This window comes from Streptomyces sp. NPDC050549 (assembly GCF_040655035.1).
Taxonomy (GTDB): domain Bacteria; phylum Actinomycetota; class Actinomycetes; order Streptomycetales; family Streptomycetaceae; genus Streptomyces.
This window is the reverse complement of sequence record NZ_JBFAJD010000035.1, coordinates 1-57,310: the sequence shown is the minus strand read 5'-3', so window position 1 is coordinate 57,310 and position 57,310 is coordinate 1. Positions and strand designations below refer to the sequence as shown.

At 71.7% G+C, this 57,310-nt stretch carries 48 protein-coding genes (1 of these 48 cut by a window edge); 26 read left to right on the top strand and 22 right to left on the bottom strand.

What is annotated here, in order from left to right; genetic code table 11:
- The 4 genes from AB0I51_RS36705 to AB0I51_RS36690 all read left to right on the top strand — a co-directional run.
- A protein-coding gene (locus AB0I51_RS36705) for a TetR/AcrR family transcriptional regulator (protein ID WP_362982724.1) crosses the window boundary here: on the top strand, window positions 1-165 show its 3' end. The gene continues 495 nt to the left of window position 1, outside the view; the window shows 165 of its 660 coding nt (coding positions 496-660); its start codon lies off the left edge, out of view; the stop codon is at window positions 163-165.
- Between the two features lie 229 nt (window positions 166-394).
- Window positions 395-1,576, top strand: coding sequence for an acyl-CoA dehydrogenase family protein (locus tag AB0I51_RS36700; protein WP_362982723.1), 1,182 nt, complete (start codon window positions 395-397; stop codon window positions 1,574-1,576).
- A 343-nt stretch (window positions 1,577-1,919) separates the two neighbouring features.
- A complete protein-coding gene (locus AB0I51_RS36695) occupies window positions 1,920-3,020 on the top strand; it encodes a hypothetical protein (RefSeq protein WP_362982722.1) in 1,101 nt (366 codons plus the stop codon).
- A 12-nt stretch (window positions 3,021-3,032) separates the two neighbouring features.
- Window positions 3,033-4,127, top strand: a complete 1,095-nt coding sequence (locus tag AB0I51_RS36690; protein WP_362982721.1) for a phosphotransferase family protein — start codon at window positions 3,033-3,035, stop codon at window positions 4,125-4,127.
- A gap of 10 nt (window positions 4,128-4,137) precedes the next feature.
- On the opposite strand, the gene AB0I51_RS36685 is transcribed toward AB0I51_RS36690, so the two are convergent.
- Window positions 4,138-4,572 carry a hypothetical protein gene (locus AB0I51_RS36685; RefSeq protein WP_362982720.1) on the bottom strand — a complete coding sequence of 145 codons (435 nt, stop codon included), beginning with the start codon at window positions 4,570-4,572 and terminating at the stop codon, window positions 4,138-4,140.
- 269 nt (window positions 4,573-4,841) lie between these two features.
- On the opposite strand from AB0I51_RS36685, the gene AB0I51_RS36680 reads away from it, so the two are divergent.
- The 4 genes from AB0I51_RS36680 to fxsA all read left to right on the top strand — a co-directional run bounded on the left by AB0I51_RS36680 (window position 4,842) and on the right by fxsA (window position 8,907).
- Complete coding sequence (locus AB0I51_RS36680) at window positions 4,842-5,282, top strand: Lrp/AsnC family transcriptional regulator (protein WP_317881683.1); 441 nt, start codon at window positions 4,842-4,844, stop codon at window positions 5,280-5,282.
- 47 nt (window positions 5,283-5,329) lie between these two features.
- The gene (locus AB0I51_RS36675) at window positions 5,330-6,931 is read left to right on the top strand and encodes an amidohydrolase (protein ID WP_362982719.1); all 1,602 of its coding nucleotides are present in this window, start codon (window positions 5,330-5,332) and stop codon (window positions 6,929-6,931) included.
- Window positions 6,932-7,464: 533 nt separating this feature from the next.
- A complete protein-coding gene (locus AB0I51_RS36670) occupies window positions 7,465-8,277 on the top strand; it encodes a polyprenol monophosphomannose synthase (protein ID WP_362982718.1) in 813 nt (270 codons plus the stop codon).
- 72 nt (window positions 8,278-8,349) lie between these two features.
- A complete protein-coding gene (gene fxsA, locus AB0I51_RS36665; protein ID WP_362982717.1) occupies window positions 8,350-8,907 on the top strand; it encodes an FxsA family membrane protein in 558 nt (185 codons plus the stop codon).
- 106 nt (window positions 8,908-9,013) lie between these two features.
- On the opposite strand, the gene AB0I51_RS36660 is transcribed toward fxsA, so the two are convergent.
- From AB0I51_RS36660 to AB0I51_RS36645, 4 genes are all read right to left on the bottom strand, one after another.
- Window positions 9,014-9,388 (bottom strand): RNA polymerase-binding protein RbpA, encoded by a 375-nt coding sequence (locus AB0I51_RS36660; protein WP_003977404.1) that lies wholly within the window; start codon window positions 9,386-9,388, stop codon window positions 9,014-9,016.
- Between the two features lie 255 nt (window positions 9,389-9,643).
- Entirely contained in the window at window positions 9,644-10,993 is a 1,350-nt protein-coding gene (locus tag AB0I51_RS36655) for an MFS transporter (protein ID WP_362982716.1), read from the bottom strand.
- A gap of 41 nt (window positions 10,994-11,034) precedes the next feature.
- Window positions 11,035-11,802, bottom strand: coding sequence for a glycerophosphodiester phosphodiesterase (locus AB0I51_RS36650; RefSeq protein WP_362982715.1), 768 nt, complete (start codon window positions 11,800-11,802; stop codon window positions 11,035-11,037).
- Window positions 11,799-12,488, bottom strand: a complete 690-nt coding sequence (locus tag AB0I51_RS36645) for a hypothetical protein (RefSeq protein ID WP_362982714.1) — start codon at window positions 12,486-12,488, stop codon at window positions 11,799-11,801. The genes AB0I51_RS36650 and AB0I51_RS36645 overlap by 4 nt, the downstream gene beginning before the upstream one ends.
- Window positions 12,489-12,552: 64 nt before the next feature.
- Here AB0I51_RS36645 and AB0I51_RS36640 point away from each other — a divergent pair, with 64 nt between their 5' ends.
- Window positions 12,553-14,055 (top strand): PLP-dependent aminotransferase family protein, encoded by a 1,503-nt coding sequence (locus AB0I51_RS36640; RefSeq protein WP_362982713.1) that lies wholly within the window; start codon window positions 12,553-12,555, stop codon window positions 14,053-14,055.
- 130 nt (window positions 14,056-14,185) lie between these two features.
- On the opposite strand, the gene AB0I51_RS36635 is transcribed toward AB0I51_RS36640, so the two are convergent.
- Window positions 14,186-15,763 (bottom strand): hypothetical protein, encoded by a 1,578-nt coding sequence (locus AB0I51_RS36635; protein ID WP_362982712.1) that lies wholly within the window; start codon window positions 15,761-15,763, stop codon window positions 14,186-14,188.
- A gap of 34 nt (window positions 15,764-15,797) precedes the next feature.
- Window positions 15,798-15,992: a hypothetical protein gene (locus AB0I51_RS36630; protein WP_019066471.1), complete on the bottom strand. Its 195-nt coding sequence runs from the start codon at window positions 15,990-15,992 to the stop codon at window positions 15,798-15,800.
- 256 nt (window positions 15,993-16,248) lie between these two features.
- On the opposite strand from AB0I51_RS36630, the gene AB0I51_RS36625 reads away from it, so the two are divergent.
- The 5 genes from AB0I51_RS36625 (at window position 16,249) to AB0I51_RS36605 (ending at window position 21,677) form a co-directional block, all read left to right on the top strand.
- A complete protein-coding gene (locus AB0I51_RS36625; RefSeq protein WP_019066472.1) occupies window positions 16,249-16,641 on the top strand; it encodes an ankyrin repeat domain-containing protein in 393 nt (130 codons plus the stop codon).
- A gap of 333 nt (window positions 16,642-16,974) precedes the next feature.
- The gene (locus AB0I51_RS36620; RefSeq protein WP_362982711.1) at window positions 16,975-18,393 is read left to right on the top strand and encodes a HEAT repeat domain-containing protein; all 1,419 of its coding nucleotides are present in this window, start codon (window positions 16,975-16,977) and stop codon (window positions 18,391-18,393) included.
- Window positions 18,394-18,532: 139 nt separating this feature from the next.
- On the top strand, window positions 18,533-19,660 hold the full coding sequence (locus AB0I51_RS36615) for a glycosyltransferase family 1 protein (RefSeq protein WP_362982710.1): 1,128 nt from the start codon (window positions 18,533-18,535) through the stop codon (window positions 19,658-19,660).
- Complete coding sequence (locus tag AB0I51_RS36610) at window positions 19,657-20,820, top strand: glycosyltransferase (RefSeq protein ID WP_362982709.1); 1,164 nt, start codon at window positions 19,657-19,659, stop codon at window positions 20,818-20,820. Before AB0I51_RS36615 ends, AB0I51_RS36610 begins: the two co-directional genes overlap by 4 nt.
- Complete coding sequence (locus tag AB0I51_RS36605; protein ID WP_362982708.1) at window positions 20,817-21,677, top strand: SGNH/GDSL hydrolase family protein; 861 nt, start codon at window positions 20,817-20,819, stop codon at window positions 21,675-21,677. The genes AB0I51_RS36610 and AB0I51_RS36605 overlap by 4 nt, the downstream gene beginning before the upstream one ends.
- Window positions 21,678-21,692: 15 nt before the next feature.
- Here the strand turns inward: AB0I51_RS36605 and AB0I51_RS36600 are convergent, their stop codons facing one another.
- The 5 genes from AB0I51_RS36600 to AB0I51_RS36580 are packed head-to-tail and all read right to left on the bottom strand — an operon-like array spanning window position 21,693 to window position 26,075.
- Window positions 21,693-22,562 carry a biotin-dependent carboxyltransferase family protein gene (locus AB0I51_RS36600; protein WP_362982707.1) on the bottom strand — a complete coding sequence of 290 codons (870 nt, stop codon included), beginning with the start codon at window positions 22,560-22,562 and terminating at the stop codon, window positions 21,693-21,695.
- The gene (locus AB0I51_RS36595) at window positions 22,559-23,176 is read right to left on the bottom strand and encodes an allophanate hydrolase subunit 1 (protein WP_362982706.1); all 618 of its coding nucleotides are present in this window, start codon (window positions 23,174-23,176) and stop codon (window positions 22,559-22,561) included. Before AB0I51_RS36595 ends, AB0I51_RS36600 begins: the two co-directional genes overlap by 4 nt.
- Window positions 23,173-23,925 (bottom strand): 5-oxoprolinase subunit PxpA, encoded by a 753-nt coding sequence (locus AB0I51_RS36590; protein ID WP_362982765.1) that lies wholly within the window; start codon window positions 23,923-23,925, stop codon window positions 23,173-23,175. Before AB0I51_RS36590 ends, AB0I51_RS36595 begins: the two co-directional genes overlap by 4 nt.
- A 12-nt stretch (window positions 23,926-23,937) precedes the next feature.
- Complete coding sequence (locus AB0I51_RS36585) at window positions 23,938-24,759, bottom strand: putative hydro-lyase (protein ID WP_362982705.1); 822 nt, start codon at window positions 24,757-24,759, stop codon at window positions 23,938-23,940.
- A complete protein-coding gene (locus AB0I51_RS36580) occupies window positions 24,756-26,075 on the bottom strand; it encodes an MFS transporter (RefSeq protein WP_362982704.1) in 1,320 nt (439 codons plus the stop codon). The genes AB0I51_RS36585 and AB0I51_RS36580 overlap by 4 nt, the downstream gene beginning before the upstream one ends.
- 170 nt (window positions 26,076-26,245) lie before the next feature.
- On the opposite strand from AB0I51_RS36580, the gene AB0I51_RS36575 reads away from it, so the two are divergent.
- From AB0I51_RS36575 to AB0I51_RS36560, 4 genes are all read left to right on the top strand, one after another.
- The gene (locus AB0I51_RS36575; protein WP_362982703.1) at window positions 26,246-26,953 is read left to right on the top strand and encodes a GntR family transcriptional regulator; all 708 of its coding nucleotides are present in this window, start codon (window positions 26,246-26,248) and stop codon (window positions 26,951-26,953) included.
- A 99-nt stretch (window positions 26,954-27,052) separates the two neighbouring features.
- Entirely contained in the window at window positions 27,053-28,579 is a 1,527-nt protein-coding gene (locus tag AB0I51_RS36570; RefSeq protein ID WP_362982702.1) for a hypothetical protein, read from the top strand.
- Between the two features lie 77 nt (window positions 28,580-28,656).
- Window positions 28,657-29,535, top strand: a complete 879-nt coding sequence (locus AB0I51_RS36565; protein ID WP_362982701.1) for a hypothetical protein — start codon at window positions 28,657-28,659, stop codon at window positions 29,533-29,535.
- Window positions 29,536-29,598: 63 nt separating this feature from the next.
- Window positions 29,599-34,296 carry a hypothetical protein gene (locus AB0I51_RS36560; RefSeq protein WP_362982700.1) on the top strand — a complete coding sequence of 1,566 codons (4,698 nt, stop codon included), beginning with the start codon at window positions 29,599-29,601 and terminating at the stop codon, window positions 34,294-34,296.
- 7 nt (window positions 34,297-34,303) lie between these two features.
- On the opposite strand, the gene AB0I51_RS36555 is transcribed toward AB0I51_RS36560, so the two are convergent.
- A complete protein-coding gene (locus AB0I51_RS36555; RefSeq protein WP_362982699.1) occupies window positions 34,304-34,852 on the bottom strand; it encodes a hypothetical protein in 549 nt (182 codons plus the stop codon).
- Between the two features lie 418 nt (window positions 34,853-35,270).
- Here AB0I51_RS36555 and AB0I51_RS36550 point away from each other — a divergent pair, with 418 nt between their 5' ends.
- The 4 genes from AB0I51_RS36550 (at window position 35,271) to AB0I51_RS36535 (ending at window position 39,631) form a co-directional block, all read left to right on the top strand.
- On the top strand, window positions 35,271-38,117 hold the full coding sequence (locus AB0I51_RS36550) for a nitrate- and nitrite sensing domain-containing protein (RefSeq protein ID WP_362982698.1): 2,847 nt from the start codon (window positions 35,271-35,273) through the stop codon (window positions 38,115-38,117).
- Window positions 38,114-38,548, top strand: coding sequence for a roadblock/LC7 domain-containing protein (locus AB0I51_RS36545; RefSeq protein WP_093624343.1), 435 nt, complete (start codon window positions 38,114-38,116; stop codon window positions 38,546-38,548). Before AB0I51_RS36550 ends, AB0I51_RS36545 begins: the two co-directional genes overlap by 4 nt.
- A 9-nt stretch (window positions 38,549-38,557) precedes the next feature.
- Entirely contained in the window at window positions 38,558-38,953 is a 396-nt protein-coding gene (locus tag AB0I51_RS36540; RefSeq protein WP_362982697.1) for a DUF742 domain-containing protein, read from the top strand.
- Between the two features lie 72 nt (window positions 38,954-39,025).
- Window positions 39,026-39,631 (top strand): ATP/GTP-binding protein, encoded by a 606-nt coding sequence (locus AB0I51_RS36535; protein ID WP_362982696.1) that lies wholly within the window; start codon window positions 39,026-39,028, stop codon window positions 39,629-39,631.
- Between the two features lie 74 nt (window positions 39,632-39,705).
- Here AB0I51_RS36535 and glpK read toward each other — a convergent pair whose 3' ends face one another.
- From glpK to AB0I51_RS36510, 5 genes are all read right to left on the bottom strand, one after another.
- The gene (glpK, locus tag AB0I51_RS36530; RefSeq protein ID WP_362982695.1) at window positions 39,706-41,217 is read right to left on the bottom strand and encodes a glycerol kinase GlpK; all 1,512 of its coding nucleotides are present in this window, start codon (window positions 41,215-41,217) and stop codon (window positions 39,706-39,708) included.
- 70 nt (window positions 41,218-41,287) lie between these two features.
- Window positions 41,288-42,013, bottom strand: coding sequence for an MIP/aquaporin family protein (locus tag AB0I51_RS36525; RefSeq protein ID WP_362982694.1), 726 nt, complete (start codon window positions 42,011-42,013; stop codon window positions 41,288-41,290).
- Window positions 42,014-42,348: 335 nt separating this feature from the next.
- Window positions 42,349-44,001 carry a GGDEF domain-containing protein gene (locus AB0I51_RS36520; protein WP_362982693.1) on the bottom strand — a complete coding sequence of 551 codons (1,653 nt, stop codon included), beginning with the start codon at window positions 43,999-44,001 and terminating at the stop codon, window positions 42,349-42,351.
- Window positions 44,002-44,101: 100 nt separating this feature from the next.
- Entirely contained in the window at window positions 44,102-45,292 is a 1,191-nt protein-coding gene (locus AB0I51_RS36515; RefSeq protein WP_362982692.1) for a lipid-transfer protein, read from the bottom strand.
- Window positions 45,289-45,714, bottom strand: coding sequence for a zinc ribbon domain-containing protein (locus AB0I51_RS36510; RefSeq protein WP_362982691.1), 426 nt, complete (start codon window positions 45,712-45,714; stop codon window positions 45,289-45,291). The genes AB0I51_RS36515 and AB0I51_RS36510 overlap by 4 nt, the downstream gene beginning before the upstream one ends.
- Before the next feature lie 234 nt (window positions 45,715-45,948).
- On the opposite strand from AB0I51_RS36510, the gene AB0I51_RS36505 reads away from it, so the two are divergent.
- The gene (locus AB0I51_RS36505; protein WP_362982690.1) at window positions 45,949-46,485 is read left to right on the top strand and encodes an NUDIX domain-containing protein; all 537 of its coding nucleotides are present in this window, start codon (window positions 45,949-45,951) and stop codon (window positions 46,483-46,485) included.
- Between the two features lie 2 nt (window positions 46,486-46,487).
- Here the strand turns inward: AB0I51_RS36505 and AB0I51_RS36500 are convergent, their stop codons facing one another.
- Window positions 46,488-48,854 carry a TIM-barrel domain-containing protein gene (locus AB0I51_RS36500; protein WP_362982689.1) on the bottom strand — a complete coding sequence of 789 codons (2,367 nt, stop codon included), beginning with the start codon at window positions 48,852-48,854 and terminating at the stop codon, window positions 46,488-46,490.
- Between the two features lie 214 nt (window positions 48,855-49,068).
- On the opposite strand from AB0I51_RS36500, the gene AB0I51_RS36495 reads away from it, so the two are divergent.
- Entirely contained in the window at window positions 49,069-51,036 is a 1,968-nt protein-coding gene (locus tag AB0I51_RS36495) for an acetoacetate--CoA ligase (RefSeq protein ID WP_362982688.1), read from the top strand.
- 21 nt (window positions 51,037-51,057) lie between these two features.
- On the opposite strand, the gene AB0I51_RS36490 is transcribed toward AB0I51_RS36495, so the two are convergent.
- The gene (locus tag AB0I51_RS36490) at window positions 51,058-52,383 is read right to left on the bottom strand and encodes an aminotransferase class I/II-fold pyridoxal phosphate-dependent enzyme (protein WP_362982687.1); all 1,326 of its coding nucleotides are present in this window, start codon (window positions 52,381-52,383) and stop codon (window positions 51,058-51,060) included.
- 111 nt (window positions 52,384-52,494) lie between these two features.
- On the opposite strand from AB0I51_RS36490, the gene AB0I51_RS36485 reads away from it, so the two are divergent.
- Together AB0I51_RS36485 and AB0I51_RS36480 are read left to right on the top strand one after the other, a co-directional pair.
- On the top strand, window positions 52,495-53,703 hold the full coding sequence (locus AB0I51_RS36485; protein ID WP_362982686.1) for an MFS transporter: 1,209 nt from the start codon (window positions 52,495-52,497) through the stop codon (window positions 53,701-53,703).
- Between the two features lie 22 nt (window positions 53,704-53,725).
- Entirely contained in the window at window positions 53,726-54,622 is an 897-nt protein-coding gene (locus AB0I51_RS36480) for a hypothetical protein (protein WP_362982685.1), read from the top strand.
- A gap of 71 nt (window positions 54,623-54,693) precedes the next feature.
- Here AB0I51_RS36480 and ptsP read toward each other — a convergent pair whose 3' ends face one another.
- Together ptsP and AB0I51_RS36470 are read right to left on the bottom strand one after the other, a co-directional pair.
- Window positions 54,694-56,364, bottom strand: a complete 1,671-nt coding sequence (gene ptsP, locus AB0I51_RS36475; protein ID WP_362982684.1) for a phosphoenolpyruvate--protein phosphotransferase — start codon at window positions 56,362-56,364, stop codon at window positions 54,694-54,696.
- A 78-nt stretch (window positions 56,365-56,442) separates the two neighbouring features.
- Entirely contained in the window at window positions 56,443-56,892 is a 450-nt protein-coding gene (locus tag AB0I51_RS36470; RefSeq protein WP_359614162.1) for a PTS glucose transporter subunit IIA, read from the bottom strand.
- Window positions 56,893-57,310 lie beyond the last annotated feature (418 nt).

Here is a 57,310-nt window from a genome sequence, read left to right as displayed (position 1 = left end):
GTGTGCAGCGTCGAGGGCGCGACCCTGGAGTGGATCAGCGGCCCCGACCTGTCCCGCGAGACGATGCGCGAACTCCTCGTGAAGACCCTGGGCGGCACCCTGCGCGCGATCGAGGAACTGGACCCGACATGTCCGGCCCCGGCCCCGGCCCGCCGGGACGGCTGAGCGGGCGCTTCCGACCTGTTCCGGACGACCGGGTTATTCTCGAAGTAAGCGGTCGTTAACTGGTGACGGCAGACCTCCGATCGGGCATACTCACAGCGCAGAGCCGCTGGTCAGCCGCTTCCGAGACCCGGGAGCGGGAGCAGTGGCCGTACCCGTGCGATATCCGGCGCAGGCGCCTCGACCCCAGGCGTACGCCCGCCGATGTCCCGACAGGGAGGAGAGCGTCGCCATGCCCGACCGCGCCCCGCAGCCGGTGGACCGGCAACTGCCCACGGACGAGGCCCGGGATCTGATCTCGCTGGTCCGCGACATCGCGCAGCGTGAGATCGCCCCGAAGGCGGCCGAGGAAGAGGACGCCGGACACTTCCCGCGCGAGGTCTTCGCCCTGCTCTCCGAGTCCGGACTGCTCGGCCTGCCCTACGACTCCGAGTACGGCGGCGGCGACCAGCCCTACGAGGTCTACCTCCAGGTGCTCGAGGAACTCGCGGCGGCCCGCCTCACCGTCGGCCTCGGCGTCAGCGTCCACTCTCTGTCCTGCCATGCGCTGGCCAACTACGGGACCAAGCAGCAGCAGGTCGAGTACCTGCCCACGATGCTCGGCGGCGGACTGCTGGGCGCCTACTGCCTCTCCGAGCCGTCCTCCGGCTCCGACGCGGCCTCCCTGCGCACCAAGGCGGTGCGGGAGGGCGAGGGCTGGGTGATCGACGGCACCAAGGCCTGGATCACGCACGGTGGCATCGCCGACTTCTATACGGTCATGGCCCGCACCGGCGAGGACGGCCCGCGCGGGATCAGCGCCTTCCTGGTGCCCGGTGACGCGCCCGGCCTGAGTGGCGCGGCACCGGAGAAGAAGATGGGCATGAAGGGCTCCCCCACCGCCCAGGTCCACTTCGACGGCGTCCGGGTCCCCGACGAGCGGCGCCTCGGCGAGGAGGGCCAGGGCTTCGCCATCGCCCTGTCCGCGCTGGACTCCGGGCGGCTCGGCATCGCGGCCTGCGCGATCGGCCTGGCACAGGCGGCGCTCGACGAGGCGGTGGCGTACGCGACCGGACGGCAGCAGTTCGGGCGCCCGATCTCCGACTTCCAGGGCCTGCGCTTCATGCTCGCCGACATGGCCACCCAGATCGAGGCGGGCCGTGCCCTCTACCTCGCGGCGGCCCGGCTGCGCGACGCGGGCCGGCCCTTCGCCAAACAGGCCGCCATGGCCAAGCTGCACTGCACCGACACCGCGATGAAGGCCACCATCGACGCCGTCCAGGTGCTCGGCGGGTACGGCTACACCGCGGACTTCCCGGTCGAGCGCTACATGCGCGAGGCCAAGGTCCTGCAGATCGTCGAGGGCACCAACCAGATCCAGCGCATGGTCATCGCCCGCCATCTCGCGGGTCCCGAAGCCCACCGAACTGGCTGAGCCCGGCCGGCGGCGCCGCCAGCCGCACCCACTCCGGGTCGTGCCGCCCCGGCAAGGTGCGGCCCCGGTCGGCCCAAGTCCGCATGAGATCACGGTAGATGGGCGGATCCTGCGGCTGCGGCGGAGCAGGCTGAACCGATTCTGCGGGTGCGGGGACGTAGATTCGGCGCTGACGCCCGGTCGGCGCATATGTGGGGGTCATACCAGGGCAACGTAAGAGCCCGGCGGCAGGTCACCGGCGCGGGAAATCGAGCGTGAGTTCACCGGCGTACGGCTCTCGCCTCTGGCTACCGCACGACACCTGACGTACCGTCACCTCCACTGTCCCCAGGGGAGGTTAGCCGTGGCAGACGACCGTCCCGTGCCCCTCGACGAGTACCCCGTGCACCAGGTCCCCCTGTCGATGAAGCACGTAGCGACCGGCGACCGGAACGCCTACGACCGCTGCATCTTCCACGTCCTCGACCACGAGGGACGCGCCCTGCTCATCCTCGGCCTCGGCGTCTACCCCAACGTCGGCGTGATCGACGCCTACGCGACCCTCCGCACCGGCGACACCCTGCACGCCGTCCGCGCCTCGGACGCCCTCGGTGACGACCGCATGCACCTCGCGGTCGGCCCGCTGCGCATTGAGGTCGAGGAGCCACTCCGACGCCTGCGCCTGCGCTGTGACGACAACTCCCTTTCGTACGACCTCACTTGGACCGCCGAGTTCCCCGCGCTCTGGGAGCCCCACCACGTCCAGTACCGCGGCGACCGGCTCACCCTCGAAGGACGCCGCTTCGTCCAGGCGGGCGGTGTTGAGGGCGTGATCCGCGCCGGTGACGAGGAGTTCCGGGTCACCGCCGACGGGTGGACCGGTACCCGTGACCGCAGTTGGGGCGTGCGGCCCATCCCCGGCGAGGAGGGCGGCCGGCTCGCGGTGGACCACCCGACCGAGGGCTTCCACTGGATCTGGTGCCCGGTACGCTTCGAGGGCCGCTTCCTCATGGTGATCATCCAGGAGGACGCCGACGGCCACCGCACCCTGAACGAGGCGACCGTCGTCCGCCCCGGCCACCGCGACCGCCAACTCGGCTGGCCCCAGGCCGAGATCACCTACCGCTCCGGCACCCGCCGGCCCGAGCGCGCCCTCGTCCACCTCGGGGACACCCGCAAACCGCAGGAACTCGAGGTCGAGATCCTGGCCTCCTCACCCCTGGCCGTCGGCGCCGGCTACCCGCCCGCCGACGACTGGCAGCACGGCACCTGGCGGGGCCGCGAGTGGCTCGACCGCCGCACCTACGACCTCACTCAACCCGCCCCGCTCGCGGCCTACGGAGTCACCGACCACGCGGCCCGCTTCCGCCTCGACGGCCAGGTGGGTCACGGCATCTTCGAGCACGGCTCCTTCGGCCGCCACGACCCGAGCGGCTTCACCGGCTTCGACTCGGTTGCTCCGTAGGGGAGTTGACACATGGCCACGGCACCCCGCCCCCGTACGACCACCCGCGACCCCGAGGAACTCGCCCACCGCCTCACCGCCTGGCTCGACACCCGCCTGCCCGGCGCCAAGGCTGTCGACATCACGGTTCCCGCGTCGAACGGCATGTCCAGCGAGACCCTGCTCTTCGACATCGAACACCCCGAACCCCCCCTGCGGGCCTGCGCGTTGAGGCTCGCGGCCGACCCGGCGGCGTACACCGTCTTCCCGGTCTACGACATGCCGCGCCAGTTCCGCACCATGCGCCTGGTCGCCGACCGCACGGACCTCCCGGTACCGGAGGTCCGCTGGCTGGAGGAGGACCCGGGTCCGCTCGGCGCCCCGTTCTTCGTCATGGAACGCGTAGCGGGACGTGTGCCGCCGGACGTCATGCCCTATACGTACGAGGGCAATTGGCTGCACGCGGCGACCGACGCGGAACGGGAGCGTCTGGAGGCCGCCTCGATCGGACTGATCGCCCGCCTCCACGACCAAGTCCCGCCCACCGAGACCGAGTTCCTCGCGCTCCCCGGTGAGGGCGACGCGCTCGGCCGCCACGTCGCATCCCAACGCGCCTACTACGAATGGGTTGTCGACGGACTCGCCGGCTCACCGCTCATCGAGAGCGCCTTCGACCGGCTGACGGAACTCTGGCCGGCCGACCCCGGCGAGACGGTCCTCAACTGGGGCGACGCGCGCATCGGGAACGTCGTCTACGACGGCTTCGACCCCGTCGCCGTCCTCGACTGGGAGATGGCGGCGTCGGCCCCGCGCGAGGTGGACCTCGGCTGGACCGTCTATCTGCACCGCTTCTTCCAGGACCTCACGGTCGCCTTCGGCGAGGCGGGCCTGCCGGAGTTCTTCCGCCGGGACCGGGTGGAGGCCCGGTACGCCGAACTCACCGGCCACACCCCGCGCGACATGGACTTCTACACCCTGTACGCCGCCCTGCGGCACGCGATCGTGATGCTGCGCGTCGCCTACCGGCAGGTGCACTTCGGGGAGGCGGCCGTCCCGGCGGACCCGGACACACTGATCCTGCACCACGGCAGCCTGCGGGCCATGGTGCAGGGCAGTTACTGGGATTGAGCGAGAGCGCTCAGGCGGCGCGGCGCATGTCGGGCACCCGCATCGGACGCGAGCTGGGGCCACCGACGTGCGAGAAGGGCTGTGTCCGCCAGTCGAGTCCCTGAGGGAGCGTCAACAGCAGTGCGGTGTCCTGCTCCTGGGGTTCCGCGGACTCGTCGGCGGACCGGGCGTCGGCCGCCCGACGGCCCGTACCGGCACAGACCGTCAGCCCGAACGGGTTCCACGGCGAGGCGCACAGCGCGTGCTCCGGCAGGACCTCCTCGTCCGCGAGGAGCGCGATGGGCTGCACGCAGTCCGGGCAGATCACCCGGTACATCTCGAAGGTGTCGTACTCGTCGAGTTCGTCGGCCTCGAAACCGTCGGGTTCGACGCCCTCCGGCTCGGACTCGGCGACGAGCTGCGGCCGCCTGGGCGCGGTGCGTCCAGGGCGCTTAAGACTCTGCATGGGTTTCTCCCCCTACTGGGCTGGGCCGTGAAGGCGCTGCGGCCTCGACCACAGCAAGCACTTCCCGTCCGGTCTCCGCGGTAATCACGAGAACATCACGGAGACCGCTCGGGGCCTGTGGCGTTCGTCACATGCCGCCCGCAGATGCCCGGGGCGGCGGGTTTGTCCCCAGCTGGCTCACAGGCTGCACTCCGCCACATCACGAACCGGGTATGACCTGCGCCGCTGAGGTATCGGAGGAGATCAGCCGCCATGTAAGTTCTTGCGCCATGGAGGAGCTGGACCGACAAATCGTGCAGCTGCTCGTCAAGGACGGGCGGATGAGCTACACAGACCTGGGCAAGGCCACGGGCCTGTCCACGTCGGCCGTGCACCAGCGGGTGCGCCGGCTGGAACAGCGTGGCGTCATCCGCGGGTATGCCGCGGTCGTCGACCCGGAGGCGGTGGGCCTGCCCATGACCGCTTTCATCTCGGTGAAACCGTTCGACCCCAGCGCCCCCGACGACATCGCGGAACGTCTCTCCGGCGTCCCGGAGATCGAGGCCTGCCACAGCGTCGCCGGTGACGAGAACTACATCCTCAAGGTGCGGGTCTCCACCCCGCACGAACTGGAGGAGCTGCTCGCCCGGCTGCGCGGCCTGGCCGGCGTCTCGACCCGCACCACGGTGGTCCTCTCGACGCCGTACGAGGCCCGCCCGCCGCGTATCTGACCGACCTGCGTGCGAGGCCGCGCGGGCGAGGCGCGAGACTGTTCCCCATGAGTGAGCGCACCCCCGAACCGGCCACCGTCCTGCTCCGCCGCGGCGAAGTCCACAGCCCCGCCGACCCCTTCGCGACCGCGATGGTCGTGGAGCGCGGCCAGGTCGCCTGGGTCGGCTCCGAGGGTGCGGCCGACGCGTTCGCGGAGGGGGTCGACGAGGTGGTCGACCTGGACGGCGCGCTGGTCACCCCGGCGTTCACCGACGCACATGTGCACACCACCGCCACCGGCCTCGCGCTCACCGGCCTCGACCTCTCCGACGCGCCCTCCCTGGAGACGGCCCTGTCCCTCGTCCGGGACTTCGCCGCCGCCCGCCCGGCCGACCGCGTCCTGCTCGGCCACGGCTGGGACGCCGCCCGCTGGCCCGGGGGCCGCCCGCCGACCCGCGCCGAACTCGACGCGGCGACCGGCGGACGCCCGCTCTACCTCTCCCGCATCGACGTCCACTCGGCGGTCGTCACCACGGCCCTGCTCGATGTCGTCCCCGGCTTCGAGGCGCCGGACGGCCCCCTCACCGCCGACGCCCACCACACCGTCCGCGCCACCGCGCTCGCCGCCATCACGCTGCAGCAGCGCGTCGAGGCCCAGCGCGCCGCCCTCGCCCACGCGGCCTCCCTGGGCGTCGGCTCGGTCCACGAGTGCGCGGGGCCCGACATCTCCTCCGAGGACGACTTCACGGGCCTGCTGCGGCTCGCCGCGGAGGAGCCCGGGCCGCGGGTCGTCGGCTACTGGGCCGAGCAGGACGTCGCGAAGGCACGGGAGCTGGGCGCCGTAGGGGCTGCCGGGGACCTCTTCGTCGACGGCTCCATCGGCTCGCACACCGCCTGCCTGCATCAGCCGTACAGCGACGCCGGGCACACCGGCATCGCGTACCTCGACGCGGACGCCGTCGCCGCCCATGTCGTCGCCTGCACCGAGGCGGGCCTCCAGGCGGGCTTCCACGCCATCGGGGACGCCGCCGTGACCGCCGTGGTCGAAGGTGTCCGCGCAGCCGCCGAGAAGGTCGGCCTGGCCCGCGTCCGCGCCGCCCGCCATCGCGTCGAACACGCCGAGATGCTCACCCCGGAGACCATCGCGGCCTTCGCCGAGCTGGGCCTGACCGCCTCCGTGCAGCCCGCCTTCGACGCGCTGTGGGGCGGCGAGGAGGGCATGTACGCCCAGCGCCTGGGCGTAGAGCGGGCGCGCGCCCTGAACCCCTTCGCGGCTCTGCTCCGGGCTGGTGTGCCGCTCGCCTTCGGCTCCGACAGCCCGGTCACCCCGGTCGACCCCTGGGGGACGGTCCGGGCCGCCGCGTTCCACCGAACGGCTGAACATCGGGTCTCCGCGCGGGCCGCGTTCACCGCACATACACGGGGCGGCTGGCGGGCCGTAGGACGGGACGACGCGGGTGTTCTGGTCCCGGGCGCGCCCGCCGACTATGCCGTCTGGCGGACCGACGCCCTGGTCGTGCAGGCGCCCGACGACCGGGTCGCGCGCTGGTCGACCGACCCTCGCTCCGGCACCCCCGGACTGCCCGACCTGACGCCGGGCGGCGACCTTCCCGTCTGTCTGCGCACCGTCGTGGGCGGACGGACGGTGTTCGTACGGCCGGGCGAGTGATCTCCCGGGGTGGCGCGCCCCCGATCCGCGCCCGCCGCCCTGTCGCGCGACCTGCGCATCCTCAGCCCTGACCAGCCAGTTGATGGAGAAAGCACAGATCAGACGGCTGTTGACAGGCGGGCGCAGGGGGCCGGTAGGTTCGTCCGAGTCCACCACCGGACGCCCGACCGGGGAACCTCCGAACAATCGCCGAAGCGCCGCTGGGTCAGGGACGGTGTGCCGCACCGGGCACCGCCACTGGGAGCCAGGCTCAGCGCCCGCGCCACGGCGAGGGAACGTTCCGGCCGGTCGGCTGGTGTGACCCGGGTGGGGCCCGGACGTCCAGTAGACAACGGCTTTGGTCGACCCGCAGCCGGCGGGTCCCAGGTCGGCCCGAAGGGCGCCGGGCCCCCATCCGCAGCACGCCGGTGCCCAAAACGCACAGTCTTACCCCGTTCTTGTCGAATCGACACCACCGTACGAACGACGTGGCGCGTCATCCCAGGCGGCGGCCACTATGGTGGACGCCTGCGTACGGACATGAAGGGGCAGCAGTGAACGACGGCGACGGAGCCCTCGCGGCACAGGCCCAGGGGCGGAAGTTCGGCCCGCTCGGCACGGCCTTGGTGATCATCCCGACCTACAACGAGGCGGAGAACATCAAGGCCATCGTCGGGCGGGTACGGCAGTCGGTTCCGGAGGCTCATGTCCTCGTGGCCGACGACAACAGCCCCGACGGCACGGGCAAGCTGGCCGACGAGCTGGCGGCCGAGGACGAACAGGTCCAGGTGCTGCACCGCAAGGGCAAGGAGGGCCTCGGCGCCGCCTATCTCGCGGGCTTCCGCTGGGGCATCGAAAACGGATACGGCGTCCTCGTCGAGATGGACGCCGACGGCTCCCACCAGCCCGAGGAGCTGCCCCGGCTGCTCACCGCCCTCAAGGGTGCGGACCTGGTGCTCGGCTCCCGCTGGGTGCCCGGCGGCCGGGTGGTGAACTGGCCGAAGTCCCGCGAGTTCATCTCCCGGGGCGGCAGCCTGTACTCGCGCGTGGCGCTCGACCTGCCGCTGCGCGACATCACCGGCGGCTACCGCGCCTTCCGCCGCGAGACCCTCGAAGGCCTCGGCCTGGACGACGTCGCCTCCCAGGGCTACTGCTTCCAGGTCGACCTGGCCCGCCGCGCCGTCAAGGCCGGCTACCACGTCGTCGAGGTCCCCATCACCTTCGTGGAGCGCGAACACGGCGACTCCAAGATGAGTCGCGACATCCTCGTGGAGGCCCTGTGGCGGGTCACCACCTGGGGCGTGGGGGAGCGGGTCGGCAAACTCCGCGGCCGGGTCAAGCCCGGAGGGAAGCCCTCACAGCCGTAGCCCCGCAACCCCACAGACCTCGTTGATCGTCCCCTTATCCCGCACTGAGCCGGGCCCAGGCACACTGGATGTATGACGACTGGCGCACCCATCCCTTCCTCCGCCGCCCGGCCCCCGCGTTCCCGGCTGCGTACGTTCCTGCCGCTGGGCATCGCCGCGTGGCTGGTGCTGGAGATCTGGCTGCTGACCGTGGTGGCGGGCGCGTCGAGCGGTCTTGTGATCTTCTTCCTGCTGCTCGCCGGGTTGGTGCTCGGCGCCGTGGTGATCAAGCGGGCGGGCCGGCGGGCCTTCCAGAACCTGAGCCAGGCCGTGCAGCAGGGCACCGCCCCGGCCGGCGGCGGTGGCAGCGGCCTGATGATGCTCGGCGGCCTGCTGCTGATGATCCCGGGGCTGATCTCGGACGCGGTGGGACTGCTCCTGCTGATCCCGCCGGTCCAGCGGGCGCTGGGTCGCTACGCGGAGCGCACGGTCGAGCGGAAGCTGCGCAGGGCCGCCCCCGGCACCCTCGGGGACGCCTTCCAGCAGGCCCGTATGCACCGCCCGGACGGCAAGGTCGTCCAGGGCGAGGTCATCCGGGACGAGCCCGGCGGCGGCGCCCCGCAGGGCCCGCGCCCGCCGCTCACCCACTGACATCCGGGCAGGCAAAAGCGCGGGCGCCGTACATGTTCGTACGGCGCCCGCGCTTACTTGCTTGTGCCACTTGCGTGTGCGGTAGAACCGCTCCGCACCTCCGGGACTAGGCCGACTTGCGGCTGTCCCTCGGGTGAACCGCGATATTCATCGCGCCGGAACGGAGAACGGCAAGACGCTCCTCAAGGACCTCTTCGAGTTCCTCGCGGGTGCGCCGCTCCATCAGCATGTCCCAGTGGGTACGCGCGGGCTTGGCCTTCTTTTCCTCAGGGCCGTCGCCGTCGACCAGGAGTGCCTGGGCCCCGCAGACCTTGCACTCCCACTCCGGCGGAATCTCCGCCTCGACCGAGAAGGGCATCTCAAAGCGATGTCCCTTCTCGCATGCGTACTCCACGGCCTGGCGTGGTGCCAGGTCGATACCGCGGTCCGTCTCGTAGCTGGTCACCACGAGGCGCGTGCCGCGAAGAGCTCGCTCACTCATGAATCGTGCCTCCCGGGCTTGTCGCCCACAGGACAGGTGTCGCTGTCGTCGTCATCCGGTCAACGTCCGGTCGGCGGTAAAGATTCCCGTACGGGGTCATGCGTCGCCGTCGTAGCCGCCCCTTGTTGTACCCACCAGCGCCCGGTTTGTCACATCTACTAGTAGATGTCACCTAGCGATTCGTCATCTTTGACGCGCAGTAACGGTACGCCAGGCAGGCCAAACGCGTACACTACCGCCCTTTCGCCTCCAGTGCTAAATCCTCTCGGGAAGAGGATTGCCCGCGTCGCGGATCGCCCGTGCCACGGGAACCCGTACGAGCAGCACGAATCCCACGATGAAGAAGGCCACCAGGGAGATGATCGCGTCCCGGTAACTTCCGGTCAGCTGGTACGTCACCCCGAACAGAAGTGGGCCCAGCCAGCTCATGCCCCGATCGCTCATCTCGTACGCCGAGAAGTACTCGGCTTCCTTGCCGGGCGGCACCAGATGCGAGAACAGGGACCGGGACAGCGCCTGGCTGCCGCCCAGGACGAGGCCGATCCCGGCGGCCAGCACGAAGAACCAGACGGGCGCGCCGGCGGGCAGGAAGTACCCGGCGGCCAGGGTCACCGTCCACGCCACCAGCGAGCCGAGAATCGTCCGCTTGGCCCCGTAGGTCCGGGCGAGTCGCCCCATCCCGAGCGCGCCCGCCACTGCCAGCACCTGGACCATCAGCACGGCCGTGATGAGCGCCGACTGACTCAGGCCCAGCTCCTCGGAGCCGTACACGGACGCCTGCGAGATCACCGTCTGGATGCCGTCGTTGTAGATCAGGTAGGCCAACAGGAAGGACAGGGTGAGCGGCTTGCCGCGCATGTCCCGGACCGTCGCCGCCAGCTGCCGCCAGCCCTGTGCCGTGGGCGCCTCGGACGTCGTACGGCCGCGGTCGCGCAGTCGCTTCAGCGGTACGAGGGTGAAGGCGCCCCACCAGATGCCGGCCGAGGCGAGACAGATGCGGACGGCCATCGACTCGGACAGGCCGAAGGAGTCGTGGGCGGTGAACAGGATCAGGTTCGCGACGAGGACCAGGGAGCCTGCCGCGTAGCCGAAGGCCCAGCCGCGTGAGGAGACCGCGTCGCGTTCCTCGGGCGGGGCGATCTGCGGGAGGTAGGAGTTGTACAGGACCATCGACACGGCCACGGAGGAGTTGGCGACGATCAGCAGGAAGCCGCCCAGGAGATAGCGGTCGCCGTCCAGGAAGAACAGACCCGTGGTGGCGGTCGCGCCCACATAGGCGGCGAGCGCCAGGAGGGGCTTCTTGCGGCCCGTGCGGTCGGCCGCCGCGCCCGCGAGGGGCATGACCAGGATCGACACGATCACGGACGCGGAGACGGTGTAGGCGAAGAAGGAGCCCGCCCGGACCGGTATCCCCAGGGGATGCACGTACCCGTCCGGGTCGGCCGCCGACTTCGCGACCGAGGTCAGATAGGGGCCCAGGAACACGGTGAGCACGCTCGTCGAGTAGACGGAGCAGGCCCAGTCGTAGAAGTACCAGCCGCGCTGTTCGCGCCGCCGTTCGGCTGCCTCGCCGGTCTCCTGTGACCGCAGGGTGTCGGTACCCACCCGTGCCCTCGCTTCCCCGTGCACGCGCCGGCTACCGGGGTTCAGGCCCAGACGCCCCGCTCCACCATGACCTCGCGCAGTGTGTCGATGTGATCGGTCATGATGCCATCCACTCCCAGGTCAAGGAGCCGGTGCATGCGATCGGCCTCGTTGATGGTCCACACGTGGACCTGCACTCCACGCGCGTGTGCGGCGCGAATGAAGCGCTGGTCGACCACGGGGACGCCCGACTGCTCCTCGGGCACCTGTGCGGCGATCGCCGAACGGCGCACCGGGAGGGGCGCACCCCAGGACCGCAGCCGCAGATTCAGCACCCCGCGCGTGCCGAACGACGTGGCCAGGCGCGGCCCGGCCAGGTGCTGGGCGCGGACCACACGCTTCTCGGAGAAGGAGCCGACGCAGACGCGGTTCCAGGAGTCGGTGCGCTCCAGCAGGTCCAGGAGAGGGTGGAGTGCCGGCTCCGCCTTGACGTCGACGTTCCAGCGGACCTCGGGGAAGGTCTCCAGCAGCTCCTCGAAGAGGGGCACCGGTTCCCTGCCCGCCACGCGCGCGTGGCTGACGTCGGACCAGAACAGGTCCGCGATCCGGCCCGCGCCGTCGGTCACCCGGTCCAGGGTCTCGTCGTGGAAAGCGACGAGTTTTCCGTCCGCGGTGGCGTGGACGTCGGTCTCGATGTACCGGTAGCCCAGCTCGACCGCGCGCCGGAACTGGAACACCGTGTTCTCCAGGCCGTCCGCCGCGCCGCCCCGGTGGGCGAAGGGGATGGGGCCGGGATGGTCGAGGTACGGATGACGTATGAGCGTGGTCACCCGGGCAGTATCGCCCGTTCCGGTGACCCGGTGGCTACGACCGTGCTGCGGCCCGATGCCGAGGGGACGGCGAAGACGCGAAGGAAGAGCTGGGCGAGCGGGCCGATCGCCAGGGCGTAGAGCAGAGTGCAGACGCCCACCGTGCCGCCCAGCGCGAAGCCGGTGGCCACGACGGCGACCTCGATGCCCGTGCGGATCAGGCGGATGGAGCGGCCGGTGAGCTTGTGCAGCCCGGTCATCAGCCCGTCGCGCGGGCCCGGTCCGAAGCTCGCGGAGATGTAGAGCCCGGTGGCGGCCCCGTTGAGCAGGATGCCGGCCAGCAGCAGCGGAATCCGTACGGCCAGTCCGTGCGCGTCGGGCACCAGCGCGAGGGTGCCGTCCATGGCGAGCCCGACCGCGAACACGTTGGAGACGGTGCCCGGGCCCGGGCGCTGGCGCAGTGGGATCCACAGGAGCAGCACCGCCGCGCCCACGACGATCGAGACGACACCGATCGTCAGGCCGGTGAGTTCGGCGAGGCCCTGGTGCAGCACGTTCCAGGGCTCCAGGCCCAGGCCGGAGACCACGAGGAGCGCCGAGCTGGCGCCGTACAGCGCGAGTCCGACGTAGAGCTGGACCAACCGTCGGCCGAGACGGTTCCGCGTGGACAAGGGATGCCCCCTGGTGGTGGTAGTGGCCTGACGCATGACACTCTGTGGCTTGAGAACAGACGTCATCCATGGCCAATTCCGGGAAGGTGGACTGGTTTCCATGGCGCAGTGGACCTCGGCGATGGGCGCCGCGCAGCTGGCCCGGCTGCTCAACTCCCAGCAGGACCGCCCGGCCGGGCCCGGCACCCGCCGGCCGCCCGCCTACCGGGCCCTCGCGGACGGCATCCGTCTTCTGGTGTTGGAGGGGCGCGTGCCGGTGGCCGCCCGGCTGCCCGCCGAGCGGGAACTCGCCCTCGCGCTGTCTGTCAGCCGCACCACGGTCGCCGCCGCCTACGAGGCGCTGCGCGCCGAAGGATTCCTGGAGTCCCGGCGCGGGGCCGGCAGCTGGACCGCCGTGCCGGCCGGAAATCCGCTCCCCGCGCGCGGGTTGGAGCCGTTGCCCCCGGAGTCCCTCGGTTCGGTGATCGACCTGGGCTGTGCCTCGCTGCCCGCGCCCGAGCCGTGGCTCACCCGGGCCGTGCAGGGCGCACTGGAGGAGCTGCCGCCGTACGCCCACACGCACGGCGACTACCCGGCCGGGCTGCCCGCGCTGCGCGCGATGATCGCCGAACGGTACACCCTGCGCGGGATCCCGACCATGCCCGAGCAGATCATGGTCACGACCGGCGCGATGGGTGCCATCGACGCCATCTGCCACCTCTTCGCGGGACGCGGTGAGCGGGTCGCCGTCGAGTCGCCCTCCTACGCCAACATCCTCCAGCTGATGCGGGAGGCCGGCGCCCGGCTGGTGCCCGTGGCGATGGCCGAGGGGCTGACCGGCTGGGACATGGACCGCTGGCGGCAGGTGCTGCGGGACGCGGCGCCCCGGCTCGCGTACGTCGTCGCCGACTTCCACAACCCGACCGGCGCCCTCGCCGACGACGACCAGCGGCGTCAACTCGTGGACGCGGCCCGCTCGGCCGGCACCGTGCTCGTCGCCGACGAGACGATGACCGAGCTGTGGCTGGACGACGACGTCGAGATGCCGAGGCCCGTCTGCGGGTTCGACCCGGCCGGTTCGACCGTCATCACCGTCGGCTCCGCCAGCAAGGCCTTCTGGGCCGGCATGCGCATCGGCTGGGTGCGCGCGGCCCCCGACGTCATCCGCAGCCTGGTCGCCGCCCGCGCCTACGCCGACCTCGGCACCCCGGTGCTGGAACAGCTCGCCGTCAACTGGCTGTTCAGCACGGGCGGTTGGGAGCAGGCCGTCGAAATCCGGCGCGGCCAGGCCCGGGAGAACCGCGACGCGCTGGTCGCGGCGGTACGGCGGGAGCTGCCCGGCTGGGAGTTCGAGGTGCCCGGGGGCGGGCTCACGCTCTGGGTGCGCACGGGCGGGCTGTCGGGTTCCCGGCTCGCCGAGATGGGGGAGCGCGTGGGGCTACGGGTGCCGTCCGGGCCGCGCTTCGGCGTCGACGGGGCCTTCGAGGGGTATGTGCGGCTGCCGTTCACCGTGGGCGGGGCGGTGGCCGAGGAGGCGGCGGTACGGCTGGCCGCGGCGGCCCGGCTGGTGGAGAACGGCGTCGGCGGGGGCGGCGGCGAGTCGCCGCGGACGTTCGTGGCGTAGCCGGCGAGGGACGTACCCGGGTTCGGTGCGGGTGGGCGCCCCCGCTCGGTGAGCTGCGGTCCGGCCTTCGCGCTCTGCCCGGGGCCGGTGCGGGCGGACGACTCCCGGCCGCCCGCGCCGAACCCGGCTCCTACGAAGACTCCGCGACCGCGGCTTCCACCACCGCTTCCGTCGCCACTGTCTCCGCCGCGTCCGCCGGTGTCGTGAGCTGCGGGAGCAGGGCCAGCACCGCTTGGCGGTCCCCGTCGCTCGTGGCGTCGTCGTACGGGTCCGGCGTCGCCGGGACCTGGAGCCGGTGCACCGGGCCGCTGCCGAGGCGGGCGTAGCCGCGGCCGGGCGGCACCTGGGCGATCGGCGTGGTGTGCGGGGGAGCGCCGAGGACCGCCTCCAACTGGGCGGTGGTGGCGGGGCCGAGGACGACACGCGCGCGGGTGTGCTGTCGTACGGCGTCGCTCAGGGTGTCCGCGCAGTCGAACTGGTCGGCCACCACCACCGTCACGTGGGCCGCGCGGCCGTGCCGCAGGGGCACTTGGAGCAGGGACTGCGGGTCCTGGCGGCCGTCGGCCGCGGCCAGGTGGGCGAAGGCGCTCGGGCGGTCCAGGATGATCCACAGGGGGCGCCTGGTGTCGTCCGGCGCCGGGTGGCCCGACTGGCGGGCGTGGTTGGCCGCGATCAGCCGGCGTTCCGTCTCCTGAGAGGCCCACTCCAGACTGGCCAGGGTGCCGGTCAGTCCGCACTCGACGGCGAGGACGCCGTCCCGGCCGGTGAGGCACGCGTACTCGCCGGTGCCGCCGCCCTCCACGATCAGGACGTCGCCGTACTGGAGGGCCTGGAGGGCGATGGAGCGCAGCAGGGTGGAGGTGCCGCTGCCGGGCTGGCCCATGACCAGCAGGTTCGGCTCGGTGGATCGGATGCCGGTGCGCCAGACGACGGGCGGGACGTCGCGCTGTTCCGTGCCGTGGGTCAGGGGAAGAGTGCGGTGGACGTGGGTCGGGTCGGTGAAACCGAGGACGGTCTCGCCGGGGGCGGTGACGAAGCGCTGGGCGGTGATGTCGGTGGGGAGCGGGGCGAGGACGCCGACGGTGAGCTGGTTGCCCTCCTCGTCCCACTCGAACCGGTACTCCCGGCCGCGGCCGGATTTCGCGGTGAGCAGCTGCTCGATCCGCGCGCGGGAGTCGGCCTCGCCGTCGGTGAAGTAGGCCGGGTAGCGGACGACCAGGTGGGTGATCCGGCCCGCGCCGTCGAAATCGTAGGCGGGGAAGGCCTTCTCCCAGTCTCCGCCGTGGGCGAACAGGGGCGCCGGGTCCTCTGCGGCGGAGAAGTAGGGCACCAGCGCCTCGTAGAGGGACTGCAGGCGCTGGGTCTGGGACTCGTCGGGCCCTTCGGGCGCCGGCGGGGTGCGGTCGCGGCCGTGCCATGCTGCCGCCGCCATCAGGGCGATGGCGGCGAGCAGCGGGCCGTACGGCACCAGTGCCACCACCAGGACCACCGAGGCCACCAGGAACAGCAGTGGCCCGCGCTTGTCCTTGGGGGTGTCGGCCCATCTGCGCCGCCCGGCGGATGCCAGCCGGCGCAGACCGCGAGTGATCGTGATCAGCGGATGGAGGACGTCGGTGGCGCTGTCGGCCGCCGTCCGGGCCAGCTCCCGGCTCCGGGCGATCTGTGCGCTGCCGTTGCTCAGGATGCGGGGGAGGGGGCGCCGGGCCACTGCTGTCTCCTGGTGGTGCGTACGGGTGGTTGCGTCAGAACTTGATGCCGCCGAGGAGGCTCGCCAGGCTCTCCCCACCGGCCTTGATGCTCGGCGCGATGGCCGTGCTGGCCATGTAGAAGCCGAAGAGCGCGGCCACAATGGCGTGGGAGGCCTTGAGTCCGTCCTTCTTGAAGAAGAGGAAGACGATGATGCCGAGAAGGACGACGCCTGACATGGACAGGATCATTTGAGCTCTCCTGGTTCGTGGGGACAGTCACCATGAGTTCTTCCAGGATCACAGGATGTATCCATACGATAAAAGGTGCAAGTGGGTGAATTTCTGCGTATTTCCCTCTGATGGCGGAGCGCATTCGGGCCGTCTGAGCAGGGGTTTCACCCATGTCGGGCCCTGTGGTGATCTTTGCCTCGGAGGGCGCCGGTCATGTGTCGGCGGAGCCAGTACGCTGGCGATTCACCCGTACTAGTGAGAGGCGGTCAGGCCGATGAGCGAAGCCCCCGACCCCGAGGTCGTGGAGCTCGCGACCAAGATCTTCGATCTGGCCCGCCAGGGTGGGACCGAGGCGCTGGTGGCGTATGTGGACGCGGGCGTTCCGGCCAACCTCACCAATGACCGCGGTGACTCGCTGGTGATGCTCGCCGCGTATCACGGGCACGCCGACGCCGTACGGGCCCTGCTGGCGCGGGGGGCCGAGGCCGACCGGATCAACGACCGGGGGCAGACCCCGCTCGCCGGAGCCGTCTTCAAGGGCGAGCAAGAGGTGATCGAAGTCCTGCTGGAGGCCGGTGCCGATCCGGCCGCGGGCACGCCGTCGGCACTCGACACGGCCCGGATGTTCGGCAAGGCCGAGCTGCTGGAGCTGTTCGGCGCGCACTGAAGTGTGGTCCGTCACCGACTGGGACGGGCCTTGTGACCAGGTAGGACAAGGAAAACGGGGGAAAACGGGGGAAGGCAGCACGGGGCCGCCCGAAATTTCGGTCGCGGCAGCGAGAACTGCCGGGTCATCATGACGTCGTGATTCACGGACGCGATGGCCGGGCAGGTGTTGCCGCACCGCGCGGGCCGTGAGGGTCCGCTTGGGCCACCGACGAGAGGCAGAGGAAAATGGTCTACAGCAAGCAGGAAACGGCGGGCGCCCCGACGTGTTGTCACGCGGCCAGGTAGTGCACGTCCCCCGGTTGCGTCGACGCTTGATGTGAGGCTGTTTCCCATGTTCGATCCGGTCATAGCGCCCAGCGGTACGCTGCTCGGCCTGCTTCAGCGGGGCCGCGGCGACGGCACACTGCACGCGCTCACCGCACCCCGTGCCGAGGCACTGGCTGCGCTGAACCACTGCGTGCTGCGCGATCCCCGCCACGACTGGCAGGTGGAGAACCGCTCCCTGTACTACGCCCGTCTCTACCTCGATCTGAACGGCGACCTGGACGCCGTCGAGGCCCACCTCTTCGACACCGAGGACGTCCTCGACACCGAGGAGTCCCGCACGGGTCTCGCCCTCGCCGTCCTGGGGCATCTCGCCTCCTACGGCAGGCGGGACGCGCTCGCGCTGCTGCGCCGGTACGCGACCTCCGGGACCAATTGGGCCTGGGCGCTCGACGAACTGGCGCTCAGGGACGACGACGCGGGCCTGCGCGCCCTCGCCGCCCCCGTCCTGGCGCGTTTCCCGGCCGACCCCGAGGGCGAGGCCGAACTGGCTGCCGCCGTGCGCGACGCCTTCGAACCCCGGCCCTGGCGGCTGTGGGCCGAGGACTCACGCGAATCGATCGCCACGCGCGTGCGTGCCGCCCAGGAAGCCGGCTGCTTCGACCGCTGGCAACGGCAGATGCGACCAACCGGGCCCCGTCCGGGGTGGAGCGTGCAAGCGGTGTTCGAATGGGCCCAGCAGGGCATCGAACGCGGCGCCGCGCTGCACGTCCCCGCCGCCCGCTGCCTGAGTGCCGTCGCAGGCCCCGAGGACCGGCCCGAGATCGTCGAGGCTGCCAAGGACGGGAGCGAGGGAGCCCGCTGCACCGCCCTGCGGTATCTCGCCGACAGCAACGATTCCGAAGCCCTCCAACTGATCGAACGGGCGGTCGCCACCGGCTCCGCGCCCGTGGTCGGCGCCGCCGTCGACGCCTTCGAACGGATGCGCTCCGTCGCCGCCGTCGACCGGGCCCGCGGCTGGGCCCGCCGCCCCGACCCGCTCGGCGCCGCCGCCGGCCGGATGCTCGCCTGCCGGGGCGGAGCCCAGGACAGCGACCTCGTCCTCGGCGCCCTAAGGGAGGCCGTCATGGGCGAAGGACCCGACGCGCCCACCCTGTGGACCCTCGTCGACGGCGCCGGACGCCTCGGCATCGGCTGCGCGGCACCCGTCCTGCGCCATGTGTACCGGGAAACCGCCTCGTCGCATCTGCGCACCCGGGCCGCCCGGGCCCTCGCCGCCACCGACCCCTCCTTCCCCACCGGCTTCGCCGTCGAGTGCCTGTGGGACTGCGAGGAGACCACCCGGGAGATCGCCGCCCGGCACGCCGAGACCGGTGACGCCCGGGTCGTGGAACAGCTCCGCAGGCTCGCCGCCGACCCGGCCGAGGAAGCGGAAGTACAGACAGCCGTACGAAGCCGGATCGGGCCCGACGCCCCCGCAGTGTGAACACGGGATGACCCGCGGGTCAGACGGGCATGGACGCCGTCTGGCCTGCTCGGGTGTGCAGCGCAACGCTCATGGGACGTTCACCGTTCGCATAGATCCACGTTGACGCGGGCACGTCCAGCACGGCGACAACACGGGTATGCGTGTCGTCATCGTGACCGAATCCTTTCCCCCCGATGTGAACGGCGTGGCCCACTGCGCGCTCCAGACCGCCCGGCACCTCGTGGATCGCGGTCATCATCCGCTCGTCGTCGCGCCGGCCACCGCGGCCGGTAGCGGGCCCGACGCCCAGTCGCCGTGCCCCGTCATCCGCATCCCCTCCCTACCGCTCCCGGGCTACCCCCAGGTCCGCGTCGCCCTCCCCAGCCGACGCGTCGCCGCGGCCATCGCCGAACACCGCGCCGACATCGTGCACCTGGCCAGCCCCTTCATCCTCGGCGTCCGCGGCATGGCCGCCGCCGCCCGGCTCGGCATCCCCGCCGTGGCCGTCTACCAGACCGACCTGGCCGGATACGCCCGTACGTACGTCGGCGCCGGCGAGGCCACCGCCTGGCGGCGGATCCGCTCCGTCCACGCCGCCGCCGACCGCACCCTCGCGCCCTCCAGCGCGGCCCTCGGCGACCTGGAGGCACACGGTGTGCCCCGGGTCAGGCTCTGGCCGCGCGGTGTGGACACCGAGCGCTTCCGGCCCGAGTACCGGGACGAGGCGCTGCGCCGCGAACTCGCCCCGAACGGCGAACTGATCGTCGGCTACGTCGGCCGGCTCGCCCCCGAGAAGCAGATCGAACTCCTCGCCGGAGTCTGCGGTCTCCAGGGCGTCCGTGTCGTGGTGGTCGGCGACGGACCCAGCCGGCCGCATCTCACCGAGGCGCTGCCGGGTGCGGTCTTCCTCGGACGCCGTACCGGCGACGAGCTCGCCCGTATCTTCGCCTCGTTGGACATATTCGTGCACACCGGACCTTTTGAGACCTTCTGTCAGACCGTCCAGGAAGCCATGGCCAGCGGCGTTCCCGTCGTCGCGCCCGCCGCGGGCGGACCGCTCGACCTGGTCGCCCACGGGCGCACCGGGTTCCTCTTCCCGCCGCGCGACGAGAGCGCGGTGACGGACGCCGTACGGACCCTGGCCGCCGATCCCGCGCTGCGGGCCGAGTACGGCACCGCCGCGCGGGCCATGGTCGAGGGCCGCACCTGGGCGGCCGTCGGCGACCAGCTGATCGCGCACTACGGCGACGTCCTCGCCGCGCGCAAGGTGGTGGTGGCGGCGTGAACACCGCTGCGCTGCGGATCGTGCGGCTCGCCAACTTCGTGGCCCCCGCCTCCGGGGGGCTGCGCACCGCTCTGCGCGAGCTGGGCAAGGGCTACAAGGAGGCCGGGCACGACCCGGTCCTCATCGTGCCCGGCGAGCGCCACACCGACCGGGAGACCGAGCAGGGCCGGATCATCACCCTGCCCGGACCGCTGCTGCCCGGCACCGGCGGCTACCGCGTCCTCGCCGACAAGCGACGCGTGGCCACCCTCCTGGAACAACTCGCCCCCGACCGCCTGGAGGTCTCCGACCGTACGACCCTCCGCTGGACGGGCAAATGGGCACGGCGGGCCCGCATCCCCGCCGTGATGGTGTCCCACGAGACCGCCGACGGCGTCCTGCGCACCTGGGGCCTGTCCGAGAACCTGTCCCGGCGCACCGCCGACGCCCTCAACGTCCGTACGGCACACACCTACGCGCGCGTGGTGTGCACCACCGAGTTCGCCGAGCGGGAGTTCGTCCGCATCGGCGCCCGCAACGTCGTACGGGCTCCACTCGGCGTCGACCTGGTGGGGCGCAGTCCGGCGCTGCGGGACCCGGTGGTGCGCGCGGAGTACGCGCGCGTGGACCAGGTTCTCCTGGTGACCTGCACCAGGCTCTCCGTGGAGAAGAGGCCCGGGACGGCGCTCGACGCCCTGGAGGCGCTGGTACGGCGCGGGCGGCGGGCAGTCCTCGTGGTCGCCGGGGACGGGCCGCTGCGGGCCCGGCTCGAACAGCGGGCGCGGGAGCGCGGGCTGCCGGTCACCTTCCTCGGGCACGTCTCCGACCGGCGCCTGCTCGGCGCGCTCCAGGCCTCCGCCGACGTATGCCTGGCACCCGGGCCCGCCGAGACCTTCGGGCTCGCCGCGCTGGAGGCGATGGCCTGCGGCACGCCCGTGGTGGCCAGCGCCTCGTCCGCGCTCCCCGAGGTCATCGGCTCCGCCGGTGCCACGGCCGCGGACAACGGGAGGGCCTTCGCGGACGCCGTGGACATGCTGCTCGAACGCTCCGAGCCGGAGCGGCGGGAGATGGCACGCGCGCGTGCGGAGTGCTTCGGGTGGGACACGGCGGTCGACGCGTTCCTCGCCGCGCACGACGCGGATGTTCCGGTACGGCGCTTCGTGCCCGGAGGCGTGGTATGAGAACGGTCCGCTTCGTCGCCCTCGGTGACTCGCTCACCGAGGGCGTGGGCGATCCCGTCGGCGAGTCATGGCGCGGCTGGGCCGCGCTGCTCGCCGACGCACTGGCCGGGCCGCCCGAAGACACCGTGGAGTTCACGAACCTCGCGGCCAGCGGGGCACAGTCACGGGACGTGCTGGAACGGCAGACCCCGGCCGGGCTCGCCCTGAACCCGGACATCGTGTCCGTCGTCATAGGCGTCAACGACACCCTGCGCTGCACCTTCGACATCCAGGCCCTGGCCGCCCGGCTCGACAAGGTCTACGCGGCCTTCACGGCACAGGGCGCGGTCCTCCTGACGGCCTGTCTGCCCGACCCGGGCGCGATGCTCGGCCTCCCGGGCGCACTGGCCCGTCCACTCGCCCGGCGGCAGCGAGCCGTCAACACGGTGGTGCACGCGCTCTCCGAGCGCTACGGGGCCGTGCATCTGCACGCCGCGGAGGGCGAGTGGATCACGGACCGCGCGATCTGGAGCGCGGACCGGCTGCACCCCGGGGAGCGGGGCCACCGCCAACTGGCCCTGCGTTTCCACGCGTTGCTCTCCGAGGAGGGCGTGGCCACGGGGGCCGCGCCCTCGCCCGAGCCCGAGTTCCCGGTACCCACCAGGTCGGCCAGCCTGTGGTGGCTGGCGACCGCGGGGACCGGGTGGGTGGCCCGCCGCTGCACCGACCTGCTGCCGCAGCTCCTAGGCCTGGCCGCCGACGAGATGCGCCACCGCGCGCGGGGCACCAGCGCGCGGCTCGACCTGAGCGCGTCCCACGCGGTGTCGGCGGCCCTGGCAGCCCTCTCGGTGGGGGAGAAGCAGCCGGACACCGCATAGGGCGCGCACGGGCCCTCAGCGGCGTCGTACGGCCACGAAGCGGACCGGGGTTCCGGGCACCGCCTGCGCGGCGGCCGGGAGGTCCGCCCGGCGGGCGACCGCGATCACCGGGTACCCGCCGGTGGTCGGATGGTCGGCGAGGAAGACCACGGGGCGGCCGTCCGGGGGGACCTGGACGGCGCCCAGGACCATGCCCTCGCTGGGGAGTTCACCGGTCAGGGCCCGCTCCAGGGCGGGGCCCTCGGTGCGCAGTCCGATGCGGTTGCTCGCCGACGACACCTGGTAGACGCGTGCCGTGAACGCCCGCAAGGCTTCCGGGGTGAACCAGTCGGTGCGGGGTCCGAGCGTCACCCGGAGGACGAGTTCGACCGGGGGGCGCGGTTGCGGGGCGACGTCCACGCGCGCGTGGAGGCCCGTCGGGGACCCCAGGGGCAGTATGGCGCCGTTCGTGAGCGGTGCCGGACCGAGCCCGGACAGCAGGTCCGTGGAGCGGCTGCCGAGCACCGGCTCCACGGCGACGCCGCCGGCGAAGGCGACGTAGGCGCGTATTCCGGAGAAGGCTGTTCCGATGTCCAGGAGCGCCCCGCCGGGCACGTGGACGGGCGCGCCCCAGGCGACGGGCCGTCCGTCCACCGTGACCGGGCAGGGCGCGCCGCCGACCGCCACGAGGATCGTTGAACGAGGCCGTACGGCACACCCGTTGAGGGTCGTCTCCAGGACGGCAGCCTCGGGCGGATTGCCGACCAGCCGGTTGACGAGCGCCGCCGCGGGCCCGTCCAGCGCCCCGGAATGCGGCACCCCAAGGTGCGCGTGTCCGGGCCGCCCCAGGTCCTGCACGGTGGTCAGGGCCCCGGCCCGTACGACGACGAGTGCGCGGTCCGTCATACGTCCGCCACCGGGACGAAGCGCACGCGCGTGCCCGGCGACAGCAGCGCGGCGGGCACGCGCGCGTGGTCCCACAGGACCGCGTCCGTCGTGCCGATCAGCTGCCAGCCGCCGGGCGAGGAACGGGGGTACACGCCGGTGTACGGGCCCGCGAGGCCCACGGCACCCGCGTGGACGGCTGTGCGCGGGGTTGCCCGGCGGGGGACGTCGTAGCGGGCCGGGAGGCCGGTGAGGTACCCGAAGCCGGGGGCGAACCCGCAGAAGGCGACGCGGAACTCGGTGGCCGCGTGGATGCGGGCCACCTCCCGCTCGGGGACGGCCCAGAGGGCGGCGATGTCGGCGAGGTCCGGGCCGTCGTAGCGCACCGGGAGCTCGATCACCTCGCCGGTACGCGGGGGAGCGGGGGACACCTCGGAGGCGATCAGTTCGGATGCCAGACGGGCCGGGTCGTCGAGGCCGTCGAGGAGGATCGTGCGGGCGGCGGGGACGATCTCGCGGACGGTGAGCAGGCCCTCCGCGCGGCGGCGCATCAGCTCGGCGTGGACGGCCTGGGCCTCCTCCCCGGAGGCGACCTCGACGAGCAGTGCGCTGTCTCCGACGGGCATCGCCTTCATACGAAGGCCTCCAACCGGACACCCGACTCCAGGAGCCGCTCGCGGACCCTGCGGGCCAGTTCGACCGCTCCGGGGGTGTCCCCGTGCAGGCACAGGGAGCGGGCCCGTACCTCGATGCGCACCCCGGAGAGCGCGTCGACCGCCCCGAAGCGGGCCAGGCTCAGCGAGCGCTCCACGACGGCCTCGGGGTCGCTGACCACCGCGCCGTCCAGGTCGCGCGGCACGAGCCTGCCCTCGTCGGTGTAGGCGCGGTCCGCGAACGCCTCCGTGACGGCCTGCAGCCCGGCCTTGGCGGCCAGTTCGAGCACGACCGAGCCGGGCAGGCCGAGCACCGGCAGCGATGCGTCGGCCATGAGTACGCCCTCGATCACCGCGGCGGCCTGCTCCGGGTCGTGCACGACCCGGTTGTAGAGCGCGCCGTGCGGCTTGACGTACGACACGCACGTGCCCGCCGCGCGGGCGAACACTTCCAGGGCACCGATCTGGTAAGCCACTTCGGCGGCCAGCTCGGCGGCCGGCACGTCCATGGCGCGCCGCCCGAACCCCGCCAGGTCCCGGTAGGACACCTGCGCACCGACCCGCACCCCGCGCTCGGCCGCCAGCTCGCACACCCGCTGCATGGTGACCGCGTCCCCGGCGTGGAAACCGCAGGCCACGTTGGCGCTGGTGACGACGGACAACAGCTGTTCGTCGTGGGTGAGGTGCCAGCGGCCGAAGCCCTCGCCGAGGTCGGCGTTCAGATCGATCATCATCTCTCCTGGTCAGGCGACGCGGTACTGCTCGTCGCGGGCGTCGGTGACGAACATCTGGCCGGGCGCGTGCGTGATGGCGAATGGCGGCCGGGACGCCATCACTACGGCCTGCGGGGTCACTCCGCAGGCCCAGAACACCGGGATGTCGTCCGGCGCGGCGTCCACCGGATCGCCGAAGTCCGGCCGGCCGAGGTCCTCGATGCCGAGCCCCGCGGGATCGCCGCAGTGTACGGGGCTGCCGTGCACCGCCGGGAGCAGCGCGGTCTCCCGGATCGCCGTCGCCAGGTGCTCCGGGGGCACCGGGCGCATCGACACGACCATCGGGCCGTGCAGCCGCCCCGCCGGGCGGCACGGGCGGCTCGTCACGTACATCGGGACGTTGCGGCCCTGCTCGATGTGCCGGATCGGGACGCCCGCCTCGCTCAGCGACCACTCGAAGGTGAAGCTGCAGCCGATCAGGAACGACACCAGGTCATCGCGCCAGTACGCCCGCACGTCCGTCGGCTCGTCCGCCAACCCGCCGTCCCGCCACACCCGGTAGCGCGGCAGATCGGTGCGCAGGTCCGCGCCGTCGGCCAGAACGGTCTCCCAGGAGCCGGCGTCCGTGACGTCGAGCACCGGACAGGGCTTCGGGTTGCGCTGGCAGAACAGCAGCATGTCGTACGCCCAGTCGGCGGGCACCGAGATCAGGTTGACCTGGGTGTGGCCCGCCGCGACCCCGGCCGTCGGACCCGTCAGCCCGGCCCGGAAGCGCGCCCGGGCGGTGCGCGGGCTCCACGCGTGCGCGTGCTCGTCGACGAGAGTCAGGGGACGGTCCTCCGTGCGGTTCACGCCAGTTCCTTTCCGCGGGTCTCCGGCAGTCCCAGGAGCGCCAGCGCCGCGATGCCGTAACCGATGGCCCCGAAGACGAGCGCTCCGCCCACACCCCAACTGTCGGCCAGGAAGCCCACCAGCGTCGGGAAGACGGCGCCGACGGCGCGGCCGGTGTTGTACGTGAAGCCCTGTCCGGTACCGCGCAGCGCCGTCGGGTACAGCTCGCTCAGGTACGAGCCGAAGCCGCTGAAGATCGCCGACATGCAGAACCCGAGCGGGAACCCCAGCACCAGGAGCAGGGTGTTGGCGCCGTTGGGGATGTGTGTGTACACCAGGATGCAGATCGCCGAGAGCAGGGCGAAGAGCCAGATGTTGCGCCTGCGGCCCAGCACGTCGGTCAGGTAGCCGCCGGTCAGATAGCCCAGGAAGGCGCCGGAGATCAGGAAGGTCAGATAGCCGCCGGTGCCGACGACGGACAGGCCGCGCTCCGTCTTGAGGTACGTGGGCACCCAGGTGGCGAGGGTGTAGTAGCCGCCCTGGACACCGGTGGAGAGCAGGCCCGCGAAGACCGTCGTGCGCAGCAGGCCCGGCGCCCCGGCCGTGCCCGGCTTGAAGATCGCCGCGAACGAACCCTTCTGGGAGTTCTGCTCGCGAACGGCCGTCGCCTCGGGGGCGTCGTGCACCCGGCGCCGTACCCAGATCACCAGCAGCGCGGGCAGCGCGCCGGTCCAGAACATCACCCGCCAGGCCAGGTCGTCGCCGAGGAACGAGAAGACCAGCGTGTAGACGACCGCGGCCAGCGCCCAGCCGACCGCCCACGAGCTCTGGATCGCGCCGAGCGTACGGCCACGGTGCTTGGCGCTCGCGTACTCGGCGACCAGGATCGCGCCGACCGCCCACTCGCCGCCGAAGCCGAGGCCCTGGAGGGCGCGGAACACCAGCAGGGTCTCGTAGTTGGGCGCGAAGCCGCAGGCCACGGTGAAGACGGCGTAGGTGATCACCGTGATCATCAGGGCCTTGACGCGGCCGACCCGGTCGGCGAAGACGCCCGCCAAGGCGCCCCCGACCGCGGAGACGACCAGTGTGACCGTGGTGAACAGGCCGGTCTGGCCGCTGTCCAGGCCGAAGTACGCGGCCAGCGCGACCATGCTCAGCGGCAGCGTGAAGTAGTCGTAGGAGTCCAGCGCGTAGCCGCCGAACGCGCCGGCGAAGGCCCTGCGGCCGTTCGGCCCGAGCGCGCGCAACCAGGCCAACGTGCCGTCGTCGGCGGTCAGTTCGTCAGTGTCGGGCTGCGTTCCGGTGTTCAGGGCCTGAGGTGGAGGGGTCGTGCTCATGTGCACCTCGCAGAGGGAGGACGGAGGGTGCTGGGACTGAGCCGGGCCGTGCGGAAGCCGTGGGCGCCGGGGTGAGCGGGTGGCGCCGCGGAAAGTAAAGTAGAGGATCGTTGAACGATCCTTCAAGAGGCATGTTGTTTCGTTCTTGTATCTGCGGTTGAATTCCGGGCATGGCAGATCAGCTGGCGGGACTCGCCGACGACCGCGCCCTCCTGGGCCGTACGAGTACCGCCGAACGCGTCTCGGACATCCTCAGAAGCCGTATCGCCGAGGGGTATTTCCCGCCGGGGGCCCGACTCTCGGAGGACAGCATCGGCGGGGCACTCGGCGTGTCGCGCAACACACTCCGCGAGGCGTTCCGGCTGCTCACCCATGAGCGTCTGCTCGTCCACGAGCTGAACCGCGGCGTCTTCGTCCGGGTCCTGAGTGTCGAGGACGTCGAGGACATCTACCGCACCCGCCGCCTCGTCGAGTGCGCCGTCGTCCGCGGGCTCGGCGAGCCGCCGTACGCCCTTGAACGGCTCGCCGCGGCCGTGACCGAGGGGCAGTTGGCGTCCGTAGAGGATGACTGGAAGGGAGTGGGTACGGCCAATATCCACTTCCACCGGGAACTGGTCGCCCTCGCCGGCAGCGCCCGCACCGGCGAGCTGATGCGCAGTGTCTTCGCCGAACTCAGGCTCGCCTTCCATCTCGTGGACGACCCGAAGGTGCTCCACGAGCCGTACCTCCAGCGCAACCGCCTGATCCTCCAGGCGCTCCAGGCGGGCGACGCCGCCGAGTCCGAGAGACTGCTCGCGGTCTACCTCGACGACTCGCTCGAACGGGTCGTCGACGCGTACCGGCAGCGGGTCGGCGAGGGCGGTACGGCCCTCGGCTGACGACGGCACGGCGCCCGACCCGTTCCGCACGCCGCTGTGGCGGTAGTCGCTTCTGCGTCGTTTGGGTCGTTGTCAGACCGAGGACCTAGTCTGTGCAGCGTGACTTCGCCTGCATCGACGGACAGCGTTCCGCCCCAGTTCAGCGCGGGGCCGCGCCCCGCCCCGGGCCCGGCCGCCGACGAGGGACTGGCGCGGCGACTGCGCGCGCTCGCCTGCACCGCGCCGCTGCACGACCTCGACGCGCGCAAAGCCAATCTCGCGGGCGAGTACTCGGTGTACGGCATGGCGGAGGTGGCCCTCGCCGCCATCGACCTGGTCACTCTCAACATGGACTTCGACACCGGCGCCGACCACGACCAGATAGTGGCCAGGCTCATCCCGCGCATCGCCGCCCAGGCCCCGCAGCGCCCCGTGACCGAGCACGAGCGCGTGGCCCGCTGGGTCCTGGAGAACCTGATCAACGTCGGCAGCGTCGACCGCGGCTTCCGCACGGTCTACGGCACGTTCGCCCAGGACGGCACCTATGTGCGCCGCGACTACGACTTCAAACTGATCGAGGAAGTCCCCGGCTACGGCGGCAGCGTCTATCTCCGTACGACGGACGAGGCCGTCAACGTCCTCGTGGGCGCCCTCGACACCGACGTCACCAGCGCGCAGATCGCCGCCGAGGTCAAGCTGGAGGTGCTGATCAGCCGCGGCCGGCTCGCCGACGCGCAACTGGCCGCCGAGCAGGCCCGGTACCGCACCGTGCAGTACTCGGAGACCCTCCGCCGCGCCCTTGACGCCACCCGGCGCAACGTCCGCGCGGTGGACTGGCTCAACGCCGTGCCCGACATGATCGCCGAGGCCCTCGACCACGTCGCCGACCGCTACCGCCACGAGAACGCGATCCTCACCAACATCCGCAAGGCCCGCGACGAGTCCGAGGACCCCGAACAGAAGCGCCGCGCCGCCGAGTTGGTCGACATCGTCAAGGACTGCATCAGACGCCACACACAACTCCAGTCGCGCCTCCTGGAGGCGGGGCCGCTGTTCCGCGCGGAGCAGGACCGGCAGGCCTTCGCCGCACCCATGACGACATCGGGGATAGACCTCTACGGACATCTCGTCTCGCCCGTGCTGCCGCTGCCCCTGGAGCAGGCGATCCGGGTCACCGACGCGTTTTTCGCGCGCGGGACCGGGCTGCGCACGCCGGTGTCCGTCCGGGTGGGCGACCTCGTCGACATACTGCTGACGCCGCCTCAGGAGCGGGAGCACCTCGGTGCGGAGATGCCGGAGCCGGATCTCATCGCCACGCCGGACGACAGCCGCTTCAGCGAGGAGCAGTTGGCGGCGGCGATGGAGCTGCTCGATCTGCCGGCGGACGCGCCTCGCAGGTTGTCGGGGTTGCTCGCGGACGCTCGACGGCAGGATCCCGAACTGCCTTATCTGGTCGCCCTGTTGGCTGTGCATGCGGCCAGTCCGCCGGTCGGTACCGCGTATCGGCAGGGGGAGCCGAAGCTGCTGTTCGCCGTGGACGACGGGGCCGAGCTGGATGATCCCGAGTTCGGTGGGGCCGATCTGATTGTGGGGATGGCCTTGTTGGACGCGGCGGGGATGGCGGCGGGCAGGACGGAGGCGGCGTAGGCCGTGAACGACCGCGACATGAACCACCGTTACGCGAACGACCGTTACAAGAACGATCCCAGCAAGGAGCCCCGACCGTGAGCGAGCACGTCGAATGGAGTGAGCCGGAGACCGCCGCCGCGCCGGCGACCGCCGCTGTCACCCCCGCCGATGCCGCCGACGCGGCGCGGCTCGTCGCGTTCGGCCTGCAGCCCAAGTTGCAGCCCGCGCGGGACCAGGAATACGCCGAGCTGCTGCGCCGGTACCGGGAGGACCCGCCGTTCGCCCGGCTCGCCGACGCCGTGGCCGCCGGGCTCGGCCTTGTCGTCCTGGAGGTGTCCCCGCGCGCCGGGATGGCCGTGACGGCGGCCGAGGACTCGGTGTTCGCCGTGCGCATGGGGGACTACGCCCGGCGTACGGCCGCCGACTCCGGGGACCGCTTCCTGCACGGGCTTGCGCATCTCGCCGTCGCCGCGATGGCGTTCCCGCGCCCCGAGGACCTCGCCGACGACGGCTACATCGGGCGCGTCACGGTCAACGGCGTCGACGCCTTCGTACGGCAGGCCTGCCGGCGCCTGGAGGAGCGGGCCGACGAGCAGGGCATGAACACCGACCCGGCCACCGACGCGCCCGGCCTGGAGGCCGCCTGGCGGATCTGGGTCAGACGCAGCGCGACCGGAGCCACCAAGGACGCCCGCAGACTCGCCGGTTCGACCACCGGCATCGTCGGCAAGGCCGCCGCGTTCCTCACCGACTCCGGCTTCCTCCAGCGCACGGGCGACGACAACGGCGGTACGTACCGCACGACCGCCCGCTACCAGCTCCAGGTGCGTGACATGGCCGGCAGCGCCGCCATGGCCGAGCTGCTGGAGCTGGGCGTCGTCCCGGTCACCGATGGCACCGCGAGCCTGCTGCCCGCCGAGGACACCGAGGACCTGGAGCTGGTGGCCGACGCCGGACTGCCGTTCCACTCCTGACCTCCAGCCCCTCGAAGACCTACGCCCCCCACACCTGCCGAAGACTTACGACGAGAGTCCGCCATGTACGAGCTGTCCCGGGTCCGCCTCTACTCCATCGGGCCCGCCGGTGCGCGCTACGCCGACACCGTGCTTGACCTGCGAGGCGTGGGCAAGCCCGTGCCCGACCCCGCCCCCACCCAAGCGGAGTTCTTCGAGGACGAGCCCGTCGGTCCGCCGCGCCGCCCCGCGCCCGCCGGTGTGCTCTTCCTGGAGAACGGCGGCGGCAAGTCCGTCCTGCTCAAGCTGATCTTCTCGGTGATGCTGCCGGGACACCGCAACACCCTCGGCGGCGCCAGCTCCGGTGTGCTGCGCAAGTTCCTCCTTGCGGACGACTGCGGGCATGTCGCCCTGGAGTGGCAGCACACGCTGACCGGCGAGTGCGTGGTCGTCGGCAAGGTCAGCGAGTGGCGGGGGCGTCAAGTCTCCAACGACCCGCGGAAGTTCGCCGAGGCCTGGTACTCGTTCCGGCCCGGCCCGGGACTCAGCCTGGACAACCTCCCCGTCGCCGAGGCCACTTCGGTACGGCCGCCTGTCGAGGGCGTGTCCGGCGCGCAGGGCCGTCGGCGCACCATGAAGGGCTTCCGGGACGCCATCACCGAGGCCGGCAAGGCGTATCCGCACCTCGAAGTGCACTGGGAGGAGATCCACGACCGCTGGATCGAGCACCTGGGCGACCTGGGTCTCGACCCCGAACTCTTCCGCTACCAGCGGGAGATGAACGCCGACGAGGGCGAGGCCGCCGGCCTCTTCGCGGTCAAGAAGGACTCCGACTTCACCGACCTGCTGCTGCGCGCGGTCACCGACACTCGCGACACCGACGGGCTCGCCGACCTGGTCGGCGGCTTCGGCAACAAGCTGGGGCGGCGCGCCGAGCTGATCGCCGAACGGGACTTCACGGCCGGTTCAGTGGACCTGCTCGGCCGGATCGTCGAGGCCGCCGAGGCACGGGCACGCGCGCGCGACATCCACGCCGGCGCCGAGCGCCGTACCCGTACCCTGGCACGCAGGTTGTCCGCGCGGGGCGCGCAGGAGCGGGTGCGGGCCGCCGACCTCGCGCAGCGGGTCACCGCCGCCGCGTACGCCGTGACGCACTCAGAGGGAGCGCGCGAGCGCAGTGCGCTGATCGCCGCCGAACTGGCCTACCGGCACGCCTCTTTGGCGCTCGCCACGACGGAGAAGTCCGCCGCCGCGCAGAAGCGCGAACTCGCCGACGCGCGCACCCTGCACTCCGCCTGGCAGGCCGCCGAGGCCGTCCTGCGCCACCGTGCCGCCGCCGACCGTTCCGCGCGCGTGGCCGTCGCCATCCGCGAGGCCGAGCGGGACGCCGCACCGGCGCTCGCCGCCCGCGCCAAGGCCGCCGTCGATCTCGTACGGGCCCTGCACGAGGCCGCGGAGAACGCCGAGAACCTCGCCAACGAGGGCGAGGAGCGCTCCGCCGCACTCCAGGAGGTCGGCGAGACCTCCCACCGGGACGCGACCTCCGCCGCCACCGAGGCACAGCGCGCCCGCAGCGAGATCGGGCATCTGCGCCAGCGCCTGTCCGAGGTCGAGCAGGAGACGGCCGAGGCGGTGCGCGCCGGCTGGCTCGACGACAGCGCTGCCGACGCCGACCCGGCCCGCGCGGCCCTCGCCGCGAGCGACGCCGAGAAGACGGCCGTGGCCGCCTGGGACACCGCGCGCGAGGCATCCCGCCGGGCCTCCGAGCACGCCCGCGAGGCCGCTTCGGCGGAGTCCCGCGCGGAGCTGACGGCGGCCCGCGCGTCCGACGCCGCGACTGCCGCCGAGCGGACCTACGATGCGGAACGACGCCTCGCGGAGGGACTGGCGGGGGAGGAGCGGCTCGCGGAGCTGCTGAGCCTGCCGGGTGCGGGTGCGGGTGCGGGTGTGCCGCTGCCACGCGGCGTCAAGGAGGGTGTGGCGAGCGGCAGTTCGGCAGCCGAGGCCACCCCTGTCACCCACCCCGGGATCAGCAAGCCTTCCCGCCCCTTCGCCGAAGGCCCCCTCACCCCCGAGGAACTCGACCGCTTCGCCGACGAGTTGCGCGAACTGCTCGACGACGGGGTCGCCTCCAGCGAGCGACAGCTCTTCGACCTGCGTACCGCCGCGGCCGACGACTCCCGGATCCTCGGGGCGCTCGGCGACGGCGGGCTGCTGCCGCCCGGCCCGGACGTGCTGGCCACCGTCGAGTACCTGGGCGAGCACGGCATCCCCGCCCTGCCCGGCTGGCGCTACCTCGCCCAGGCCGTCGACCCCGTCGATCACGCGCGCGTGCTGGCCGCCCGGCCCGAGCTGGTCGACGGCGTGATCATCACCGACCCGGACACGCACGCGCGTGCCCGCGAGGCGCTCAGCGACGCGGCCCTGCTGCCCCGCTCCGCCGTGGCCGTCGGTACGGCCGCCGCCCTGCTCGCCCCGACCCCGGGGCCCGACGCTCAGACCGGCGACGTCTTCCTCGTACCGCCGAACCCGGCCATGCACGACGAACACGCCGCCGACGAGGAGCGGCAGGCGCTGCGCGCACGGGCGACCGAGCGGGACGAGGAGATCCGTGCGCTCGCCGCGCGACTCGGCAAGGACCGGGAGCTGGCGGCGCGGCTCGCGTCCTGGCGCACCGGCTGTCCGAGCGGGCGGCTGGTCGAGTTGGCACAGGCCGCGCAGGACACGCGCGCGTTTGCCGAGGAGGCCGAGGCCGAGCTCGCCGAGGCACGGACCCTGCGCGCCGAGGCCGACGAAGCTGCCGCCGAGGCCGCCCAGGTGCGCGACGAGCGGCAGGAGACCGCGCAGAAGGCCAGACGTGCCGCCGACGCCCTCGCCGGACTCGCCTTCCGGCTGCGGGAACGCGCCGGCTGGCAGGTCAAGCTGCGTGAACTCGCCGACGAGGCAACCGAGTCGGAGGCACGCGCCCAGTCATGTCTGGAGCGCGCCCGCGCCGCCGACGAGGACCGCCGCGCCGCCCAGCGCGCGGCCGACGACGCCCGCCGTACGGCCCGCGCGCTGCGCGCCGAGCGCTCCGAGATCGCCGGCGCCCCCGACGACGTACCGGCAGACGGCCCCGACGCTCCGAAGCCGTCGCTGCCCGCCCTGCGCGAGGCCTATCGGGCCGCCTCCCAGCTCTACGAGAAGGTCGGCGTCGGCGCCGATCTGCGGGCCGAGCAGGCGCGGGCGGAGAGCGACGAGAGCGCGGCGATCGCCGAGTTGGACCGGCTCAGCAACAAGGTCCGCACCCGCGCGGCCCAGCTGCTTCAGTCGCCCGACGGCTCCGACGGGCCGTCCCGGCAGGCCGCCGCGGCGCGCGCCGAGGAGCTGGTGCAGCTGCTGGAGACCCGGGTGTCGAACGCGAGCGAGCAGCTCGGGCGGCTGCGCGGCGAGGCCGAACGGCACGCACCCGAGGACGGCGAGGCGCACACCGAACTGGCCGAGGAGCTGGTCCCGCGCGACGCCGAGCACGCCCAGGCCCTGCTGCGTACCGCCACCGCCGAACTCGCCTCCCGCACCGACGCGTTGGGCCAGGCCCGCGAGGCGCACGCCGAACTCCTCGACGCCCATCGCGCGGCCGAGGACGGGGCCGGCGGCTTCGACGAGACGGCCGCCATGTTGCGGGACCTGCTGCGCGAGCACCCCTCGGACGAGGAGCAGGAGGAGCCCGAGCCGTACCCGGGCAGCGTGGAGGAGGCCCGGCACTCCGCCGCCGAGGCCCGCCGCTCGCTGCGCGGCTGCGCCGCCGACCTGTCCGCCGCCGAGGGTGCCGTACGGGAAGCGAGCGATGTGCTGGTGCGGCACGCCAACTCCACGCGGTACGAACAGGTGCGGACTCCCGCGCGGCAGCAGATCCGTGAGTTGCCGGCGTCCTCCCTGCCCGAGCACGCGCAGAAGTGGGCCGATGCCTTTGCGCCCCGACTCCGGGTCCTCACGGACGAGTTGGCGCAGTTGGAACGCAACCGCGACTCGATCGTGGACCGGCTCCGCGGGCTCGTGGAGTCGGCACTCGCCACCCTGCGGTCCGCGCAGCGGCTGTCGCGGCTGCCCGAGGGGCTCGGCGAGTGGTCCGGGCAGGAGTTCCTGCGCATCCGCTTCGAGGAGCCCGACCAGGCCACGCTGACCGAGCGGCTGGGTGAGGTCGTCGACGAGGCCACCCGGGCCGCCGTTAAGAAGAACTCCGACATGCGGCGCGACGGAATGTCCCTGCTGCTGCGGGGAGTTGGCGCGGCGCTTGAGCCCAAGGGGGTCGCCGTGGAGATCCTCAAGCCGGACGCCGTACTGCGTGCCGAGCGGGTGCCCGTCGGGCAGATGGGCGACGTGTTCTCCGGCGGTCAGCTGCTCACCGCGGCCATCGCCCTGTACTGCACGATGGCCGCGCTGCGCTCGAACGACCGGGGCCGCGACAAGCACCGGCACGCCGGCACGCTCTTCCTCGACAACCCCATCGGGCGGGCCAACGCCACCTATCTGCTGGAGCTGCAGCGCGCCGTGTCCGACGCGCTCGGCGTCCAACTCCTGTACACCACCGGCCTGTTCGACACGACGGCACTGGCCGAGTTCCCGCTCGTCATCCGGCTGCGCAACGACGCCGACCTGCGGGCGGGCCTCAAGTACATCAGCGTGGAGGAACACCTCCGGCCGGGACTGCCGCAGCAGGCCCCCGCCGGAGAGGGGGAGTCGGTGCACAGCGAGATCACGGCGACCCGCATGTTCAAGCGACCGGCGCCGACCACCCCGTAGGCGAACCTCAGGAGTGGGACTGGGACAGGTGCCCGGCACCGCCCTTGCGGGCTATCCGCTCCTGCGCCCGCCGGGTGGCCTTCGCCTGGCGCTGGGCCCGACGCCGCTCACGGCGGAGGGCCCGTGCCGTGCTGCTGGGTTCCGAGACGACGCCGTTGCGCTGGTTCCACATCTGGCGGGTCACCCATACGTCGAGGGCGCCCCAGGTGGCCACCACCGTGCTGACCACGCTGCTGATCACCATCGGGAACGCCAGCCAGGACCCGGCCATCGTGCACAGGAAGGCCACCGTCGCCTGGATCAGCGTCACGGCGATGATGAGCACCGCCCGCACGGCCGCCGTACGCACCGGATCGGGCAGCCGACGCCGACGCGCGGGCTCCTCGATCCACAACGGCCTGTAGTACTCCTGCTGTTCGGCTGTCGCGCGGGCCGCACGCGACCCCTCGAACCCCGCTGCCTTCCGTGCGCCCGAGCGCGTTGGAGCCTCGCCGTCCCCCGTCGACCGCACCGCCACGCCGTCCTCAAGCGCCTCTTGCCGCTCCGCCGTGCCCATCAACGTGTCCTCCCCACCGCCGGTACACCACTCGCTCCCGAGTCCGAAGACTCCGGCTCCCCAGTGGGTGCCCGGCCTGCCCTGTTTTACGCCGCCCGGATGCGGATGCGGCTCCTGTGGCCGGTTCCGCACCCATATCCCGTAGAGAAAGACGAACAACGTCCCACGAAGATTCCCAAGGAACGAAAATTTCCAGCCAACTGGCCAACTGGGTCGATCCGGTCAGGTCCGGCGAACGTCGTGGAATCGGGGCGGCAATCTCCCGCAATGCCCTGACACCTCCCCATGTCCGGTCTCTGGTGCGGAAGTTCACGCTCCGGACAGCTCTTCGAGTTACCTGTGTGTCAGTAGTAGGCTCGCGCCGTTTGTTGACGCACATGTGTACCCCCGGCCGGCGGGGGTCCAGCTGGGGGAGGCCATGCGCTTTCGCGGGAAGTCCATCCGCCGGAAGATCGTGGCGCTCCTTCTCGTGCCGCTCGTGTCCCTGACCGCGATCTGGGCGTTCGCCACGGTCCTCACCGGCCGGGCGGCCGGGGACCTGTTCAACGTGTCGTCGGTCGTCGAGAAGATCGGCTACCCCACCGAGGACACCGTCCGCGTCATCCAGCAGGAACGCAGGCAGTCGCTCGTCTATCTCGCCGACCCGCGTGCCGCCGACGGCCTCGCCGACCTCAAGCGCAGCCGAGCCGCGACCGACGAAGCCGTCGCCAAGATCCGCAAGAACGCCCGGAATCCCGACGTCCGTGATGCGATGGGCCAGGCCACCGACAGCCGCGTCTCCGCCGTGCTCGACGCCTTCGACGGCCTGCAGTCCCTGCGGCGCAGCGTCGAGGCCGGCACCGTCAACCGCGCTCAGGCCCTCGATCTCTACAACCGGGTGGTCGACCCCTGCTACGTGCTGCTGACCAACCTCCACGTCGTCGACAACGTCGAGATGGACAAGCAGTACCGCGCCCTCGTCAACCTCGCCCGCGCCCGTGAACTCCTCTCCCGTGAGGACGCGTTGCTCGGCTCCTCACTGATCGTCGGCAAACTCACCCGGGACGAGACCCGCGCCGTCTCCGACCTCGTGGCCCAGCGCACCCTGCTGTACGACGTCAACCTGCCCCTGCTGCCCTCCTCGGAGCGCGACCACTTCGACCGCTTCTGGAAGAACGCGGCCAGCGCCCCGCTGCGCGTGGCCGAACAGGTCACCGTCTCCTCCGGGTCCGGCGAGCCCCGCGACGTCACCGCACAGACCTGGAACACCGCGGCCGGTGCCGTGCTGGACAAGCTCGGCACCCTCGACGACCAGGCCAACGACCGCTATCAGGACCGCGTCCGCCCTGTCGCGATGAACGTCATCCTCAAGGCTGCCGTCGCCGGCGTCCTAGGCCTGATGGCCCTGCTCCTCTCGCTCTTCCTGTCCGTGCGCATCGGCCGCGGCCTAATCCGCGACCTGCGCCAACTCCGCCTGGACGCCCACGAGGCGTCCGGTGTCCGGCTGCCCAGCGTGATGCGCCGCCTGTCCGTCGGCGAAGTCGTCGACGTGGAGACCGAGGTCCCGCGCCTGGAGTACGACAGGAACGAGATCGGCGAGGTCGGCCAGGCACTCAACACCCTGCAGCGCGCCGCCGTCGAAGCCGCCGTCAAACAGGCCGAGTTGCGGTCCGGGGTCTCCGAGGTCTTCGTCAACCTCGCCCGGCGCAGCCAGGTCCTGCTGCACAAGCAGCTCACCCTGCTCGACACCATGGAGCGCAGGACCGAGGACACCGACGAACTCGCCGACCTGTTCCGCCTCGACCACCTGACGACCCGTATGCGCCGCCATGCCGAGGGCCTGGTGATCCTCTCCGGGGCCGCCCCGTCCCGGCAGTGGCGCAAGCCGGTCCAGCTCATGGACATCGTCCGCGCGGCCGTCGCCGAGGTCGAGGACTACGAGCGCATCGAGGTACGCCGGCTGCCGCGGATCGCCGTCACCGGCCCCGCCGTCGCCGACCTCACCCACCTGGTGGCCGAACTCCTGGAGAACGCCACGGTGTTCTCCCCGCCGCACACCGCGGTCCAGGTCCTGGGGGAGCGGGTCGCCAACGGCTTCACCCTGGAGATCCACGACCGCGGCCTCGGCATGGCGGCCGAAGCACTCCTGGACGCCAACCTCCGGCTCGCCGAGACACCCGAGTTCGAACTCTCCGACACCGACCGGCTCGGCCTGTTCGTGGTCAGCCGGCTCGCCCAGCGGCAGAACGTCCGCGTCTCCCTCCAGCCCTCCCCGTACGGCGGCACGACCGCCGTCGTGTTCATCCCCGACGCCCTGCTGAGCGACGAGGTCCCGGACACCAACGGCATCGGCTTCCGCCTCGACCGGCCCCAGCCGACGAAGGAGGCCGAGTTCGAGGAGAGCCACCGCTCCGCGCTCTCCCAGGTGCCCATGAAGCTTCCCGGCCTGCCGCCCGCCCTCCTGGACGGGCCGGTAGAGCTGGAGGCCCCGGTCGACCTGGACGCCCTCGCCGGCTTCCCGAACGCGCTCGACGACGAGGACGCTGAGCGCGGCGAGGTCTTCCGCCCTCGCCGCCCGGGCCTCCGGGACGACCTGGCCCCCGTCCGCCCCGTAGACCCGCGCCAGCCGGTCTCCGAGGCCCACGACGGACCGCGCGGGGATGCCGACGCCCACCGGAGCGAACCGCTCCCGCTGCCCCGGCGCCGGACACCCAAGCTCGTCAGCTCCCACGGACGCCCGGTCGTCGAGCAGCGCTCCCGGCGGGACCCGGGGGATTCCTCGGACGGCGGCTTCGACGGCCTCTCCACGGCCCCGGGCGGAGCCGACCCGGAGGGCCCGGCCCCGCTGCCGGCCCGGCGGCGCGGAGACACGCCGCTACGGCGCCGTACCGACATGCCCGGTGCGCGCGGCGAATCCGCGGTGCCCCCGGCCTCCCCGGGGCGCGGACCCGCTGAGTCGCCCGGGGCCCCCGCACTGCCCAGACGCACCCGGCGTGCCGAGATCGCGTCCAGCATTCCCGACTCCGAGATCTCACCGGGCGGAACCGGACCCGACATCGGTGCGTTGCCAAGGCGTGTGCGCCAGGCCAACCTGGCCCCGCAGCTGAAGAAGGACCCCGAACGGCGCACCACGAGCCCGGCGGAGGTCGTGGAGCGCGACGCCGACGAGGTACGCAGCCGCATGGCCTCGCTCCAGCGCGGCTGGCAGCGTGGCCGCGAGGAGAACGCCGAGGGCGATGACGCCCAAGGCGGCACAGCACAAGGAACTAAGGGGGACGGTCGATGACCGCACCAAAGGCGACCGGCCACGACACGACCGACCAGCGCGGGCTGAACTGGCTCCTCGACGACCTCGTCGAGCGCGTCGCCAGCATCCGCAAGGCGATCGTGCTCTCCGGCGACGGTCTGCCCACCGGCGTGTCCCAGGATCTGACCCGCGAGGACAGCGAACACCTGGCCGCCGTGGCCTCCGGCTTCCACAGCCTCGCCAAGGGCGTCGGCCGACACTTCGAGGCAGGCAGCGTACGGCAGACCGTCGTAGAGCTCGACGAGGCCTTCCTGTTCGTGACGGCCGCCGGCGACGGCAGCTGCCTCGCCGTCCTCGCCGACGCGGACTCGGACGTCGGACAGGTCGCCTACGAGATGACACTGCTCGTGAAGCGGGTCGGTGTGCATCTCGGCGCCGCTCCGCGCACCGATCTGTCCTCCGGCGGGTAGTGAAGTGACATGAGCAGAGACGGTCAGGGAAGAGGCCACTGGTTCGACGACGAGGCCGGACCGGTCGTCCGTCCGTACGCGATGACGCGCGGCCGTACCACCAGCGCGGGACAGCACCGCCTCGACCTGATCGCGGTGGTGGTCGCGGAGTCCCGGGCGGACGACTCCGAAGCGGACCAGGCACTGTCCCCGGAACACGTGGACATCGTCGGTCTGTGCCGTGACGCCCCGCAGTCGGTCGCCGAACTCGCCGCCGAACTCGACCTGCCCATCGGCGTGATACGGGTCCTCATCGGAGACCTCGTGGACGAGGAACTCGTCCACGTCTCACGGCCCGTACCCCCGGCCGAACTGGTCGACGAGAGTATTCTCCGCGACGTCATCAGCGGCCTCCGGGCACTGTGAGCGGCGCGGAACCCGACCCGCCCCCCCCATCAAGCAGGACCCGCCCCCCCCATCAAGCAGGAGAAGAGATCGATGATCTTCGGGCGTTCTGAGCGAGGCAAGCCTCCGGTCGAGCCCGTCACGCTCAAGATCCTGGTGGCCGGCGGCTTCGGCGTGGGCAAGACCACCCTCGTCGGCGCGGTCAGCGAGATCAGGCCGCTGCGCACGGAGGAACTGCTCACCGAGGCAGGACGTCCGGTCGACGACACCAGTGGTGTGGAGGGTAAGCACACCACCACCGTGGCCATGGACTTCGGCCGCATCACCCTGCGCGAGGACCTGGTGCTCTACCTGTTCGGCACGCCGGGTCAGGAGCGTTTCTGGTTCATGTGGGACGAGCTCTCAGAGGGCTCGCTCGGCGCCGTCGTACTCGCCGACACCCGTCGCCTGGAGGACTGCTTCGCCGCCCTCGACTACTTCGAGCGGCGTTCCATACCCTTCGTGGTCGGCGTCAACTGCTTCGAGGGCGCCGCCCGTTACCCGGTGGAAGCCGTACGGCAGGCCCTGGACCTCGACCAGGACGTACCCCTCATGCTGTGCGACGCGCGCGACCGGTCGTCGGTCAAGGAGGTCCTCATCGAGGTCGTCCAGCACGCGATGGCCTACGGCGCGAAGCGCCGCCAGAGCGTCACCAGCTGAGCCGCGGGCGCGGCCCGTACCTCCGCCGACCGGGGTACGAGCCGCAACTCGTCGAAGGACGCACGCGCGCGTGCCTAGTTGTCGCCCTCCTCCAGCCAGCCGAAGCTCTTCTCCACGGCCTTGCGCCAGTTGTGGTACTCGCGGTCCCGCACCGAGGACTCCATGGACGGCGTCCACTCGACGTCCTTCTGCCAGTGCGACTTCAGCTCGTCCAGGCCGTTCCACACACCGGTGGCGAGCCCGGCCGCGTAGGCGGCGCCCAGGCAGGTCGTCTCGGAGACCTTGGGCCGGATCACCGGCACGTCGAGCACGTCGGCCTGATGCTGCATCAGCAGGTTGTTCTTGGTCATGCCGCCGTCCACCTTCAAGGTGGTGATCCGCACCCCGGAGTCCTGGAACATGGCGTCCACGACCTCCCGCGTCTGCCAGCTCGTCGCCTCCAGCACCGCGCGCGCGAGGTGCGCCTTCGTGACGTATCGCGTCAGCCCGGTGACGACACCGCGCGCGTCCGAGCGCCAGTAGGGGGCGAACAGGCCGGAGAACGCGGGCACGATGTACGCGCCGCCGTTGTCGTCCACGCTCTCGGCGAGGGTCTCGATCTCGTCGGCGCTGCGGATGATGCCGAGTTGGTCCCGGAACCACTGAACGAGCGCGCCCGTTATGGCTATTGATCCCTCCAGGCAGTAGACCGGCGCCTCGTCGCCGATCTTGTAGCCCATCGTCGTCAGGAGCCCGTTCTTCGAAGGCACCGGCCGGTTCCCGGTGTTGAGCAGCAGGAAGCTGCCCGTGCCGTAGGTGTTCTTCGCGGTGCCCACGTCGTAGCAGGCCTGCCCGAACACGGCGGCCTGCTGGTCGCCCAGGGCCGATGCCACGGGCACGCCCGCGAGTTGGCCGACCGCGGTGCCGTAGACCTCGGCCGAGGACCTGATCTCGGGGAGGATCGCCTCGGGCACGTTCATCGCGGAGAGGATGGACGGGTCCCACTGGAGGGTCTCCAGGTTCATCAGCATGGTGCGCCCGGCGTTCGTCACGTCGGTGACGTGCCGGCCGCCGTCGGTGCCGCCGGTGAGGTTCCAGATCAGCCAGGAGTCGATCGTCCCGAAGGCGATCTCACCGCGTTCGGCGCGGTCCCTGAGACCGGGCACGTTGTCGAGCAGCCAGGCCGCCTTGGGCCCGGAGAAGTAGCTGGCGAGCGGGAGTCCGGTCTGTTCGCGGAACCGGTCCGGCCCGTCCGAGCCGCCCAGTTGCTTGCACAGGGGGGCGGTGCGGGTGTCCTGCCACACGATGGCGTTGTGCACGGGTTTGCCGGTGGCGCGGTCCCAGAGGACCGTCGTCTCGCGCTGGTTGGTGATGCCGACCGCGCTGAGCTGGTCGGCGCGCAGTCCGGCCTTGGCGATCGCCCCGGCGACCACCGCCTGCACCTTGGACCAGATCTCGGTGGCGTCGTGCTCCACCCAGCCCGGCTTGGGGAAGATCTGGCGGTGCTCACGCTGGTCGACGGCGACGATCGCGCCGTCCTGGTTGAAGACGATGCAGCGGCTGGAGGTGGTGCCCTGGTCGATTGCGGCGACGAACTTGTCCGTCATGACGACCCCTTTGTCGTTTCCTTCGGATCCTTCAGAGGGCTGCTCTCGGAAGACTGCTCGAACACTGTTGTCAGAAGGCCGCGTTGAAGATGACTCCGGCGAGCGCTCCGCCGATCAGCGGCCCCACCACCGGGATCCACGCGTAACTCCAGTCCGAGGTCCCCTTGTTGGGGATCGGCAGCAGCGCGTGGACGATGCGGGGGCCGAGGTCTCGGGCCGGGTTGATGGCGTACCCGGTGGGCCCGCCGAGCGACAGACCGATGCCGACCACCAGGAAGGAGACGACCAGTACCGCCGTGCCGGACGTGCCCAGTCCCTTGGTGAGCCCGAAGGCCAGGATCGGCAGGACCAGCGCGACGGTCGCGATGATCTCCGTCATCAGGTTCGCCACGACATTGCGGATCGTGGGCGTGGTGGAGAAGATCCCGAGCGTGGGCTGCGCCATCTCCTCCTCGGCGTTGGCCTGGAACTGCGCGAAGTAGACCAGCCAGCACAGCACCGCGCCGAGCATGGCGCCCACCATCTGCCCCGCGATGTAGAGCGGGACCTTGTCCCACTTGCCGGTGTCGATGGCGATGCCGATCGTGACCGCCGGATTCAGCTGCCCACCGGACAGCGGCGCGGCCGTGTACGCCCCGGCCATCACGCCGAAACCCCATCCGAAGGCGATGACGATCCAACCGGAGTTCTGTGCCTTGGAGTAGTTCAGTACGACGGCGGCGACCACGCCGGCGCCGAAGAGGATCAGGATCGCGGTGCCGATGACCTCACCGACGAATATGTCTCCATTGCTCATGGCGGCTCCTAGGCCCTGGCCCGGGACGGTCGGCCCCGGTCCTCCGTGCAGGGTGCGGTTCCCTTGGCGACTTCGGCCGAAGGCAGGGAGGGTCCCGAGCCCCGCCCGGCGTCCGTGACGAGCGTGCCGTCGCAGCCGAGATCGCCCATGGGGGAGTGGGCCCGAGCGCGGGGCGGCCCGCGCGGCGCAGTGCCTGGTACGCCGAGAATGTACGGCGATGTCGACCGACACCGGGAAGTGTTCACCGGCGCCGAAGGAGCGTCAAGGTCGCGGACGGCAACGGTGACACCCGCCCTGACGGCCCCTGGAGCCCCGCAGGAGGCCGCCGGATCCGCTCAGTGTCCGTGCGGACCCGCCGCCGTGCGGGAGGCCCGTACGGGCGCCGTGGGGGCGCCGCACAGGATCTCGTACCCGTCCAGTCCCGCCCGGCCCAGTACCCAGCTCGTGCCGTCCAGCGCCTTCGCCGCCTTCTTCAGCGGAGCCAGTGACGCCGCCGCCTGCCGGTGGTCGGTCACACTGCCCGGCGCGCACAGCACGGTGGCCAGGGACAGCGTCACGGTCCGGCCGCCTGCCGCCCAGGGCACCTCCAGCACGGCTGCAGCCAGCGGCTCCAGCCCCTCCGTATCGGTGAGCACCAGGAAGTCGTCCCCGCCGATGTGCCCCACGCGTGTGTGCCCCGACGCCGTCAGCTGCAGCGATCGTCCGACCGAGCGGATCAACTCGTCGCCGGCCGCGAAGCCGGCCCCGTCGTTGACCTGTTTGAAGTGGTCGACATCCAGCCAGCTCAGCGCGAACGTCCGCCCGTCCGCGATCCGCCGGTCCACCTCACCGGTGATCGCGTCCGAACCGGGCAGCCTGGTCAGCGGATTGAGCCCCGCGGCCTCCTCCACCCGAGTCTCCGCCAAGGCCCGCACCAGATCCGCCAGTCGTACGACGCCCACGCACCGCCCGTACCGGTCGACGACCGCCACGTCGTCCGAAGTACGGTCCGCGTCGCCGACCGCGACCACGTCCAGGACCTCCCAGGCGGTCGCGTCGACGCCGACCGTCCGCGGCACGTCCCCGAGCCTGGCGGCGGGCCGGTCGGCGTACAGGGCGTGGCCGTAGCGCCCCGACATCGACAGCAGGAAGCGGGACCGGTGCACCGAGCGGACCGGCACCCCGTCCCGGTCCACGAGCACCACTCCGGAGACGTCGGGCGAGCCGGTCAGCAGCGCCCGTACCCGGCCGGCGGACGCGGTGTCGGGCAGCAGTGCGGCGGGCCGTACGAACTCCCGTGCCCACGGCCCCGACTGCGGCGTCATGGCGAGACCGGGGGCGCAGGGCGGAACGTATACGTCCGCCGCCGGAATCCGCGTCGGCGGCGCGAACAGCTCGCCCTGCGCCAACTGGGCCCCGGCCGACCGGGCCTGCGCGCACTGTGCCTCGGTCTCCACTCCCTCCACGGACAGCAGGGCGCCCAACTCCTCGCACAGGGTGCGCATGGCACGCACCGCGGCCGGCCGCTCCAGCAGCGACGCGTCGAGCTTGACCAGGTCGGGCGCGAGGTCCGTGAGCAGCCGCAGGGGTACGTCGCCGTCGCCGACGCCGTCGGCACTGATCCGGAACCCCTGGCCGCGCAGCGCGGACACCGCCTCCAGGAGCGCCCGTCGCGGCACGTGCGTGAACGGCGGGACGATGTCGACCGTCACCTCCCACGGCAGCCGTCCCGCCTCGCGGACGGCGCTGTGCAGGGCGGTGAGCCCGCCGAGGTCGGCGAGGGTGCCGGCGAACACATTGATGTGCAGCGGCAGCAGCGTCTCCTTGCGGGCGGCGGCGCGGACCGCCAACACGGCCAGCTTGCCGTCGAGTTCGGGATCGCGGCGGGCCTCGGCCAGGATGTCGCCGGTCTCCGGGCGGACCAGCACCTCCAGGCCCGCGATTCCACCGGTGGTCAGATTGACCACGGGCTGGAAGGCGAAGCGGAGAGTGTCCGTCCAGGAGCGCACGGCAGCATGATGACGCCACCGGTGTACGCCCAGGCCCAGTTCATAAGACGTTCACGCACCCGTGCGGGCCGCTCGCACCGGTGCGGCGGCACTCCACTGCTCACCGCACCGCCAGCACCGCCGACCCGTGCCCGAACAACCCCTGGTTCACGGTGATCCCCACCCGCGCCCCCGCGACCTGCCGGTCACCCGCGTCGCCTCTCAACTGCCAGGTCAGTTCGCAGACCTGGGCGATCGCCTGCGCCGGCACCGCCTCCCCGAAGGAGGCCAGCCCGCCGCTCGCGTTCACCGGTATACGCCCGCCCAGGGCCGTCGCGCCCTCCCGCAGCAGCTTGGCGCCCCCGCCCTCCGCGCACAGCCCCAGATCCTCGTACCACTGCAACTCCAGGGCGGTGGACAGGTCGTACACCTCGGCCAGGGAGAGGTCCTCGGGGCCGATGCCCGCCTCCTCGTAGGCCGCGCCGGCTATCGACGCCCGGAAGGTCCCGTCCGGCGGCGGCGCGCCCGCCGCGGAGTCGGTGGCGATGTCCGGGAGGTCCAGCACCGTGTTGGGATAGCGCGGGGTCACCGTGGACACCGCGCGGATCCGCACCGGGTCCGCCGACCCGTGCCGGCGAGCGAACTCCATGCTCGACAGCACCAGGGCGGCCCCGCCGTCCGAGGTGGCGCAGATGTCGAGCAGCCGCAGCGGATCGGCGACCACCGCCGAGGCGGCGACCTCCTCGGCGGAGACCCGCTTGCGGTAGCGCGCGTACGGATTCAGCGCGCCCAGGGCGGCGTTCTTCACCTTCACCTGGGCGAAGTCCTCCGGGGTGTCCCCGTAGAGGGCCATCCGCCGTCGCGCGTACAGCCCGAAGTACGTCGGGTTCGTCGCCCCGAGGACCCGGAAGCGGAGCCAGTCCGGGTCGTCGTGCCGGTCCCCGCCGGCCGGCCGGAAGAACCCCTTGGGTGCGGCATCGGCGCCCACGACCAGCACCACGTCCGCGAGCCCCGAAAGGATCTGCGCCCGCGCGGCGTTGACGGCCTGCGCCCCTGAGGCGCACGCCGCGTACACGCTCGCCACCCGGGCACCCTGCCAGCCCAGCGCCTTCGCGAACGTCGCGCCCGCCACATACCCCGGGTATCCGCCACGCACCGTGTCCGCGCCGACGATCGAGCCGACGTCCCGCCACTCCAGCCCGGCATCGGAGAGCGCCGCCCGGGCCGCCGCCGTCCCGTACTCGACGAAGCTCCGCCCCCACTTGCCCCACGGGTGCATGCCCGCGCCGAGCACCGCCACGTCCCCCGTCATGCCGTCACCCCCGCAGGCCGCCAGTGCCAGGTCGTCCAGGTCGTCTCCGTGTCCTCGTCGAGCACACCGGGGACGACCTCCACCTCCATGCCCACCGTCAGATCGGCGACGGTGACCCCGGGAACCGCCTGCCCCAGCACCACGATCCGCTCGGACTCCAGCTCCACAGCGATCAACGCGTACGGTTCCCACGGAAGTTCCGGATCGCTCACATACGGTGACGGTGGCCGGTACCGGCTGTCCGTGTACGACCAGATACGCCCGCACCGCGACAGCGGGAACTCCTCCAACTCGCCGCCCCGGCAGCCCGGATTGCGGCAATGGCCGTCCTCACGGGGGAAGAAGACCGAGGCGCACGCGGAACAGCGCGTGCCGAGCAGCCGGAAGGCGTCCCCGTCCCCGGTGAACCAATCGGTGACCACAGGTGTGCGTGTCCGCGACAACGTCCCTCCACAGCACTGGATCTGACGGAACGTCAGAAGTGTGCCACGGGCAACGGAAAATGAGCAGGGCGTTTCGGTGAACCATCGAGCCACCTACGGCGTCGTGATACCGGGAGGGACGGCCGGGGCCCACGGGGGTGGCTCCGGCCGTTTCCCGTTCCGCGCCCGGCCCCCGGAAAGACTCCCTCCGCTTGATCGGATACAGTCCGCCAGGTGTCCGAAACTCAAGGCTCCGTCCCCAACTCCACGCCGGACTCCCACTGTTCGAGCTGTGGATCGCCCTACGGAGAGGGCGTCTCCGGCTGGCCCCGCACCTGCCCGGCCTGCGGCACGGTCGCCTACCGCAACCCGCTGCCCGTCGCCGTCGCACTCCAGCCGGTGTACGACACGAAGGGCACCGCCCTGGTCGTCATCACCCGAACCGTCGCCCCCGCGCGCGGAGGCGTCGCCCTGCCGGGCGGCTACGTCGACCACCGCGAGGACTGGCGGCAGGCCCTCGTCCGCGAACTCAGGGAGGAGACCGGCATCGAGGCCGCGAGCCGCGACGTACGACTCGTCGACGCCATCAGCTCGCCCGACGGCCACCTGCTGCTCTTCGGAGTCCTCCCCGAACGCCCGGTCGAGACCCTGCCCAAGTCCGCCGCCACCGACGAGACGGAGGGCTGGCACCTGCTCCGCAGGCCTGAGGAACTCGCCTTCCCGCTCCACTCCGTGGCCGTCAGGGCCTGGTTCGAGGGCCGGTACATCTGAGGTCAGCCCTGGCCCAGCCCTCGCACCCGCACCGGGCAGGACGGCGCGCTCACGCCGTCCTCCGACTCCCGCTCCACGACCACCCGCCGGCCCTCCCAGCGGGCGACGTACCGCTCGATCTCCGGTTCGTCCCAGCCGTCGCCCGCGTCCGGCACCACCAGCCCGCCCCCGGTCCGCCCACGGGCGGGCGCCCACACCTCCAGCTCAAGCCCGCCGTCCGCACCGCGCACCGGCAGTACGGCACCCGCGCGCGCGAACACCGGAATCCGCGACAACGGGGCATCGACGAGAACCTGGGCCGGCCCCTCGTACGCCCGCTCCGTCTCCGTGTCGTACCAGCGCCCCCTGGGCAACTGCACCGCGCGCCGGTCCGACCCCGGATAGAGCACCGGCGCCACCAGGAGGCAGTCGCCCAGCAGGAAGGCGTCCTCGCAGTCCCGTAGCGCACGATCCTCCGGCGCACCCCACCACAGGGGCCGCACATACGGCGCCCCGGTCCGCCGCGCCAGATGCGCCAGCGTCATGAAGTACGGCAGCAGCCGCCGCCGCTCGACAAGCGCCACGCGCGCGTGCTCCAGCACGTCGGCACCGAACTCCCAGGGCTCCCGGCGCCCCGCCCGCAGACTCGCGTGCGTGCGGAACAGCGGCAGATACGCGCCCAGTTGGAACCAGCGCAGATACAGCTCGGGCGACGGACTCCCGTCGAAGCCGCCCACGTCCGGCCCCGAGTACGGCACCCCGCACAACCCCAGCCCCATCACCAGCGACAACGAGGCCCGCAGACCCGGCCAGCCGGTGGCCACATCGCCGGACCAGGTACCCCCATATGCCTGCATCCCGGCCCACCCGGAGCGCGAGAAGAGGAACGGCCGTTCCTGGGGGGCCAGTTCGCGCAAGGCCTCGTAGGCGGCCCTGGCCATGCACAGCGCGTACACGTTGTGCGCCTCACGATGGTCACCGCCCCGCCCCTCCAGGTCGTGCCGGGCCGAACGCGGAAGCGTCGACTCCCCGAAGGCGGCGAACGACGTGGGCTCGTTCATGTCGTGCCAGAAACCCGCGAACCCCAGCGCGAGCCGCTCCTCGTAGAGCCCGCCCCACCACCCCCGCACACGCGCGTGCGTGAAGTCCGGGAATACCGCCTCCCCGGGCCACACGACGCCCCGCACCAGCCGCCCCGACGCGTCCCGCACGAAGGCGTCCTCGGCCGTGCCACCGTCGTAGACGGCGTTCCCCGGCTCAGCCTTCACCGCGGGGTCGACGATCGACACCAGCCGGATGCCGTCCCGCCCCAACTCCTCGGCGAGCACCGGCAGTTTCGGGAACCGCTCGTGGTCGACTGTGAACACCTGGTGCTCGTCGTAGTGGTCGATGTCCAGGTGGACGGCGTCCAGGGGCAGATCGCGCTCCTGGTAGCCGGCGACGATCCGCCTGACCTCCTGCTCACTGCCGAAGCCCCACCGCGCGTGATGGTGCCCCAGCGCCCACGCCGGCGGCAGCGCGGGAGCACCGGTCATCGAGACCCAGGCGTGCAGCACGCGCGCGGGGCTGCCCACGATCACCCAGCAGCGCAGCGGACCGCCGTCCAATCGCAGCTCGGACGCCCCCGCCCGGTCGTGCCCGGAACCGGCACCCTCCTCGCCCTCCCGCAGCGTCACCGTGCCGTCCCAGGAGGTGTCGTGGAACACCAGATGCGTGGCCGCGTCGGCCACCACCAACTGCACGGGCATGGTGATGTACAGCGGATCGTCACCCGGCCCGAAGGCATGCCCGGGGTCGGTGTTCCACAGCCGGTACGTCCCGTCGCGCAGCCGGGGGCCCGAAGCGCGCCCGCCGAGCCCGAAGAACCGGGCGTCCGCGGCCACCTCCGACCGCTGCATCCAGCGCGCCGTGCCCCCGCCCACCGGCTCCCACCAGCGCGGGGGCAGATCCCGGCGCAGCGTCACACCACCGGGCGTACGCACCTCGACCGCACCGTGCCGCGACACGGCGACCGTCACCCGCTCCGCCACGACCCGCCAGCCGCCGTCCTTGTCCGGTTCCAGGACGGCCCGGGGGTCCGGCTCGGGGCACCGCCCGGCGAGCGCGTACGAGGGCTCCGGAGCGGCCCCGTCCCAGCCCCAGAAGACCGCCCCGTTCACGGCGACGGTGACGCGCAGCTCGGAACGGCTGAACCGGATGACTCCGCCACCGGGCCCGGGCTCCGCGTCCCGCACCGGCCCGGGCACACGCGCCCGCTCGGCCCCCCGTGCCGGCAGCCCGGTGGCATCGGCACGCCTCCTGCGCCACGCCGCCCGTACGGTACGCAACCCCTGCGCCGCCCCCGTTGAACCGACCACCTTCACCGAACGCACCAGGTCACGACCATCCATGCTGCTCACCCTGCCATTACGGGACCCCGATATCCGCGTCGTTCAACTTCCGTTCACCCGTGGTGGGACCACATCTTCACGGCACGGACCATGTGGAGCGTGCCCTGGTGCAGAAGTCGATCACATGGCATCGTCCGTGTCAGCCGCGTCACGCGCACACCCCCGCACGTGCGCGACCGACGCACACGACGCGCACAGTCCCGGGAGCCGCCCCATGTCGACCGCGAACCCCCTGCCGCTCTGGCAGCCAGATCCGGAACGCATCGCCCAGGCACAGGTCACCAGGTTCCAGTCCTGGGCGGCCGAACACCACGGAGCCCCCGCCGACGGCGGCTACACGGCGCTGCACCACTGGTCCGTCGACGAACTGGACACGTTCTGGCAGGCCGTCACCGAGTGGTTCGACGTCCGCTTCTCGACCCCCTACGCGCGCGTGCTCGGCGACCGGTCGATGCCCGGCGCGCACTGGTTCCCCGGAGCGACCCTCAACTACGCCGAGCACGCCCTGCGCGCGAGCGCGACCCGCGCGCACGAACCGGCCCTCCTGTACGTCGACGAGACCCACGAACCGCGCCCGGTCACCTGGGCGGAGCTCCGCCGCCAGGTCGGCTCCCTGGCCGCCGAACTGCGCACCCTCGGCGTACGCCCCGGAGACCGCGTCAGCGGCTACCTCCCGAACATTCCGCAGGCCGTCGTCGCCCTGCTCGCCACAGCCGCCGTGGGCGGCGTCTGGACGTCCTGCGCCCCCGACTTCGGCGCCCGTAGCGTCCTCGACCGCTTTCAACAGGTCGAACCGGTCATCCTGTTCACCGTCGACGGCTACCGCTACGGCGGCAAGGAACACGACCGCCGCGACACGGTCGCCGAACTCCGCCGCGAACTTCCCACCCTCCGCGCGGTGGTCCACATCCCCCTCCTGGGCACCGACGCCCCGGAAGGCGCCCTGGACTGGTCGTCCCTCACCTCGGCCGACGTGGAACCCGTCTTCGAAGAGGTCCCCTTCGAGCACCCCCTCTGGGTGCTCTACTCCTCGGGCACGACAGGCCTCCCCAAGGCCATCGTCCAGTCCCAGGGCGGCATCCTCGTGGAACACCTCAAACAACTCGGCCTGCACTGCGACCTGGGCCCCGAGGACCGCTTCTTCTGGTACACGTCCACCGGCTGGATGATGTGGAACTTCCTCGTCTCCGGCCTCCTCACGGGCACGACGGTCGTCCTCTACGACGGCAGCCCCGGGTACCCCGACACGGCCGCCCAGTGGCGTATCGCCGAACGCACCGGAGCGACCCTCTACGGCACTTCGGCCGCCTACGTCATGGCCTGCCGCAAGGCCGGCGTGCACCCGTCCCGCGACTTCGACCTCTCCAAGGTGCGGTGCGTCGCCACCACCGGCTCACCGCTGCCCCCGGACGGGTTCCGCTGGCTGCACGACGAGGTCCGCGACGACCTGTGGATCGCCTCGGTCAGCGGCGGCACGGACGTCTGCTCCTGCTTCGCCGGAGCCGTACCGACCCTCCCGGTGTACATCGGCGAACTCCAGGCCCCCGGTCTTGGCACCGACCTCCAGTCCTGGGACCCGAACGGCCACCCCGTGGTCGACGAGGTCGGCGAACTCGTCGTCACCAACCCCATGCCGTCCATGCCGATCTACTTCTGGAACGACCCCGAAGGCACTCGCTACCACGACAGCTACTTCGACACCTACCCCGGAGTCTGGCGCCACGGCGACTGGATCACGGTCACCTCCAGGGGCTCCGTCGTCATCCACGGCCGCTCCGACTCCACGCTCAACCGCCAAGGCGTACGCATGGGTTCGGCCGACATCTACGAAGCCGTCGAACGGCTCCCGGAGATCAAGGAGTCCCTCGTCATCGGCATCGAACAGCCCGACGGCGGCTACTGGATGCCCCTTTTCGTACACCTCGCCCCTGGAGCCGTCCTGGACGACGCCCTCCTGGGCCGCATCAAGCAGACGATCCGCGAGCAACTCTCCCCGCGCCACGTCCCCGACGAGGTCATCGAGGTCCCCGGCGTCCCGCACACCCTCACCGGGAAACGCATCGAGGTACCCGTCAAACGCCTTCTCCAGGGCACCCCGTTGGAGAAGGCGGTCAACCCGGGCTCCATCGACGACCTCGGCCTGCTGAGCTTCTACGAGGACCTCGCCCGCAAACGCGCCTGATCGCCCTCCCGCAGAGGCCGATCACCCTCCATAGGTGGCCTCGGACTCGCCCTCGCCGAGCACGGTGGCGAAGTCCGAGGCCAGCCGTACCGCATCGGCCGGTTCGAGCTCGGCGACGGAGATCCGTACCCCCGGCTCGGACGACAGCCGGAACCGCGCCCCCGCGGCGACCCACCAGCCGTACGACCGCAGCCCGTTGACCACGGCGGACTCGTCCCGCACCGGCACCCAGAGATTCAACCCGCTCACCCCGTACGACGTGATCCCCTGCACGCCCAGCTCCTCGCGGAGGGTCTCCCGCCGCAGTTCGTATGCCTCTTGAGCACGCGTGACCAACGCGCGCGTGCCGTCGTCCGTCATCAACCCATGGACGGTCTCCTGGAGGAGATGACTCACCCAGCCGGACGTCAGCAGCAACCGCCCGTCGTGCCGCGCCAAAGTGGTCCGATCGCAGGCCGCCGCGGCCCACCGCAGGTCGGTGCCGAGGAACTTGCTCACCGTCCGCACATGCACCCAGCGCGCCAACCCACCGGAAGCCAACGACCACAGGGGAGCGCCCGCCACGGCGGACGCGTGATCGTTCTCCACGACGAGCACCTCGGGCCCCTCCCGGAGCACCTCGACCAGGGCGTCGCGGCGCGCGGCCGAGAAGCTGCCGCCGTACGGATTCTGCGCCCGGGGACTGCACACCACGGCACGCACACCCGCCCGCAGCGCCACGCGCAGCGCATCGGGACGCAGACCCTCGTCGTCCACGGCGACCGGCACGCTCCGCAGCCCCAACGCCGTGACCAGATCCAGCAGATGGTGATAACCGGGGTCCTCCATGGCCACCGCGTCCCCGGGCCGCAATTCCACCGACAGCAACCGCCCGACCAGATCCAGCGCACCGTGCGCGAAGGTCACCTGCTCCACGGGCACACCGTCGCGTCCCAGCCAGTCCCGTACGACCTCCTCCAATCGCGCCAGCCGAGGCGTCGACCGGTGCGACCGCGCACCCGGGGACAGCCGTGAGGGCGGCACCAACGCGGGCAGGAAGAGGGGGTCGGGATGCCCGCCGGCCAGATCCCGCAGCCCCTCCGGGACCCGGGGCGGCCGTCGGGACGCCACCGTGGGGGCCTGTGCCACCACGGTCCCGCCCCGCCCGCGCGTGACGACGATGCCCCGCTGCCTCAACTCCTTGTAAGCGGTGGCGACCGTGCCCGGACTCACCCCGAGCTCGTCCGCGAGCCGCCGTACCGGAGGCAGTGCGGCATCAGGACCCAACACGCCCTCGGCCACACACCGTTCGACGGACGCGGCAATCCCCTTGGCCGTCGTACCACTGATCCCATATTGTATTGCCACGTAATCAACTATGTATCAATACATAATTTGACGCAAGGGGGAGCAGTGAGCCCGACCCGCCGCACAGCCGCTCGGCCGAAGCGCATACCCGGAGGACGCGACGGTCGCAGAATGCTCGCGATCGCCCTCGTCGACCGCACCGGCAGCGGCCTGTGGGCCTCCGTGTCCGTCCTGTACTTCACCTACGTCTCGCATCTCTCCGTCGCCCAGGTCGGCACCCTCGCCGCGATCGCCGGAGCCATCGGCATCGCCGGCGCACCCCTGGGCGGTTGCCTCGCCGACCGGTTCCCGCTCACCCGCGTGCTCACCGCCCTCCAGCTCCTGCGCGCCCTCGCCTCCTTCGCCCTGCTCACCACAAACAACTACATCCTCCTGATCGCCTTCTCGGCCGCCGGCGGCTTCGGCGACCGCGCCGCCAACGTGCTCACCAAGCTCTATGCCACCCGCGTGGCCGGACCGGACCGCATCCGCTACCAGGCCATCAGCCGCACCGTCGCCAACGCGGGCTGGGCCCTGGGCGGTCTCGCCGCAGCGGCCGCACTCGCCCTCGGCACAACCGCCGCCTACCACTGGCTCCTTCTCGGCGACGCCCTCTCCTTCGTCGCCGTCGCCACACTCACCGTGCGCTGCGGCGAACCCCCGTCACCACAGCGCGTCATCGCGACATCGACGGACGCGCCGCCCGCGAACAAGCCCCCGAACCCCTGGCGCGACCGCATCTACCTCGCCTACGTCGCGACCGAGACCGTCCTTTTCCTCGACGACGCCGTCTTCAAGGTCGGCCTGCCACTGTGGATCGCCCACGCCAGCGAGGCACCGCACGGCCTGGCACCCCTGCTGATGGTCCTCAACAACCTGATGGTCGTGGCCCTCCAAGTCCCCCTGGCCCGCTTCGGCACCACCACGACGGCCGCCCGCAACCTGCTGATACCGCTCTCCGCCGCCTTCGCCCTGGGCGGGACCACCCTGGCACTCTCGGCCACGGGCGGAGCCGTCACCGCGACGGTGCTCCTCACCGCCTCGGCAGTCGCCTTCACCATGGCGGAAATGCTGCACGCCACCGTCTCGTGGGAACTCTCCGTCGCCCTCGCGCCGGGTACCGCACAGGGCACCTACCTCGGCGTCCACGGACTCGCCCAGTCGACCCAGCGCAGCCTCGGCCCACTGGCGGTCACCGCGGCCATCGCCACCGGACCCCTCGGCTGGACGGCTTTCGGCGCCACAATCGCCCTGACCTGCGTGATTCAGCATCGCCTGGTTCGTGAGCCCCTCGCTCGGACGCCGTTGTCAGTGCCGCCGGTTACTGTGAGTGAGCATTGATCGACCGTGCACAGGGGGAAACATGGCGCACACCGACCACCAGACCATGCGACGCGTTCTGCGCCGCGAAATCGCAGGCACCATCGGCCTGTTGACCGACGAGCACGACTTCCGCGCCATGCGGCGCTATCGCAGCTTCACCTTCGACGACCACACCGCCTACCTCCGACAGGTGGAGGCACTTCTCAGGAGCCGAGCCTCCCAGGGCAGCCACACCAGCGTGGCCCTCTTCGACCCCCGGGAATACGCCGAGTTCTGCGCCGACAGCGGCCTGGACCCCGACAACCCGTCCAGCCGCACGCGCTTCACCGCCGAACTCGCCACCACCGGCCCCACCCTGCCCTACGAGGGCCAACCGCTCGCCGACCTCCTCCCGGCCCTCGTCGACGAGGCCGTCCGCCAGGCGACCTGGGAGTACGTGACCACACTCCTGGCGCGCCTCGGCACCTGCGCCACCTGCGGTGAAGACATCGGCCGCGCCGCCTTCACCCGGGCCTCCGGCCTCCTCGTCCGCATCCTCGACACGGCCCGACCCGGCAACCGACACCTGGTCTGCAGCGTGTCGGGAACACCGGAAACCATCGTCTGCGCCCTCCACGCCGACCAGGACGAGGACGGAGCCACCCACCTCGACGACGTCGAAGCCCTCGAATTCACCAGTGTCCTCGCCCTCGGCATCGCCACCCGAAGTCCCGGCGGCCTCGTCATGCGCACCACCAGCCCCGACACCACCGGCTGCATCTACGGCTGGCGCCTGCGCGGCGACGGCCTAGAACCCCTGACCGCCGGCGAGGTCTTCGACGCCTACTGCACCGACGTCGAATCCGGCGACCTCATCTCCCCGGAATCAGGCGTCGACTACTGCGTGCCGCCCGACCTCGGCGACCTGGAACAGCCCCCGGGAGGACACCACCACTGAACACGCCAGGGGCGCCCCACCCAGTGGTGGGGCGCCCCTGAACCAGAACCGACGGACGGCTTGGCGCCCGACTACTCGCCGGACAGCACCGTCTGAGCCGCCTGACGTGCCCCCTCGGCACTGTCCGCGGCCCGGGCCGCCAACGCGGCCCGCTCGCACTGAGCCAGCGTGTACTTCGCCAGCGTCGACCGCACATACGGGATCGAAGCGGCGCCCATGGAAAGGGAGGTGACCCCAAGACCGGTCAACACACAAGCCAGCAGCGGGTCGGACGCTGCCTCGCCGCAGACGCCACAGCTCTTGCCCTCGGCCTTCGCCCCCTCGGCGGACATCGCCACCAGGTCGAGCAGCGCGGGCTGCCACGGATCCTGCAACCGGGACACCGCACCCACCTGACGGTCGGCGGCGAAGGTGTACTGCGCGAGGTCGTTGGTCCCCAGCGACAGGAACTCGACCTCCTGCAGTATCGAGCGCGCCCGCAGCGCGGCCGACGGAATCTCCACCATCGCGCCGAACTTCGCCCGCAGGCCCGCCTCCCGGCACGCGTCCGCGAACGCCTTCGCGTCCGCACGGTCCGCGACCATCGGGGCCATGACCTCAAGGTAGACGGGCAGTCCCTCGGCGGCTTTCGCGAGCGCGGTGAGCTGAGTCCGCAGCACGTCGGGGTGGTCGAGCAGCGAACGCAGCCCGCGCACACCCAGGGCCGGGTTCGGCTCGTCGGCGGGCGTCAGGAAGTCCAGCGGCTTGTCCGCGCCCGCGTCCAGCACCCGCACGACGACACGCCCCTCGGGGAACGCCTCGAGCACCTGCCGGTAGGCCTCGACCTGCTTCTCCTCGGACGGCGCGCTCTTGCTGTCGTCCAGGAAGAGGAACTCCGTACGGAAGAGCCCCACACCCTCGGCCCCCGCCTCCAGCGCGGCCGGCACGTCAGCAGGACCGCCGACATTGGCGAGCAACGGCACCTTGTGCCCGTCGGAGGTGGCACCCGGCCCCGTGGAAGCGGAGAGAGCGGCCTTGCGCGCCGCAGCCGCGGCCTCCAGCTCGGCCTTCTTCTCATCACTCGGGTTCACGAAGATCTCGCCGGTGCTGCCGTCCACGGCGACAACCGTCCCCTCGGCCAGCTCACAGGCCCCCGGCAGCGCCACCACAGCGGGCACACCGAGCGCTCGCGCCAGAATCGCGCTGTGACTGGTCGGCCCACCCTCTTCGGTGACGAAACCGAGTACGAGAGCGGGATCCAACAGCGCAGTATCGGCGGGCGCAAGATCACGAGCGATCAGGACGTAAGGCTCGTCGCTGTCCGGAACACCCGGCATCGGCACCCCGAGCAACCGGGCGACGATACGGTTTCGCACGTCGTCGAGGTCGGCCACCCGGCCGGCCAGATACTCACCGGCATTGGCCAGCAGGTCACGGTAGGCGGCGAAGGCGTCGTACACCGCCCGCTCGGCCGTGCTGCCGACCGAGATACGGCGCTCCACGTCCGTCATCAACTCGGGGTCCTGGGCCATCAAGGCCTGGGCCTCGAGCACCGCCTGGGCTTCGCCCCCCGCCAGATTGCCGCGCGCCATCAGGTCGGCCGCCACAGCGTCCACGGCTTGGCGGGCGCGCCCCTGTTCACGCTCCGCGTCCTCCACCGGAATCTGCTTGGCAGGCGGTTCCAGAACCGCCGTCCCCATGTGCCGAACCTCGCCGATCGCCACACCGTGGCTCACACCGACGCCTCGCAGCGTTGTCTCCATCTCACCCGTCTCCGATAGTGCGGCGGGTCCCGCCGCCGCGGTGGTTGTCCTGGACACCGTCATACGACGGCACTGACGTCACTCCCAGGAGAAGAGCCTGTCACCGGCCTTCACATCGCCGTCCTCGCGGAGTTCGGAGAGGGACTCGGCAGTGGCCTCAAGAGCCACGATCGGGCACACCGGGGACTTGCCGGCGGCCTCTACGGCGGCCGGGTTCCAGCGCACGACACTCTGACCCCGGGTCACGGTGTCGCCCTTGTTGACGAGCAGTTCGAAACCCTCGCCATTGAGCTGCACGGTGTCGATACCGAGATGCGTCAGCACACCATGCCCCTCGCTGTCCACGACGACGAAGGCGTGCGGGTGGAGGGAGACGATGACTCCGTCCACGGGAGAGACGGCCTCAGAAGGCTCACGTACGGGGTCGATGGCCGTGCCGGGGCCGACCATGGCCCCGGAGAAGACCGGATCGGGCACCTCAGTCAATCCGATGGCCCGTCCTGCGAGCGGGGACGTCACGCTGGTCATGGGAAGCCTCCCAGGGGTGAATGTGTGATGAGGCCGTCACTGCCTGTCCCGGACGGCACACTGAGCAGCAGGGTATGTCATATGTAGTACCGGTTCCGCCCGAGAGGTCTGGATTAGTGGTCTAGACCACACCTCTAATCGATTTGCACCTGCTCTACGGCCGCATGTACAGTCGTACTCCTGCTTGAGGCCGAGCGACGCGACCAAGCGTCTTTGCTTGGCCTGGCAGCACCCAACTTGTCAGATCCTATCTCGGGGTCACCTTCTGCGTGCTCGCAGGATGGTGGTCAGGGGGTCGGAAAAACACTGATAGAGTTTGGAACACCGAAGGGAAAAGCCCGGAGGAAAGCCCGAGAGGGTGAGTACAAAGGAAGCGTCCGTTCCTTGAGAACTCAACAGCGTGCCAAAAATCAACGCC

Coding starts and splice junctions, on each gene's coding strand:
- AB0I51_RS36700 (WP_362982723.1), top strand. CDS start 395: ATGCCCGACCGCGCCCCGCAGCCGGTGGACCGGCAACTGCCCACGGAC.
- AB0I51_RS36690 (WP_362982721.1), top strand. CDS start 3,033: ATGGCCACGGCACCCCGCCCCCGTACGACCACCCGCGACCCCGAGGAA.
- AB0I51_RS36685 (WP_362982720.1), bottom strand. CDS start 4,572: ATGCAGAGTCTTAAGCGCCCTGGACGCACCGCGCCCAGGCGGCCGCAG.
- AB0I51_RS36680 (WP_317881683.1), top strand. CDS start 4,842: ATGGAGGAGCTGGACCGACAAATCGTGCAGCTGCTCGTCAAGGACGGG.
- AB0I51_RS36675 (WP_362982719.1), top strand. CDS start 5,330: ATGAGTGAGCGCACCCCCGAACCGGCCACCGTCCTGCTCCGCCGCGGC.
- fxsA (WP_362982717.1), top strand. CDS start 8,350: ATGACGACTGGCGCACCCATCCCTTCCTCCGCCGCCCGGCCCCCGCGT.
- AB0I51_RS36660 (WP_003977404.1), bottom strand. CDS start 9,388: ATGAGTGAGCGAGCTCTTCGCGGCACGCGCCTCGTGGTGACCAGCTAC.
- AB0I51_RS36645 (WP_362982714.1), bottom strand. CDS start 12,488: ATGCGTCAGGCCACTACCACCACCAGGGGGCATCCCTTGTCCACGCGG.
- AB0I51_RS36640 (WP_362982713.1), top strand. CDS start 12,553: ATGGCGCAGTGGACCTCGGCGATGGGCGCCGCGCAGCTGGCCCGGCTG.
- AB0I51_RS36630 (WP_019066471.1), bottom strand. CDS start 15,992: ATGATCCTGTCCATGTCAGGCGTCGTCCTTCTCGGCATCATCGTCTTC.
- AB0I51_RS36625 (WP_019066472.1), top strand. CDS start 16,249: ATGAGCGAAGCCCCCGACCCCGAGGTCGTGGAGCTCGCGACCAAGATC.
- AB0I51_RS36620 (WP_362982711.1), top strand. CDS start 16,975: ATGTTCGATCCGGTCATAGCGCCCAGCGGTACGCTGCTCGGCCTGCTT.
- AB0I51_RS36615 (WP_362982710.1), top strand. CDS start 18,533: ATGCGTGTCGTCATCGTGACCGAATCCTTTCCCCCCGATGTGAACGGC.
- AB0I51_RS36605 (WP_362982708.1), top strand. CDS start 20,817: ATGAGAACGGTCCGCTTCGTCGCCCTCGGTGACTCGCTCACCGAGGGC.
- AB0I51_RS36600 (WP_362982707.1), bottom strand. CDS start 22,562: ATGACGGACCGCGCACTCGTCGTCGTACGGGCCGGGGCCCTGACCACC.
- AB0I51_RS36595 (WP_362982706.1), bottom strand. CDS start 23,176: ATGAAGGCGATGCCCGTCGGAGACAGCGCACTGCTCGTCGAGGTCGCC.
- AB0I51_RS36590 (WP_362982765.1), bottom strand. CDS start 23,925: ATGATCGATCTGAACGCCGACCTCGGCGAGGGCTTCGGCCGCTGGCAC.
- AB0I51_RS36580 (WP_362982704.1), bottom strand. CDS start 26,075: ATGAGCACGACCCCTCCACCTCAGGCCCTGAACACCGGAACGCAGCCC.
- AB0I51_RS36575 (WP_362982703.1), top strand. CDS start 26,246: ATGGCAGATCAGCTGGCGGGACTCGCCGACGACCGCGCCCTCCTGGGC.
- AB0I51_RS36560 (WP_362982700.1), top strand. CDS start 29,599: ATGTACGAGCTGTCCCGGGTCCGCCTCTACTCCATCGGGCCCGCCGGT.
- AB0I51_RS36555 (WP_362982699.1), bottom strand. CDS start 34,852: ATGGGCACGGCGGAGCGGCAAGAGGCGCTTGAGGACGGCGTGGCGGTG.
- AB0I51_RS36550 (WP_362982698.1), top strand. CDS start 35,271: ATGCGCTTTCGCGGGAAGTCCATCCGCCGGAAGATCGTGGCGCTCCTT.
- AB0I51_RS36545 (WP_093624343.1), top strand. CDS start 38,114: ATGACCGCACCAAAGGCGACCGGCCACGACACGACCGACCAGCGCGGG.
- AB0I51_RS36540 (WP_362982697.1), top strand. CDS start 38,558: ATGAGCAGAGACGGTCAGGGAAGAGGCCACTGGTTCGACGACGAGGCC.
- AB0I51_RS36535 (WP_362982696.1), top strand. CDS start 39,026: ATGATCTTCGGGCGTTCTGAGCGAGGCAAGCCTCCGGTCGAGCCCGTC.
- glpK (WP_362982695.1), bottom strand. CDS start 41,217: ATGACGGACAAGTTCGTCGCCGCAATCGACCAGGGCACCACCTCCAGC.
- AB0I51_RS36525 (WP_362982694.1), bottom strand. CDS start 42,013: ATGAGCAATGGAGACATATTCGTCGGTGAGGTCATCGGCACCGCGATC.
- AB0I51_RS36515 (WP_362982692.1), bottom strand. CDS start 45,292: ATGACGGGGGACGTGGCGGTGCTCGGCGCGGGCATGCACCCGTGGGGC.
- AB0I51_RS36500 (WP_362982689.1), bottom strand. CDS start 48,854: ATGGATGGTCGTGACCTGGTGCGTTCGGTGAAGGTGGTCGGTTCAACG.
- AB0I51_RS36495 (WP_362982688.1), top strand. CDS start 49,069: ATGTCGACCGCGAACCCCCTGCCGCTCTGGCAGCCAGATCCGGAACGC.
- AB0I51_RS36485 (WP_362982686.1), top strand. CDS start 52,495: ATGCTCGCGATCGCCCTCGTCGACCGCACCGGCAGCGGCCTGTGGGCC.
- AB0I51_RS36480 (WP_362982685.1), top strand. CDS start 53,726: ATGGCGCACACCGACCACCAGACCATGCGACGCGTTCTGCGCCGCGAA.
- ptsP (WP_362982684.1), bottom strand. CDS start 56,364: ATGGAGACAACGCTGCGAGGCGTCGGTGTGAGCCACGGTGTGGCGATC.
- AB0I51_RS36470 (WP_359614162.1), bottom strand. CDS start 56,892: ATGACCAGCGTGACGTCCCCGCTCGCAGGACGGGCCATCGGATTGACT.